Raw genomic sequence first — 57,671 nt, 5'->3', positions numbered from 1 at the left:
CATCGCGGTTTTCGGCCCGGCCGTTGCCGTTCTGCTCCCGTCCGACAACCCCCGTCGGAAACAGCGTCGGCGTTTGCAGAATGTCATTTTTGTTAGTCTGGTAATCGCGGAATGGTCCGGTTTTCAATGCCGTTGATCGAGGTGTTCAGGCCGAAGCGAATTTGCCGGATGGGGCTGTAATTCAGGTTGATCCGGCCGCTCAGCCGTTCCTGCGACTGCCCGATCACGATGCCGTTTTCTTTCCGGTATGACCCGCTGGCATAAACCGACAGCTTCTGAGTCCCGGCGCTGATGCCCACCGTTGCGACGCGGAACGAGCCCTGGCGCAGTACCTGCGAAAGCCAGTCGGTCGATGTCCGGTAAAGCGTCGCCGAATCGGCCAGCAACCGGCTGTCGATGGGTGCCGATGAACCCTGCAAAATACCGGCGGGGAGCAGCGACACGAGGTTGGTCGAGGCCGGTGCCAGGCCCGACTGCCGGTTTTGGGCGGCTGCCCGTTTCAGAATCGTCAGGTAATCAGCCCCGTTATCGACAAAATCGACGCGGTTTGTCTCGTTCGTGATGCCTTCCTGGTAACTGACGTCAAAAGTCGGTTTGCCTTTCCCGCCTTTTTTGGTCGTAATCAGAATGACGCCGTTGGCCGCCCGCGATCCGTACAAAACCGAGGCCGAGGCATCTTTCAGCACCTCCATGCTTTCAATATCGTCGGGGTTGATTTCGGCCAGGGGATTCATCGCCACCCCGCCCACGCCGTACGCGGAGTTCAAAACCGGCACGCCGTCGATCACGATCAGCGGCTGCGAATTGGAGTTGATCGACGCGCCCCCCGCACGTTGATCCGCACGGCCCCGCCCGGCGTTCCACCCGCCTGGGTAATCTGCACCCCGGCCGCCCGGCCCTGCAGGGCCACGTCGGGGCTGGCGGGCCGGGTTGGCCGGTTTTTTCGGTCGGTTTGGAATGAAAGCCACTTTGCCGGTGACGACGGCGGTTTCAACGGTGCTGTCGCCGGGATACGATTTGATGTTGAAGGAGGTGCCCAACACCCGTACCGAACCCGTGGTCAGCCGCACCACGAACGGTTTTTGCGGGTTGTGCGCGACCTGGAAAAACGCTTCGCCCAGCTTATTTTCCAGCACGTACTGGTGAAGGGCAACGGTCATGTTGCGCGACAGGCGCTGGTGTTTGGGGGCCGGGGCTGATCGTCTCACAAGTTCTCCGTCCAGGAGTTCGTACAGGTAAGGATCATTGTCGTCGAACTCCAGATGGCGGTATTCGGTGGCCGTCAACCGGTTTTCCGGCCCTCCCGAAACGGGCTGCTGTTTGTTGATTTCGACTTCCATACTCCTTAGACGAAGAATTGGCGAATAAGTCAAAGTTAACCAAGCCAAAAGGTATTTCCAACCTGCCCCAAAAATCACTACCTTTGCAACCTCTCTGATCACCTCTGATGTTCTCTGATCAACTCTGTGGAATAACTAACCAAGCTGTTACACAGGGTTGATCAGAGAACATCAGAGGTGATCAGAGGTAAAAATTGGGAATATGTTTGAGAATCTGCAGGATAAACTGAATCAGGCCTTCAAAACCCTCAAGGGACAAGGCCGGATTACCGAAATCAACGTGGCCACGACCGTCAAGGAAGTGCGCCGGGCATTGACCGATGCCGACGTAAACTACAAGGTGGCCAAGGAGGTTACCGATCGGGTCAAGGAAAAAGCCCTCGACCGCAAGGTGCTGATTGCGGTCGAACCGGGGCAACTGTTCGTCAAGATCGTTCAGGAGGAACTGACCGACCTCATGGGCGGAGAAGCCCAGAGCATCAACCTGAAAGGCGACCCGGCCATCATCCTGATTGCGGGGTTGCAGGGATCGGGGAAAACCACCTTTTCGGGCAAACTGGCGGCTTTTCTGAAAAAACAGGGCCGCAACGTACTCCTGACGGCCTGCGACATTTACCGCCCGGCGGCCATCGACCAGTTGAAAGTGCTGGGCGAACAGGTGGGCGTGGAGGTGTACGCCGAACCGGAAAATAAGAATGCTGTCGAGATTGCGCAGAACGCGCTGGCGCACGCCCGCAAAACCGGCAAGAAAGTGGTCATTGTCGATACCGCCGGTCGTCTGGCTGTCGATGAGGTGATGATGCAGGAGGTAGAAAACCTCAAGAAATCGCTGAATCCGTCGGAAACGCTGTTCGTGGTCGACTCGATGACGGGACAGGATGCGGTCAACACGGCCAAGACCTTCAACGACCGGCTGAATTTCGACGGCGTTGTGCTGACCAAACTCGACGGTGACGCCCGGGGTGGGGCCGCGCTCTCAATTCGGGGCGTCGTGCAAAAACCGATCAAGTTCATCAGCACGGGCGAGAAAATGGAAGCCCTCGACGTGTTCTATCCCGACCGAATGGCGAGCCGGATTCTGGGCATGGGCGACGTGATTTCGCTCGTGGAGCGGGCGCAGCAGGCTTTTGATGAGGAAGAAGCCAAGCGCATCAGTTCCAAGATGCGGCAGAACAAGTTTGATTTCAACGACTTCCGTGGGCAGCTGCAGCAAATCAAGAAGATGGGGAACATCAAAGACCTCATCGGCATGATTCCGGGCATGGGCAAGATGATGAAGGACGTCGATATCGACAACGACTCGTTCAAACCCATCGAAGCCATCATTGGCTCCATGACGCCGAAGGAACGCGAACGGCCGGAAATCATCGACGGAAACCGCAAGAAACGCATTGCCGCCGGGAGCGGCACCTCGATTCAGGAAGTGAACAACCTCCTGAAGCAGTTTGACGAAATGCGAAAGATGATGAAGAAAATGAACCAGATGCAGTCGTCGGGTAAGCTCAACAAGATGATGCGGTAGCCTGAGCAATACGAATAAAAAGAAGGGCGGGATTCAAACCCCGCCCTTCTTTTTATTTCTGCGACGTGTAGTTGCCTCGTTCCAGGCTTCGGGCCTGGGCGAAGAGTGTAAGCGCCTTCCGGAACGTTTCGTCGTTTTCCGCCAGCATTTCGAAGAACTCGTTGTTGAGCCCGTCGCGGTGGCCTTTCTTCCAGGCGTATTGCGCAATATAGGCTTTCAACTGCGTCTGAATGTACTTCTTCGACCGCTTGAACTCCGGCTCGTTGAACTTGATGCCCTGCGCCGTGGCGTCGTCGGTCAGGCGTTTCAGCATGGCGTCGGTCACCACAAAATTCTTTCTGTAGCTGGCAAAACCGTCTTTTTCCAGTTGTTTCCGGTTGTCGTTGGCATACTCCATCGCCTGTTCCCGGATGATGTTTTTATTGAACAACTGGATCAGGTACTTGGTCATGAACAACGTGTCGCGGGGGACAAACACGTCGGGCGTAATGCCGCCTGCTCCGAAAACCGTCCGGCCACCGGTCGTTTTGAACTTGTACTTTTCGTTGTTCTTGATGCTGTCGGCAATGTAGTATTCCCCGCTTTTCGAGCGGGCTTCGAGTTCTTTTTCGTAGTCCTCACCGTGTCCGGCCACGTACGGTTTCTGGATGCTCCGGCCGCTCGGGGTATAATAGCGGGAGATCGTCAGCCGCAGTTCGGAGCCGTCGGACAGCATGACTGGCATTTGCACCAGCCCTTTCCCGAACGACCGCCGACCGACGATCAGCGCCCGGTCGTGGTCCTGCAAGGCACCGGCCACAATTTCCGATGCCGACGCGCTGCCTTCATCCATCAGCACGATGACGGGGCCTTCCTCAAACTGACCGGCAATACGCGCTTTCGTCTGGCGGTCGTAGCGATCGTCTTTGCCATCGGTATACACCAGCAGTTTATCACCGGAAATGAACTCGTCGGCCAGGCTCGTGGCCCGGTCCATGTAGCCGCCGGGGTTATTCCGCAGGTCGAGGATCATCTGCGACATGCCTTTCTGCTTCAGGCTGCCGAGGGCTTTCTTGAACTCGTCGTAGGTGGTTTCCGAAAACCGGCTGACTTTGATGTACCCGGTTTTGTCGTCGACCATGTAAGCTGCGTCCACGGAGTAGGTCGGAATCCGGTCGCGCTGAACGGTGAACATCAGCGGTTTTTTCTCGCCTTTCCGCATTACCACCAGCTTTACGTCGGTTCCCTTTTTGCCCCGTAACATTTTAAAGACGAGCGCATTATCGAGTTTACTCCCGGTCATCTCGGTGTTATCCACCTTGATAATTTTGTCGCCACTCAGAATCCCGGCGCTTTCGGAAGGACCGCCCGCCATTGGCGTTACGACATAAACCGTGTCTTTGTAAATGTTGAACTCAACCCCAATCCCGTCGAAACCGCCTTCCAGTTGCGTTCGGGCGGCCACGGCGTCCTGTGGGTTCATGTAGGTGGTGTGGGGATCCAGCTTTTCCAGCATTTTGGAAATGGAATAATCCACCAGATCCTCCGTGTTGACCGAGTCAACGTAGTTGTTTTCAATCAGTTGCAGCACTTCCTTGAATTTGGAATAACCGCGCCCAATGTTGTTGAGGCTTTTGCCACCCCCAAAAAACGTAGCGCCGATCAGCATTCCGGCTGCCAGCGTAATGCCCAGTAGCATCGGCAACCGCACCGTTGCCTTGTCGTTCTGGATTTTCTCGTGTTCAGGTTTTCTCATAGTAAGTACCCACGGACTTTAGTCCGTGTTATGGCAAAATAAATGTATAATGAGATTCGCACGGACTAAAGCCTGCCCGGCCCGGCCCGTGGGTACGCGTTTTGCATAACGTACAAATCCCGGTAAGATGTTTGCCGAAATGCAGAGAAATCTACAGAAATTTTTCTAAGATTCCAATCGAACCGAAACATCAGCTTTCAACGTGTCGGCTAATTGAACGAATGCATCCAGGGCGGCCGGGTTCCGAAGCGTGTCGCGGCTGGCGACCCGTTCGGGCGAAATCCCCATTAAAATTTTTTTCACGGGCATTTCCACTTTCTTACCGCTGATCGTGTACGGAATGTCAGGCACCTGAAAAATGGCGTCCGGCACATGCCGGGGGCTGTATTGCGTCCGGAGCGCCTGCCGAATCGGGCGGGCGGTTTCTTCATCCAACTCGGTTACCGGTTCGTCCGTCCGGCCTTTCAGGACGACGAACAAGGGCATAAAATACCGGCCACCGGGCAACTCCAGGCATACCACCAGGCTGTCGGCTACGTCGGGAACACTTTCGACGGCGCTGTACACTTCGCTCGTCCCGATCCGCACGCCGTCGCGGTTGAGTGTTGCGTCGGAGCGGCCGTAGATCACGACGGTTTTGCGGTCGGTGATTTTGATCCAGTCGCCGTGCCGCCAGATGCCGTCGTACTGCTCGAAATAGCTGGCTTTGTAGCGTTGGTGGCTGTTCTGGTCGTCGTTCCAGAAATAAATCGGCATCGATGGCATGGGTTCCAGAATGACCATTTCACCCAATTCATTCCGAACCGGTTTTCCCGTTTCGTCGAACGCTTCCAGTTTACACCCCAGCAACCGGCATTGGATTTCGCCTTCGTAGACCGGCAGCAGGGGGCAACCGCCGACAAACCCGCTGCACACGTCCGTTCCCCCGCTGAGCGACACTAGCCAAACGTCTTTTTTTACGGATTCGTAGACCCATCGGAACCCTTCCGGCGGTAAGGGAGAACCTGTCGAACCGATGGTCCGCAGGCTGCTGAATCGAGAAGTGGCGCTGAACGACAAACCCGCCCGCATACAAGCCAGCAGATAGGCCGCGCCCGCGCCAAAATGGTTGATGTTGGCCTGTTCGGCCAGTTTCCAGAGCACATCCAGGTTGGGGTAGCCCGCCGAGCCGTCGTACAACACCAGTGTGGCCCCGGCCAGCATCGACGCTACCGAGTAATTCCACATCATCCAGCCGGTGGTCGAATACCAGAAATAGCGGTCGCCGGGCTGGACATCCTGGTGCAGCGCCAGGGCTTTGAGGTGTTCGAGGAGGCAGCCACCGACGCTGTGCGTAATGGCCTTCGGTTTGCCGGTTGTACCCGATGAAAACAGAATCCAGATTGGATGTTCGAATGGCACGGGTTCGAACGTCAGGGGTTCGTCCGCGTAAGTCAGCAGAATACCCTCCCACAAAGTCGATTTGGCCCGAAAGCCCGAAACCGGTGCAAACGTCGGATTCAGATACGGAATCCAGACGACCTGCTTCAGTGTCGGCAAAACCTTCTGCAGATCCGTGAGGGCGTCGGTTTTATCGATCGCTTTGCCGTTGTACGTATAGCCGTCTACGGCAAACAGAACTTTGGGTTCGATGGGCCGAAACCGGTCGACGATGCTGGCCGTGCCGAAGTCCGGCGAACAACTCGACCAGACGGCCCCCACACTGTTGGTGGCCAGAAAGGCCACGACAGCTTCCGGAATATTGGGCAACACCGATACTACGCGGTCGCCGGACCGAATGCCGTTTTCGCGCAGAAAACCGGCCACGGCAGCTACCTGTTTTTCCAGATCAAGCCATGAAAGCGAACGAAGCGGCTGGCGCTCCGACTGGTAGACGATGGCCGGACGTTCGCTGGTTTTGTGCCGGAAAATATGCTCGGCGTAGTTCAGCGTCGCGCCGGTAAACCAGCGGGTGCCGATCATGCCCGAAGCCGGTTTTTCGATGACATCTTCGTACTCCGAATGGCTCTGGACGTTGAAAAACTGCCAGAGACTTTCCCAAAAAGCTTCCAGGTCGGTCGTCGACCAGTCCCAGAGGTCGTGGTAGTCGCGGAAATAAAGTCCTTTTTTGACAAAAAGCCAGTCCAGATACCGCTTGAGTTGGGATTGTTCGGTGAGCCGCCGGTCGGGCTTCCAGAGCGGTTTGGGCAAATCGGTATGTATCGAAGGGGGTGTAGAGGCCATGAGCAAGAAATCAGTCCGACAATTTTACAAATTCCTGAATCCTTTTCGCATGAAATGCTGTTGATTTCAAAACAAAGTCAGAAGTTACGTGAAAATACGCTAACTTTGCACCCCATTTCAGAATGCGTTTTGAAAGTAACTGAAAATCAATCTATTTTCAGTAGTTCATTGTTTTTAGTTTACGACTTATAGTTAGAAGTAGCGTCTATTGATCAGCGTATTTTTGAAACTAGTACTTTCGTCTGATAAAAATTTTACGGCTCAAAAATGCCCCTAAATCCTGAAACCGTAAACTACAAACTAATTTTCACTGAATATTTAACTACAGTAGGGATACTGCAACTTTTATGAGCAAACGACGAGACGAATCGGAAAGTCGCCCGGGTGACCGGAAAGCAGGGTTTGGACGACCTGAATCCACCAATAAATTCTACAGCAAATTCAACAAAGACGCCGACCGGCGCGACGGTGATTCGGGCTTCGAACGCCGGGAACGCAGCTTCGATAAGCCCGGTTACGACAAACCAGGTTTTGATAAGCCGCGCGGATCGCGTCCTTCGGGGGGCGGTCGCCGGTTTGAAAGCGACCGTTCGGAGCGGCCCCGTCGGGACGACCTGGATCGGCTCGATCGTCCGCGCTTCGGACAAAGCGACGACCGGCGTTCGTTCAACCGGGATGAAAACCGGGGCCGCAACGACCGCTTCCGGGACGATAGTCCGCGTGGGGGGCGCTACGAAGGCGGTGGACCCCGCCGTAATTTTGACGAAACACGCCCGAACCGTCGGGACGATGAGCGGGGCTTCGGCCGGAGAGACGACCGTTTCGACCGCAATGAATCGCGCAATGACCGGTTTGAAAGCGGTGGCCCGCGCCGGGAAGCCCGTCGGGACGACGATCGGTTCGACCGTGACCGGAACAACCCGCGCAGCAACCGGTTTGGCGGTTCGGATTCACGCGATGAGCGTCCGCGCTATGGACGTTCGGGCGAGGCCGGTGGCCGCAACAACGATCGGTTTGGCAATGAAAAAAGCTATGGCGACCGCAACCGGTATTCCGACGAGCGTTCGGAGCGGCCCGAGCGCCGGGATGATCGCTTCGGCAACGAGCGGGGCTACAGCGACCGTTCGGACCGGAACCGCGAGGGCGGTTTTCGCGCCCGGCGGGATGATCGACCGGATAATCGGGAACGCCGGAGTTTCGACCGGGATCGTCGGAACGAACAGCCGGAGCGGTTTGAGCGCAGCAATTACGAGCGTCCGGGTCGGGAAGACGTTGATCCGGAACGGCAACGGAAAATCGAAGCCAGCCGGGAGCGGCAGGTAGGCCGGTCGCGGGCTCCGGAATACGATCTGGACAAATTGAAAGAAAGAGCGTTGGGCGGTCGGAGTCCGCGCGATAAGAAAGGCGGTAAAAAACCGGGTCGCGGCCAGGCCGGGGCCGACCGGAGCGAGCGTACCCCGCGCGAAGCCGAAGACGGGATGATTCGCCTGAACCGGTACATCGCCAACGCGGGCATTTGTTCGCGCCGGGATGCCGACGAGCTAATTGCACAGGGCGACATCAGCGTCAATGGAAAGGTCATTACCGAAATGGGCTACCGGGTAAAACCGACCGATGTAGTCAAATACGGCACGCGGGTGCTGAATCCGGAGAAAATGACCTACGTGCTGTTGAACAAACCGAAGGATTACATCACGACCACCGACGATCCGAACGACCGCAACACGGTGATGGACCTGGTGGCCGGAGCGACGCCGTACCGGATTTACCCGGTGGGTCGCCTGGACCGCAACACGACCGGTTTGCTGCTGCTGACGAACGACGGTGAATTGGTGGAGAAATTGACGCACCCCTCCAACGAAATCAAGAAGGTGTATCAGGTGGAACTGGACAAACCGATCACAAACGAACATTTTGAAGCGATTCGCGACGGTATCGAATTGGAGGACGGCCCGATCAAACCCGACGATCTGGGTATTGTAACGCCCGACGCGCAGGTGGTCGGCATCGAAATCCACAGCGGCCGGAATCGGATTGTGCGCCGGATTTTCGAGCATTTCGGCTACGAAGTAACCAAACTGGACCGCACGGTTTACGCTGGCCTGACCAAGAAAGACCTGCCGCGCGGGACATGGCGGTATCTGGACGAAAAGGAAGTTATTCGATTGAAGTTTCTGTTGTAATTAGTCGATCCTGGTAAGGCGCTGTGCAGACGGCGCCTTATTTTTTGTTCTTCACAACAGCGAGTGACCGTTTTTACTTCAGAAAGTCGTCCAGCATCTTCAATCCGCCCGGAATCTGATCGAACAAGGTGGTCAGTCGTTGACGAATTTCTGCGTTTGTCAGATTAGGGTTTCTTTCCAGTTGTTTCAGGTCCGTAGCCAGTCCCGTCATGGCGAGCGAGTTGAGCGAGGAGCGAAAGCGGTGAGCCAGATGATCGAAGGCGGCCCGGTCGTCGTCGTTGAGGGCCTGAAACAAAGCCGCACGGTTGGTGGGCAGATCGTTCTTAAAGAAGGTCAGCAGATCCGTCAGCAGATCGGTATCGCCACCGGTAATTTCCAGCAAATAGGCGTGATCGACCGTCGACGGCTCCACTTCCCGTACGCCCAAAAAACGTTCCAATACGGCCTCCAGTTGTTTTTTCTGAACCGGTTTTGACAAAAAATCATTCATTCCGACCTGCTGGCAGCGCGGTCGGGCGTCGAATTCAGGGTTCGACGTTACGGCAACAACCGGGAGCGTCAGCCCCAGGTGTTCGCGAATCTGCTGCGTAGCCGTCAGCCCATCCATCACCGGCATTTGGATATCCATTAAAACCAGATCGACGGTTTCCGTTTTCAGAAAGTTAACAGCTTCCAGCCCATTGTTGACCACCACGCTCGGGATGTTGTATTTGCCCAGCAACATCGCCAGGAAAGTCTGATTCATCGGATTGTCTTCAACAATCAGAACCCGGACAGCCAGGTTACCAGGGTTGGTTACATGAGTTGATGAAGACATCATAGTATAGCTTTTAGCGAAGTGGATGGGTGGATCGGACGACAACTGTACAAAAAAAAGCGAAAAACGTCTGATAAATAAAAATCATGACTAGTTTTAGTAAGCCTAATTAAGTAAAATGATTTGATATTACAGTAACATATGCGGTACGATTTTTGACAAAGGTATAAATGTAGGGTGGGTAAGTCTAGTTTTGCCTTCATCAGTCGTGAAAACGCAACCCTACATCGGTTCGCTACCGAGCTTATCAATTCATTTTTGGATCAACTGCATACTCATTTCTTGCAAAAGTCCTGCCTTGTTTACGCGTTGATGGTATGAAATTTACGTCGCTTACACGGTTGCACGTCGGTGCTGTGGTTACGCTTGTCATGTTCGTCGGGTTGGGGACTGTGGCTTTTCAAACGATTCGGAACCAGTTAGATGAAGCGCTTTGGGTTCGGCACAGTTTTCGGGTTATGAAACAACTGGCCATAACCGAGCAGATGCTGATCGATATGGAAACCGGTCGGCGCGGATTTCGGAGCACCAACGAAATGCGTTTCCTGAAACCGTATCTGGATGCGCTGAACCAGATTGAGCCGTCGATCCGCCGGATTGACGAACTCGTTGCCGACAATCCGGCGCAAATTGCGAACAATCTTGAACTGAAAGAAAGCATCCGGGACTTGCTGCAATACTGGAAAAGCCTGGGAACCAATGCTGGTCAGTACAGTCGGGCTGATATTATTCGGATTACGGATGCCGAAAAAAACCGGATGGACGAGGTTCGGAAGCGATTCGCGATCATGCTTGAAGAAGAGGAGCGGCTGTTGAGAAAGCGTGAAACCGAAAGCGACCGGGCGGTAACAATGGCGATTTACGTGTTCGGCGGGGGGGCGGTTTTGTTGGTGGTACTGGGCAGTGTTCTTTATTATTTATTATACCATGAGATTAGCAACCGCCAGAAAGCCGAAGGACGGTTGCAGCAGAACCTCGATGAAGTCGAACAACTGAACCGGGTAAGTAGCGAGCGGAACTGGCAACTGACCGGCCTGTCGCTGGTGAACGATGCCGTGCAGGGCGTTGGCGAGTCGGAGTCGGTGGGGCAGGCCGTTTTAACGGTTCTTACCCAATACCTGGCGGTTCCGGCGGGCGGTTTTTATTGCTACGATGAAGAAACCGATCACCTGGAACTGAATGCTTCGATTGCGCTACCGGCTCAGACGCCCCGGACCTATGCCCTGCGGGAAGGGTTGGTGGGGCAGGCTGCGATGGGCCATCAGGTGGTCGTCACCAATCATATTCCGGCCAACTATTGGACGATTCAGTCGGGGAGCGGAAAAGCCGTCGCCGGGCAGGTGGTCTGCGTTCCCCTCTGGTACAAGAAAGAACGTAAGGGTGTCATCGAACTGGCCACGTTCGAGCCCTTAAGCTCCGCCCAACTGGAATTGCTTGAGACGGTCGCCAACAACATTGCCATTGCGCTGAACGCGGCCGATGCGCGCAAAAAAGTAAACCGCCTGCTGGAGCAGGTGCAGGAACAGAAGCAGGCCCTGGAACACCAGCAGGAAGAACTCCGGCAGTCGAACGAAGAACTGACCCGGCAGGCCGAAATTTTGCAGGCATCGGAGGAGGAACTCAAGGTACAGGAAGAAGAACTCCGCCAGATTAATGCCGAGCTGGAAGAGAAAAATGAAGCGGTGGAAGTGGGACGGCAAACCCTCGCCCTAAAAGCTCGTGAACTGGAGGAAACCAGCCGCTACAAGTCGGAGTTTCTGGCCAATATGTCGCACGAACTGCGTACGCCCCTCAACAGCGTACTGATTCTGGCCAAAATGCTGGCCGAAAACAAAACGAATAACCTGACCGACAAGCAGGTTGAATACGCGAGCGTGATTCACAAATCGGGTTCGGATTTACTCAATTTGATCAACGACATTCTGGATTTATCGAAAATTGAAGCGGGCAAGATCGACATGGCCGCCGAGAATGCCTCGGTAAGCGGCATCCTGCACGATCAGGAGCAATTGTTCAGCGTCGTGGCCGATCAGAAAGATGTTCAGTTCGTTACCGAGGTGGAAGAATCGGTTCCGCCGGTTTTATGGATTGCCAAACAGCGGCTCGAACAGGTAATCAAAAACCTGCTTTCGAATGCGTTCAAGTTTACACCCAAGGGCGGAAAAGTGACGCTGGCGTTTCGGACGCAGCGTTCGGTAGGCGGTTTTTCGAATGAGGCTCTGCTGAAAGCCAGCCGGTTGCTGGTCATTTCGGTGACCGATACCGGCATCGGGATTTCGGCGGATAAACAGCAGCTTATTTTTGAAGCCTTTCAGCAGGCCGACGGATCGACCAGCCGGAAGTACGGCGGCACGGGCCTGGGCTTGTCCATCAGCAAGGAACTCATCCGGCGGATGGGGGGCGAAATCCGGCTGCAAAGCCAGGAAGGCCAGGGCAGCACGTTCAGTATCTATCTGCCACTTGTTGAAGCCACTCCGGACAACCAACCCAAACCAGCCGCTTCGGAACCCAAGCCGGAAAAAAACGTTCCGGCACAACCTGCCGGGCCGGTTGCCGAACAAAACACGCTGGAAGACGACCGGAATGCCCTTCAGAAAGACGATAAGGTCATGCTGATTGTCGAAGATGATCCGGCTTTTGCCCGCGTGGTTCAGGATTTTGCCCGCGACAAAGGGTATAAAACGATTGTGGCACTGCGGGGGGATGAAGGGATTCAGTATGCCCGGAAGTACAAACCATCGGCGATTATTCTGGACATGCAGTTGCCGGTGGTCGATGGCTGGAGTGTCCTCAACTGGCTGAAAAATGACGCTAATCTGAAGCACATTCCCGTCCACGTCATGTCGGCGTCGGACGAGCCGAAAACCGGCTTGGGCAGCGCCCTGGCGTATCTGCGCAAACCCGTTTCGCCCGGCGACCTGGAAGCGGCCTTCAACCGGATCGGCGATCAGTTGCAGGGCCGAATCAAAAAAGTGCTTGTATTGTCGGGCAGCTACCTGAACGACGATTCCCTGCAACGGGTGATCGACCAGCGGCAGGTCGGCCTGGAATGTGATTATGTGTCTACCCGGGCGGAAGCCCTGGAAAAGCTGCAACAGCCGGGCTACGACTGTCTGATTGCGGATTTGGGGGGCGACCTCGCAACAGGGGTGCAGGAATTGAAGGCCTTGCGGGAAGCCATGCCCGAGCCGACGCTGCCGGTCATCATTTACCTGGATAAAGACCTGAAACCGGCCGATGAATGGCAACTGAAGAAACTGTCGGATGTGGTCATCCGGGAGTCGTCGCAGGCCATCGACCGGTTGATGGACGAGATGGAACTGTTCCTGTACAAAGTGCAGGAAGTGCAGACGAAGGAATTGCCCAAACCGCTGACGCAGATTAATGATCGGAGTTTGCAGGGCCGAAAAGTGCTGCTGGTCGACGACGATATGCGGAATGTCTTTGCGCTCAGTACGTTGCTGGAAGAACAACAGATGAATGTCATTACGGCGGTCGACGGTCGGGAAGCGCTGGATGTCTTGCAGGAAAACCCGGATACCGACATTGTGCTGATGGATATCATGATGCCGGAAATGGACGGCTACGAAGCTACGCGCCGAATCCGGTCGGAGCTGAAACTGCTGCACCTGCCCGTGATTGCGCTGACGGCCAAGGCTATGGTCGGTGACCGCGAAAAAGCCATCGAGGCTGGTGCATCGGATTACATTACAAAACCGGTCGATAGCGGACGCTTGTTTTCGCTGATGCGGGTCTGGTTATCGGTGAAGGCATGATTGGACACATTCACATTTCGCCGGAAGAACTCGAAGAAGTTGTCCACCTGATTCGGCGGCAATACGGCTACGATTTCAGCGATTACGCCCGGGCTTCGCTGCAACGCCGGGTGCTACGCTGCATGCAGAAAGCCAATTGCCAGACGGTCTACGAACTGAAATACCAATTGACCAACGATCCCCGGTTTTTTGCCTGGTTTATTGAGTCGCTGACGGTGAACGTGACGGAGATGTTTCGCGATCCGGTCTTTTATAAGGAGTTGCGGATGAATGTGCTGCCCAAGCTCGCTTCGTACCCGACCATCAAGATCTGGCACGCCGGCTGCTCAACGGGGGAAGAGGTATTTTCGATGGCCATTTTATTGCACGAAGCGGGACTGCTGGACCGGGCGCGACTCTATGCCACCGACCTGAATCCGGCCAACCTGGAGCGGGCGCGGCAGGGCATTGTACCCTTGCAGTATATGAAGGATTACACAGCCAATTACATCCAGTCGGGTGGCCTGAGCGATTTTTCGTCATATTATACCGCCCGGTACGAACACGCGATTATCCGGAAGGAATTTCGGAAAAACCTGGTTTTTGCGACGCACAATCTGGCTACCGATCAGGCCTTTAATGAGTTTCAGTTAATTTGCTGCCGAAACGTGCTGATTTATTTCAATCGGCATTTGCAAAACCGGGTTATGACCCTGTTTGGCAACAGCCTCGCTCCGCTTGGGTATCTGGCGCTCGGCATGAAGGAGTCGCTGCTGTTCGCGGAAGCGCGGCAACAGTTTGAGGTCGTCAATCCGGCGGTTCGAATCTATCGGAGTAAGACGTAAGAATTCAGTAAAAATAGTTTTTGGTTTACGGTTTATAGTCTATAGTTTTCGAGTTTAACCATCTGAGTATAAGTTGAGAAGTGCTGGTTTTAAAACCATAAACCATAAACTCTGAACTCTAAACTTTAAACTGCTGAACTACTTGGCACCCATGAGCAACCGATTCAGAGTTTTGGCCATTGGAGGATCGGCGGGAAGTATCCCGGTTGTGACGGAACTATTACGGGCCCTGCCCGCGTCATTCCGGTTCAGTGTTTTCATAATTTTACACCGTCTGAAGAACGTTCCGAGCAGTCTGGAGACGATTTTGGCCAGCAAGGGGACCGGTCTTCAACTCAGCGAACCGGACGATAAGGAAGTCATTCAGGCAAGCCGGATTTACCTGGCTCCGCAAAACTACCACCTGCTGATCGAACCCGGCGAGACGATTAGTCTGGACTATTCCGAGCCGGTTCATTACAGCCGCCCGTCGATCGATGTGACGTTCGAGAGCATTGCGCAGGTGTATGCCGAAACCGCCGTGGCCATCCTGCTGAGTGGGGCCAATCCGGACGGGGCCGATGGCTTGCTGGCGGTGGTGGCTCAGGGCGGGGTCGCCATTGTGCAGGACCCGGCCACGGCTGAATATCCGGCCATGCCACAGGCTGCCATTGACCGAAATACCGGGGTTATGGTGTTAACTCCACAAAGCATTGCATCTTTTATCCATACACTCAACGAATAATCTCTACGACGAATGGTAGTAGCCAATCATCCGCCGGAAATGACCATCCTGCTGGTCGACGACCGCGAAGAGAACCTGCTGGTTCTGGAGGAAATGCTGGCCAGTGAACACCGGACCTTTATCAAAGCAACCTCGGGGAATGAAGCCCTGCGCCATGCGCTAAAAAACGACCGGATCGGGCTGGTGATGCTCGATGTACAAATGCCCGAGATGGACGGTTTCGAGGTGGCGCGGTTGCTGAAGTCCAACCCGAAAACCCGCGATATTTCGATTATCTTCGTAACGGCCATCAACAAAGAAGAACAGTACATTTTGAAGGGTTTCGGCGAGGGAGCCGTCGATTACCTGCAAAAACCGCTGGACGTAAATGTTACCAAAGCCAAAGTGCGGGTATTTGAACAATTGTATCACTACCAGCAGGAGTTGAAGCAGACGGCGCAGCAACTCGAAAAAATCAACAAGCAGCTCGAAAAATTTGTGTACATCGTGGCCCATGACCTCAAATCGCCCCTGGTGGGGATGATTGCCGCCCTTTCGCTGCTCGAAATGCGGAACGAGGAAGAAACCGTACCACGCGACGAAATTCAGGAGTATGTCGGCCACTCGAAATCAGCCGCTTTTCACTTGTCCGAAATGATTAATTCCCTGCTGGAATATTCCCGGAAAAACGTGGCCCAGCAGACGGTCGAGGAGGTCGATGTGCATGAACTCGTCGAGCAGATCGCGCTCATGATTTTTCCGCCGAAGCACATCTCGATCGACATCAAAGACCGGTTGCCGGTCATGCAAACCAAAAAGATCAAGCTGCACCAGATTTTTCAGAACCTCATCAGCAATGCCATTAAATACAACGACAAACCGGAAGGGCTGGTTGAAATCGGCGGGCAGGATCGGGGGCGCTGGATCGAGTTTTACGTGAAAGACAACGGCCCCGGTATTCAGGAAGACGACCAGGAAGCGATTTTCAAACTGTTCCAAACGACCAGCAATACCGCCCAGACCGAGACCAGCACCGGCGTCGGGTTGTTTATTTTGAAAATGCTGGTCGAAGAACAGGGCGGCAAGGTCTGGGTCGAATCAGCCGTTGGGAAAGGGAGCACGTTTTATTTTGAATGGATGAAGTAAGCAACGCGCATGGAAACAGGAATTACTTTTTACATTGTGGAGGACGACGAGACGGATTTCGATTACATCAGTCGCGCCATCCGCGAAATTCAGCCGGACCTGACCATCCGCCGGTTTCTGCACGGTGCGGCCTTGCTCAGCCACTTGCAAACCATTACGCCGGAAAGCTTTCCATCGCTGATCATGCTGGATTTCTTTATGCCGGTTCTCGACGGACTGAAAACGCTCCAATTGCTTAAGTCCAACGAGAGCTTTCAGCAAATTCCGGTCGTGATGTGGTCGGGTTCTTCCCGGCCCGAAGACATCAGCCAGGCCTATCGGCTAGGTGCCCGGGCGTTTCACACCAAGCCGGTTTTGTTCGAAGACTGGCAGGAACAACTGCAAACCACACTGCGCTACTGGCTCAAAACCGTCGAACTGCCGCACCTGGCCGAATCCTGAGCCGGTTGCCCGACAATAAAATAAATCCGTATTTTAGCGCCCGGTAGACCTTCTTTCGCACCGTGTTGGTTATGGTCTAGAAATACCGGACCATGAAAATTCTGCTGGTTGAAGACGAAGTAAGTTTGGCGTCCTTTGTTAAAAAAGGAATTGAGAGCGAAGGCTACGAAATCGACGTGGCTTACGATGGACTGGTGGGGCAGCGACTGGCCGACAACAAGCCTTATGATGTCATTATTCTGGACGTCAACCTGCCCTATATCAATGGCTTTGAACTGTGCCGTCACATCAAACAGCAGTTGCCCCGCCAGGTGGTGCTGCTGCTGACGGCCCTCGACAGCCTGCCCGATAAGGAAAGCGGTTTTGGTGCCGGAGCCGACGATTATGTGGTCAAACCGTTTGAGTTTCGGGAACTGTTGCTACGAATCCGGGCACTGGCCCGGCGGAGCAGTCCGTTTTTTGGCTCAAAAGACATCCTGCGGCTGGCCGATCTTGAAATGGATACGCAGTCTCGCACGGTTTTCCGGGCAGGTTCCCGCATTGATCTGACGACCCGTGAGTACGCCCTGCTCGAATACCTCATGATCAATCAGGGCCGGATTGTGAGCCGGGTCGATATTGCCGAAAAAGTCTGGGATTTGCATTTCGACACCAATACGAACGTGATCGAGGTGTATATCAATTACCTTCGGAAAAAGATCGACAAAGGCTTTGAGCCTAAACTGCTTCACACCGTCATCGGCATGGGCTATGTCCTGAGAACCTGACATGCAGATCAAATACAAACTCATTCTGTGGTTTTCGCTGCTGGTGGCCGGTATTCTGCTGGCGTTTTCGTTTTATGTCTACATAACCTACGTAGGCTTCCGGCAACGGAGTATCGAAGACCGGCTGGAGCGGAAAGCGCGCGTGACCGAACATCTGCTGACCCTGCAGGGGACCGTAGCCGGAAGCGTGATTGCCTCGCTGCCGGAGCAGGTAGAGTTTGTGTATTCCCCGGCCGACAGCCTGATTTACGCCAGCCGGGATACCAATGATTTCATGCCCAGCCGGGCCTTTCTGAACCGGGTCCGGCAGCAAAAGCTGGTGCGGTTTACGTACCCGACCCCAGATCATCCGTACCTGAAAGACGGCGTAGCGCTGACGTACCCGGGCGCCAAACCCTCGCCCGACGGCCGGGAGTACCTCGCCGTCGTCACGGCCTACGATCAGGACGGCTATCAACGCCAGGAAACCCTGCGGGATCTGTTCATTTTTGGTAATATTTTTGCTATCGGGCTGGTCTGTCTGCTGGGGTTTGTCTTTGCCCGCAAGGCACTCGAACCCCTCAACAACCTGATCGGGCAATTGAACGCACCGAACGCGCAAACCCTCGACTTTCGGCTGAAACCGGAAAATCCAACCGATGAAGTTGGGGTGCTGGCCACAGCCTTCAACGACCTGCTGACCCGGCAGGAACAACTGGCCGACAACCAGCGCTCGTTCATCGCGCAGGCTTCGCACGAATTACGAACTCCGCTGACAACCATCAAAGGCTGGCTCGAAACCTCCATGACGTACGATTCGGACCCGGATAGCCTCAAGCAGGGAATGAAACAGGCCGTTCGCGAACTCGACAAACTGACGGCTCTCTCGAATGGCCTGCTCCAACTGGCCAGCATCGATGGTATCAACGCCCGACTCGACAGCCAGCCGCTCGACCTGGTTGAGGTGGTGCTGGATGTGGCTGATACGCTCGGGCAGCAGCGAACGGGGCAGGCGCTTTCGGTACACGTTAGCGACGCCATTTTGGAAGAGGCCACCCCACTTAGGCTGACGGGCAACCCGCACCTGCTCAAAACCGCCCTGCTTAACCTGATGGATAATGCCGTTAAGTATTCGACGGGGCAACTAGTTCAGGTATCGCTGGAACGGGAAGGTGCTGAGCAATTGGTAATCCGGATCGACGACCAGGGCATTGGGGTATTACCCGGTGAGGAAGATCGGGTTCTGCTCCCGCTCGTGCGCGGTTCAAACAGCAAAACCGTTGACGGTTTCGGCATTGGCCTGACCCTGGCGCATCGCGTCATACAATTGCATCAAGGGCAACTCCGGCTCCTGACCCGGCCCGGCGGAGGGACTCGGGCGGAGGTCGTATTGCCCGTCAAACAGCCTTAATCTCGCTCTAATTTCTTCTAATTTCGCCCTAATCTGGCTCTAATTTCGGCGCGGTAAGTTTACAGTTACGAAAAAAAGTAGCTGAATGCGCCGGAAGAAAACGATAGTTTCAGGAATTGTACCCTTCCTGCTGAGCAGCCTGCTGGTCCGGGTTGTTGTTGCGCAAACGCCCGCCGAAAACCGGCTGACGCTTCCGCAGGCCTTGGAACTGGCCCGGACCAATTACCCGAGCCTGCGCGGTAAACTGGCCGAACTACGAGCCGCCGAAGCCAATGTCCTGGGCGTGCGGGCCGCTCTGCGACCACAAGTAGGCATACAGGCCCAGGCCCTGAACGGTACCTCCAATCAGGTGCGTGGCCCATATGTGTCGAACGGTGGTCTGGCATTGCCGATTTCGGGCAGCATCAAGACCAACGGATTTACGAACGAGTCGGTCTGGACCAGTGGCGCTTCCGTAGTGATGGATTGGGAAGCCATCACGTTTGGTCGTCAGCAGGCCCGCCGTCAGCAGGCCCGGGCGGCTGTGGAAGGGGCGCAGGCCGACTACGAGGGCGAGTTGTTCACGCATCAGTTACGCGTTTGTGAAGCTTATCTGATGGCCCTCAGCGCCAGCAAAACCATCAGTTTGCAGGTTGCTAATCTCCAACGGGCCGAAGCTCTGCAACGGGTGGCCAGTTCGAACGCGGTCGCTGGTCTGCGATCCGGGATCGACAGTGCGGTGGCTACGGCGGAAGTCTACCGTGCCCGTACCCAGGTGCTGGAGAGCCAGCGAGCGGCCCAGCAGCAGGTGATCCGATTGTACGAACTGATCGGACAGCCCCAGACGACGATGGAGTTGGATACGATGGGTTTTTATACCCGGGTGCCCGATTTTCCGGCTAACCCCGTAGCGGTTTCGGGGCTACATCCTCAACTCCGGTTTTTTCAGAAACAGATCGATCTGGGTGAAACCACAGCCCGATTGATCAAAACAGCGGCTTTGCCCTCGGTTTCGCTGCTCGGGTCACTCTGGGGGCGCGGGTCGGGTATGAAGGAGCAAACGGCTTCGGATGGCTCGTTTCAGATTGACCCCTCGCTGGCAGCGGGTCTGCCATTGCGGGCGTTCAACTACCTGGTGGGCGTTACGGCCATCTGGCGACCCACTGACCTATTCCGAACCAAATATGCGCTGGCGGCTCAGAACGAACGTATCAATGTCCTGCGATCCACGTATGAACGGGAGAACCTGACGCTTCAGGCCGACGTGCGAAATGCCCGGGTTCAACTCGAACTCGCGCAGGAAACCGCCCGGCAGATCCCACCGCAACTGGCTGCGGCTCGCCTGGCGTTTTCCCAGGCGCAATCGCGGTATGAAGCGGGTCTGGACACCATTTTGACGCTCACACAAGTCAGCGCGTTACTTAGCCGATCCGAGGCCGATCAGGCGCTGGCTATCACAAATCTCTGGCGGGCGCTGCTTGTTCAGGCGGCCACATCCGGCGATCTGGACCGTTTTATTCAGAACATTCCACGGTAAAAGCTAACTCCTCAATAGTATGCTGTCCTACGTAGTCTGGCGGGTCGAGCCTGAGTTGCTCCGGATGGGTTCCATCGTTCTGACCTGGTACGAACTGTTGGTGGCGACCGGTTTGCTGACGGGGAGTTGGTTGGCCGAGCAGGTGTTGGTAAAGGGAGGGGTGTCACTTCGAAAAGCAAGGACGCTGTTGCTTTGCGTTGGCCTGACCACGGCGATTGGGGCACGGTTGGGGTATTTTTTACTGACCGAACCGATGTTTCTACTGGTAAATCCGCTCGGAATCCTGCTGCCGCTGGAGCCGGGCTTGTCGAGTCACGGGGCGGCTGCCGGTTTTTTTCTGGGACTGGCCTTTTACGAGGAAGCGCACCGGCATCCGCAGCAAACGTATCTCTGGCTCGCCGACCGGCTGGCCGTGGTGGTGCCGCTGGTGATTTTTTGGGCACGGCTAGGGCAATTGATGAGTTCGGAAGCTGTGGGGCGGCCTACCAATTCACTCTGGGCGTTTGTTTTTCTTAACTACCCGGAGTTCCCGGCTCAACCCCGCCATCCTGTCCCGCTATACGAAGCACTGGTCAGCCTGTTGTTGTTGGGCGGGTTGGGCTGGGCCTGGTTTCGGCAATCGGATTGTTCCTTCAGAGGTCGATTGATAGGTTTTTTCCTGGTCGGCGTGTTCTTTTTCCGGTTTTTGATTGACGATTTGAAAGACCATCCGGCAGGTATAATCCGCTGGCTTGGACTGACCATAAACCAGCTTTTGAGCCTTCCAGCAGTTTTCGTAGGCAGCTTTCTGATCCTGCGAAGCTACTGGAAGCGAAAACGACTGCCGGCTTATTCGGGCCGGAAAATAATGATCCCTTAAACGAAAAAATGATTGGTACACACCTGGAATCGGCGGGTAAATCGCGGATGATCTACCTGGTTGACGATGATGAAGACGATATTGAGCTGTTCCGGATGGCGGCAGAAAGCTGTTTCCCGAACGATGTGATCCGGGTTTTCAAGAGCGGCCCGGCCCTGCTCGGGGTGCTGGCTGAGGCCAAAACGAAAAAACCGGCGGTCATTTTTATCAACGGGATGATGCCCGTGATGGATGGCGTTCAGACGCTCGTGGCGCTTCGTCAAATGCCGGAAATCGAATCCATACCCAAGATTCTGCTGTCCGGCGGACTGCCGGAGAAACGAATCGAAGAAGCCCGGCAGGCCGGTGCTGTAATATGCCTGGAAAAGCCCCACTCGGTCAGAGAACTGATGGCGTCGTTGGCGAAAATACAGTCGATTTGGATAAAACCGGCGTAAAGCTGAATCCGGTTTGGCCGGAAGTTTTAAGCGTTATTGATTAGCTGACTATGTCTATTTTAGCAACATCGTTAAAGAAACCAATTTCCGTACTGGTGCTTGTATCGGGGGTATTGTTGTTCTCGATTCTGGCGGCTATGCGGATTCCGATTGATATTTTTCCCCGGCTGAATTCCCCGGTGATTTACGTCATCGAACCGTATGGCGGGATGTCACCCAAGCAAATGGAGGGCTTTTTTGCCACCCGGATGCAGGACCAGTTTTTGTACGTTTCCGGCATTCAGGAAATTCAGAGCAAAAGCGTGCAGGGGCTGACGGTGGTTAAACTGGCGTTTTACGAAGGCACCGATATGGCCCAGGCGGCTGCCGAAGTGGCGATTCAGGTCAACCGGGCCATGAAGTTTTTTCCGCCCGGCGCCTTGCCCCCGCAGGTGGTCCGCTACGATGCCTCGTCGGTGCCCATCGGCGATCTGGTCTTCAGCAGCCCCACGCGCTCGCTGAAAGAAATCCACGAACTGGCCGTCACCCGCATCCGGCCCCTGTTCTCGACAGTGCCGGGTTTGTCGGCCCCGCCCCCGATCGGCACCAACTCCCGGACGGTGGTCATCAACCTCGATCCCGGTAAAATCCGGGGTTTCAACATCTCGCCCGACGAAGTGGTGGAAGCGCTGGCGAAAAACAACGCCATGACGCCTTCCGGAAACATCCGGATCAAAAACACCATGTTCATCACTACACTGAACTCGCTGGAAAAACAGGTGGAGGATTTTAGCAAAATTCCGGTGGTGAGCAACGGGCGACAGATGGTTTTTCTGCGGGATGTGGCCACGGTGCAGGATGCTTCCGACGTGACGGTGGGCTACGCGCTGGTCAATGGTAAACGCTCGTCGTACATTCCGGTCGTCAAAACCGCCGATGCCTCCACCTGGTCGGTCGTGACAGCGCTGAAAGCCAAACTGCCGGAAATGAAAAGCCTGCTGCCCGACGATATCGACGTGTCGTACGAGTTCGATCAATCGGTTTTTGTGATCAATTCCGTCAAAAGCCTGCTGCTGGAAGGTGGTATCGGGGCCGTGCTGACGGGTATTATGGTGCTCTTGTTTCTGGGCGATCTGCGGAGTTCGATCATCGTCATCCTGACCATTCCCATCTCGGTCATTACGGCGGTTTTGTGCCTGTCGCTGGCGGGGCAAACCATCAACATCATGACGCTGTCGGGGCTGGCGTTGGCCATCGGGGTGTTGGTCGATCAGGCCACGGTGACCATCGAGAACATTCATCAGCATTTGGAAATGGGCAAGCCCAAACGACAGGCCATTTACGATGCCTGTCAGGAAATTGCCCTGCCGCTGCTGCTGATTCTGCTCTGTATTCTGGCGGTTTTTGCTCCTTCGTTTATCATGTCGGGGGTGCCGAAAGCGATGTTTCTGCCGCTGTCACTTTCCATCGGTTTTGCGATGACGGTTTCGTATTTCCTGGCGCAAAGTCTCGTGCCGGTGTTGGCTAACTGGATGCTGAAAGACGAACCGCACCACGCTCCCGCAACCGAAGGAGTTTACGCCACCGAGGTGCATGCCACACAGCAAACGACCACTCGCTTTGACCGGTTCAAGAATGGCTTTGTGCGGCAGGTCGGCGGCATGATGCGCTACAACCGGCTGCTGATCGGGCTGTATTTCATCGGAGTGCTGGTTCTAGCCGGATTTGGTTTTTCGATCATCGGGAAAGATTTATTGCCCCAGATCAATTCCGGGCAGATGGTTATCCGGATGAAAATGCCCGACGGCACCCGGCTGGAGCGCACCGAAAAGCGTGTCAAGGATTTGCTGACTCTGATCGATGAGGTGACGGACGGCAACCTGGCGGTTTCGTCGGCCTACGTGGGCGTTGTGCCGACCAACTACGCCACCACGAATTTGTACGTCAGCACGACCGGTTCGAACGATGCCGTTATTAAAGTTGGGCTGAACAAGGAGTATCGCGTCCGGATGGACGACATGAAGGAAACCCTGCGGGAAGCCGTCGCCGAGCAGATGCCCGAAGTCACGCTCTCGTTCGAACCCGCCGACCTGACCGAGAAACTGATGAGCCAGGGGGCCAACACGCCCATCGAGGTGCAGGTGGCCGGGCGCGACATGAAACAGATTGAAGGCTATGCCAACCAACTCGTGGAGCGATTGAACGAAGAGCCTTTTTTGCGGGATGTCCGGATTGTGCAGCCGCTCAAATTTCCGGTCATCAACATTCAGCTCGACCGGCAAAAGCTGGCCATGATGGGCCTGAATCTTCAGGAAACCGCCCGATCCATCACCGCATCGACCTCCTCCAGCCGGTATACCGAGAAAAATCAGTGGCTCGACGAAAACTCGGCCTACACCTATCAGGTCCAGGTTCAGATTCCTGAATACGCCATGCAGAACCTGAGTCAGTTGCAGGAAGTTCCGCTGGTAGCGGGTCAGCCCCGGCCGGTTTTGGCGGATGTGGCGACGTTCTCTGTCGATACGCTGCCGGGCGAATATTCGCGCAGTGGCCCCCGGCGGTTTGTGACGGTAAGCGCGAACGTGTACAAAAAAGACCTGGGAACCGCTACGCAAGCCGTGGAAGCAGCCGTTGCCTCGCTGGGCAGTCCGCCGAAGGGCCTGGTGGCCCAGGTCAAAGGCATGTCGTCGCTGCTGACCGAGACGCTGAGCAGTTTGCAATTCGGCCTGTCGGTGGCCGTCGTGGTGATTTTCCTGCTGCTGGCGGCCAATTACCAGTCGTTCAAGTTGTCATTTGCGGTTTTGTCGACGGTTCCGGCCGTGATTGTCGGTTCGCTGGCGATGCTGTTGCTGACGGGTTCGACGCTCAACCTGCAATCGTACATGGGCATCATCATGTCGACGGGCATTTCGGTGGCCAACGCCATTCTGATCGTGACGAATGCCGAGCGGTTGCGCTGGCAATACCGCGATGCCCATCAGGCCGCCATCGACAGCGCCGGAATCCGGTTGCGGCCGGTGCTGATGACCAGTTTTGCGATGGTGGCCGGGATGGTGCCGATGGCGCTCGGCACCGGCGAAGCGGGCGAGCAGGTGGCTCCGCTGGGCCGCGCCGTGATTGGTGGGCTGATTGCTTCCACGGTGGCGGCTCTGTACATCGTGCCGCAGGTCTATGCCTGGTTGCAGAAAAAAACGCCTTTCAACGACCCATCCCTGATGCCGGAAACGGTTTAACGCATTCTTTTAATCCATTCAAATCACATTCTGAAGCGGTTTTCCATGAAAACAAACCTTCTTTATATCGGTCTTCTGGCGGTCGTCTCGGGCGGACTGTTAACGGGCTGCCACTCGGACGAGCAAACCGGTGAACGAAAAAAACGGACCAAAAAACCGGTTCCGCAAACCTACCAGGTTGGCGAAGTGCTGGAGCAACGGCTGGCCCCGACCATCCAGTTACCGGGCGAATTCAGGGCGTTTCAGGAGGTAAACCTGTACCCGAAAGCCAGCGGTTTTGTCGAAAAAGTGCTGGTTGACCGGGGTTCGGAAGTCCGGAAAGGGCAGACACTGATGGTGCTGGAAGCGCCCGAATTGGAGGAGCAACTGGTGGCGGCTCGCTCGAAGTACCTGAAAGCCAAAGTGATGTTGACAGCCAGCCAGGACCATTACAAACGTCTGCTGATCGGAAACCGGGTGCCGGGCTCGGTGTCGGCGCTCGATCTGGAAACCGCCAAATCGCGGCTGATGGCCGACAGCGTCGCCCTGGTCGGTGAAAATGCCAACTTTCAGGCCTTACAAAAGCTTTATTCGTACCTGGAAGTGAAAGCTCCGTTCGATGGCGTGATTACAGAGCGGAATGTCCATCCCGGCGCGTTGGTGGGTTCGGGGGCCAAACTGGATCGGCCAATGCTGGTCCTGCAACAGCATGACCGATTGCGTTTGCTGGTCGATGTGCCGGAAACGTACGGGAGTCAGGTGCATCGCGGGAGTGGCATCGCTTTCACCGTCAATTCGTTGCCCGGAAAAGAGTTTCAGGGAAAAGTCAGCCGGATGTCGGGCAACATGGACCCGCAGTTCCGCTCCGAAACCGTTGAGATTGACGTATCCAATCCGCGACGCCAGTTCAAACCCGGTATGTTTGCCGAAATCATCCTGTCGTCCAACGGTGCGCCCGAAACGCTGGTGGTGCCCTCGTCGGCCGTCATTACCTCAACTGAGCGGCAGTACATCATCAAGCTGGACGACGGCAAAGCGAAATACATCGAAGTAAAACAAGGCCACAAAGAAAAGGGCCTGACCGAGGTGTTCGGCGGTATCCGGGCCAACGACAAGATCATTGTCAATGCCCGCGAAGACATTGAAGAAGGAACCGTGATCAATTAACCGGCCGCACAATTCTATACCAGCCAACCGGAATTCTGTAACACCGAACCGTGTTCTATTCCTGATCTTTGCAGTACTAATTTTTCAATCACACGATCATGGAAAAGCTCACGTTTAAAACCAATATCAAGTGTGGCGGCTGCGTCGCTACGGTAACGCCGTACCTCAACAAAGTCGCCGGTGAAAACAACTGGCAGGTCGATACGCAGGATCCCAATAAACTCCTGACCGTCGAAGGGGCCACCGCCCAGCAGGTGAAAGAAGCCCTTCAGGAAGCCGGGTACAAAGCCGAACCGCTATGAGTACGCCGACACCGGCGGTGGCACGAACCACCCGGTCCGGGGCCACGGCCAAACCGGTGCGCAAGACGTACCCGGTTTTGGAAATGACCTGTGCAGCCTGTGCCGTCAGCGTTGAGTCGATGCTGAAACACACGCCGGGCGTTGTCGACGCGGGTGTCAACTACGCCAACCAGCAGGCCTGGGTCGAATACGACCCGAAAGCTGTCACGCAGCAGGATTTGCAGAACGCGGTCCGGTCGATTGGCTACGACCTGGTCGTCGACGCCGAAGACCCGCAGGAAGTACAGGCCGAAGCGCAGCAACGGCAGTACGAATCACTGAAAAACCGCACCCTCTGGGCGGCTGGGCTGTCGGTGCCGCTGGTGGTGATCGGGATGTTTTTCATGGACATTCCGTACGCCAACGAAATCATGCTGGTGCTGGCTGCGCCGGTCGTGTTCGGGCTGGGTCGATCGTTTTTCGTCAACGCCTGGAAACAGGCCCGGCACGGCAAAGCCAACATGGACACGCTGGTGGCTCTGTCGACCGGGATTGCCTTTCTGTTTAGCACCTTCAACACGGTTTTTCCTGAATTCTGGCACCGACGCGGCATTCATCCGCACGTCTACTTCGAATCGGCGGCTGTGGTCATCACCTTTATTCTGCTGGGAAAACTGCTCGAAGAACGGGCCAAATCCAACACTTCCTCGGCGCTGAAGAAGCTGATGGGGCTGCAACCGAAAACCGTCCGGGTGGTGGAAAACGGCCAGGAATCGGACATTGCAGTGGCGGCCGTGCGGGTGGGTCAGGAGATTGTGGTGCGGCCCGGCGAGAAAATTCCGGTCGATGGTATGGTCGTTTCGGGGACATCGTTCGTCGACGAAAGCATGATTTCGGGCGAGCCGGTGCCGGTCGGGAAAAAACCGGATGAAAAAGTCTTTGCCGGAACGATCAACCAGAAAGGTAGCTTCCGGTTTCGGGCCGAAAAAGTGGGAGCCGACACCATTCTGGCGCAGATCATCCGCGCGGTACAGGACGCCCAGGGCAGCAAGGCCCCGGTGCAGAAGCTGGTCGACCGGATTGCCGGAATTTTCGTGCCGGTGGTCATCGGGATTGCGGTGCTGACGTTTGTAGTCTGGATCATCTTCGGCGGAGAAAACGGCTTTGCGCAGGCGCTGCTCACGTCCGTAACGGTGTTGGTGATTGCCTGCCCCTGTGCGCTCGGACTGGCGACGCCTACGGCCATCATGGTCGGGGTGGGCAAGGGAGCCGACAACCAGATTCTGATCAAAGACGCCGAAAGCCTGGAACTGGGGCACAAGGTAAACGCCGTGGTGCTGGACAAAACCGGCACGATCACGGCGGGAAAACCGGCGGTAACGAACCTGGAGTGGCAGCGTCCCGACGCTTCCGAAAAAGCAGCGGTTTTGTTTGCGCTGGAAAATCAGTCCGAACACCCGCTGGCCGAAGCCGTGGCCGAACATTTGAGCGGGTTGCCGGACAAAAACGTGGCGCTCGAATCGTTCGAAAGCCTGACGGGCCGGGGCGTTTCGGGTCGGTACGAAGGCGTTGGCTACGTGGTGGGAAACCGCCCGTTGCTGCACGAACGCGGGGTTGCGATCAGCCAGGAGGTGGAACAGCGCGTCCGGCAACTGCAGGCCGAGGCTAAAACCGTGGTCTATTTTGCCGACGAACAAAACGTGCTGGCGATCCTCGCCATTGCCGATCCGATTAAGGAAACCGCAAAAACCGCCATTCAAACCCTAAAAAACCGGGCTATTGCGGTGTACATGCTGACGGGCGACAATCCACAAACCGCTGAAGCCGTGGCCAAAGCCGTTGGAGTAACGGATTTTCGGGCCGAAGTAATGCCATCCGACAAAGCCGCTTTTGTGCAGGAACTGCAAACGCAGGGCAAGGTGGTCGCGATGGTGGGCGACGGGATCAACGACTCCCAGGCGCTGGCCCAGGCCGACGTGAGCATCGCGATGGGCAAGGGCTCCGATATTGCGATGGACGTAGCCCGGATGACGCTCATTACCTCCGATCTGGGCCGGATTCCGAAGGCACTGGAGTTGTCGCGCCGGACGGTCCGCGTGATTCGTCAGAACCTGTTCTGGGCGTTCATTTACAACCTGATCGGGATTCCGATTGCCGCCGGGATTCTGTACCCGTTCAACGGTTTTCTGCTGAACCCGATGCTGGCCGGGGCCGCGATGGCGCTCAGTTCGGTGTCGGTGGTCAGCAACAGCCTGCGGCTGCGCGCGGTCCGGTTGTAACTTGCTGAATCAATGTTTACCCGCCCACGGCTCAGGCCGTGGGCGGTTTTGTTTTTACGGCATCACCTGTTTTACGCTCCACTGTTCCACGATTTTCTCGTTTAGCAACCGAAAAATGTCGTAGAACGTAGCCGGTTTTTGCAAAAATTGACCTGCTGACTGGACGACGACAAAATTGCCCTCCGCGATGGTGCGCAACACGGTTTGAACCGTCAGCCGGTCGTTCTTTTCAGACAGATACTTTTGTAAACCATCCAAACCGTTAGCGATTTCGGGGTGGTGCTGCATCAGCTCAGGAGCGACGAAATCGGCAAGCCAGTCAAATCGGTGCTCAATAAAAACCGGTTGGAAAAACCGCCCGACGATGTCTTTGTTCCGTTCGGTCATGGCATGGTCCTCGATCTCGGTCGCGCCGTTCAGCATCGGGTGGCCGTTCGGGCTGGTTTCGGGCTGGTCTTCGATGGCGTCCCAATGCTCGACCATCTGCCCATTTCGGAGCCGGAACAGATCGACCACGGCTTTCGGCTGGCCGCCCAGCACAAAGCTTAGGTTTGTTACCACGTACTCGCCTTCCGCAATCAGTCGCAGGAAGGGTTTAGCCGGAGAAGCCGGTTTTGGCAGTTGGCTCATGTACCGGAGGGCTTCCAGCAGCCCGGCTTTACCCGGTTTTACGGTCGGGCTGTGCTGGATGTAGTCGTCGGCAGTGATCTGTTCGGCGTAGGCCAAATCGCCGTTGGCGAGCACACGCCGGTAAAAATCGCGAACAATCGCTTTGTTTAATTCTATCTGTTGCATATTGATTATCAATAAAATAGTTGGAAGAGAAGCCTGAAAGGCTTGACGTTGGGTAACCTCGTACGGAGTGCGGGGAAGAGCGCGAAAAATCTACCTACCGGTTTGCGGTGGACGTTTTCGGCGCTGAGGGGTAGTATGGGAGGATTCTGATCTTCAGGCTGGCAAAGATATACGCTAAAGGTACTCATTGCAACCGGAGTGCCCCAAACCGGCCGAAAATGGGGCCAGTTTGGGAATTTGACCGCTGCCTTAGCGATGCGCCCGCCGGTCGGCTTCTTCGGCGGTTTGAAGGGAAATCAGGCCGTTTTGTTCGGTAATTTTCCGGTGCGTTTCGGGGTAAAAAAGATAACTGGTCTGATCGCGGATCATGAGCCGGAGCAGTTCGCCGTAGAGGTGCATTTTCTGGTGGTCAAAACCATACCGGATTTCGACTTGCTGGGCGGCTTCAAACGCCTTGTGCCGCCCGCGCGCGCTGCGGTCTTTGCCTCCGTAGTTGGCCGAGATGTCCAGCACCGCGCCCGGAAACAGGTCCATCAGGGCACGGGTTCCGGCTTCGTCGACCAGTCCCCGGATTATGGCCCGTGTCGGCACCCACTCGAACAGCGTGACATCGCCCCGCTCGAACAACAGCCGCATTTCCTGCCGGTCCATCCGGCCCACCTGCGTAAAACCGTGGTAGAAATTGACCAGCGAATCGCCGTACCGTACCGTGGCCTGGACCTGATCTTCGAGGTCCGTGCCGGGGCGTTTGCTGACCTGCGCGGCTTCCACTGTTCCTTCACCCAGCCAACCCGCAAACAGGTCGAAAAAGTGAACGCCGTGTTCGATAAAGATACCGCCACTCAACTCCCGGTTCCAGAACCAGTGTTGCGGCCCAAGTCCTTCGTCGCCCGCGTAGTTTTCAAAATACCCGTGCAGAAACTCGCCCAGGATCTGCTTGTCGATCAGGGTTTTGATACGTTCGAACATCGGATTGTAGCGTTGCATCAGGTTCGTGATCATCAGCAACCCCCGGCTTTCGGCAAAGGCAACCATCTCGCGGCCCTGCTCGGCGTTCATCGCCAGCGGTTTTTCGCAAATGACGTGTTTCCCGGCCCGGAGCGCCTGCATCGACTGTTCGTAGTGCAGAAACGGCGGGGTGGCAATGTAGACGATGTCGAGGTCGGACTGGGCCAGCAGTTCGTCGATGGTGTCGAAATGTGTGGCTCCGAAGCGGTTGGCGGCCCGGGTGGCTTCGTCGCGCTGCGAACCGGCAATGCCGACGAGTTTGAGGTGCGGACTCTGGAGAAAATGCTGGGCGGCAAACAGGCCAAAACCGCCGAAGCCGATAATGCCCAGGCCGAGTTCTTTTAATTCACTCATGTGCGTCATCAGGTTGTAAAGTGTGCAAGTCGGGGGAATGGGTTGCTGAATGACCAGCAACCGGTCACGCCCGGTTTAAGTAACCACAAATCCCGTAAACTGTTGACGCAACCGGTTTTTCATTCTTGAACGGCCTGCCGATCGGCTTTCTGACCCGCCTGAATGAGTTTGAGGGTGTAGACGAGACTGAAATCCCGGCCGGTCAGAATGTCGTCGTAGCTGCGTTCGACCGGGAAATCCGGTTCCACCGTAAATCCGTTGGCATTCCGCAGGTCGACGGCGTGGGGCATCCGTTTCAGCGGAATCCGGACGCGCAGTCGGGAATGGGGCAGCGTGACGGTTTTGAATTGTCCGGCAAAATCGCCCCAATACGCGCCCCCGCAGGCTTCGCCCACGAACGTGCCGACCCGCTGGTTCAACGAATGCGCCAGCACCGAAGCTGTGGCCGAATACGACGCGCCATTCATGAGAAAATACAGGTTTCCCCGAAACGCATACCGGTTTTGCGGCTGGTAGGGTCGGCCTGAAAACCGCTCGGTGTAATAATGAGCGGAATCTTTTTTGATGAAAACCGGAAAAAGCAGCCACGACACCGGATTGTACCAGGGTGCCACCACGCGCCGGTAGCCCGGTTTCATGGTTTCGCGACCCATTACGCGAAATGGCTCCGGGAGCCAGTAGCGCAGAAGCCGGGCCGAGTTGACGACAGCCCCTCCGCCGTTGCTCCGCACGTCGACTATCAGATTCCGGATTTGCTTCCGGTCGATCTCGCGAAAAGCCCGCCGAAGCTGGCGCTTGTATTTTCCCGTCAGAAAGCCCAGCCAGTTGCCGCTGAACGTCGAAACGCGCAGCACGGCGGTGTTTTTCAGGCTGTCGATCACCGTCACCGACAGATTGGGCTTGAGATTCAGTTCTTTCCGGTAGCGTTTCATTAGGTTGGCATCCAGAACCTTGCTGGTCTCGCAGCGGACAAAGCGGGCGCGAACCAGCGTATCGCCGGGCAGTCGGTAAGTGATCTGCACCGAATCGGCCGGGCCAAACCAGTTGCGGTAATAACTCGCAAACCCAATCAGGCTCCGAAACCGGCGGCCCGTGCGGTTGTCGCCGTCGGACCCGCTGCGGTCGGTGTCCTGGAGCAACTGGTGCAGGTCCGCGATGGGTTGCTGGTCGATGGCGAGCAGTTCGCTGCCCCGAACCAGCGACGAGTCGGGCGTCAGGTCGTGGGAGAGGTAATACCGCTCACCTACTTCCCGGATGTAAAACGGCATCAATCGGCGGTTTTTGCCAAACTCCTGTTTTCGGTGCCCCAAATCCGAATGGCCGTCTTTCAGGCTGGTAATCAGGGGCGTGATGGTTTGGTAAAACGCCTGATAAGCCAGCGGTCGGTCCAGTCGGTGGGTCACCGAGTCGACCAGCCGGTCGTAAGCGGGTTTGGGTAGATAGTAACCCAGGCCGGGATGCAGTTGTTCCAGTTTTTGGGTCAGGTACTGTACGTCGGCGCGGGCCTGGGCGGGTTGCAGGGTTTGGGCTTGAGCAGCCGCAATAAAACGAAAAAATAAAGTGAAAACCAGGATGTACCTCATAATGTTATGGCGGAAACGAGCTAAAAATAAACAGAAGATAGCTTGTTCGAAATCCTGTCAGCAGTCGAAGACACTGACAGGATAAGTTGGGGATGACCTACCTTAGCGCTGTCAGGATCTTCGACCGCTGACAGGGTTGCGCCAATTGTAATTTGTGTCGGTAAGCCGGTTGGTTTAGTACTATACGTCATTCCTTTCACGCCCTGATTTTGGCGGTTCATCACTTTTTTGTCCTGCCGCATGAGGGGAAAGCCGACCTTTGTTGTCATTCGGAAACAAGGCACCCAATGTGCCGTGCAGTCTACAACCATTCTCTATGAAACAATTCGTACCAATTTGCCTGCTGCTAATCCTGATTAGTGCCGCCAGTTGGGCGCAGGAAAGCCCCAACCCGGCCCCGGTGGTCCGGCGGACAAACGAACAGGTGACCGTGAGCGGTTACATCAAAGATGCAGCCAACGGCGAGGGCCTGATCGGAGTGTCGGTTTTTGTCAAAGAAACCAACTCCGGCATCACCACCAACTCCTACGGTTTTTATTCGCTGACGCTCCCGGCCGGAACCTACAACCTGATTTTCACGTATGTAGGGTTTGCCAAAGAATACCGTACCGTCGATTTGACCAACGACAACGTCCGGCTAAATATTGAATTGAAAGAAGAAGGCCGGGATTTGCAGGAAGTGACGGTTTCGACCCGGCGCGAAGACGACAATGTGAAAGACATTGCGATGAGCGTCAACACCGTCGAGATGAAGACCATCCAGAAGATTCCGGCCCTACTGGGCGAGGTCGATGTGATCCGGAGCATTCAACTGCTGCCGGGCGTGTCGACAGTCGGCGAGGGTGCGACGGGCTTCAATGTGCGGGGCGGCAACGTCGATCAGAACCTGGTGCTGCTCGACGAAGCGCCGGTCTACAACTCCTCGCACCTGTTCGGGTTCTTCTCGGTGTTCAACCCGGATGCCGTCAAGGATGTGAAGCTGGTCAAAGGCGGGATACCGGCCCTGTACGGCGGGCGGATTTCGTCGATCCTCGACGTTCGGATGAAAGAAGGGAACTCGAAACGGACGACGGTTTCGGGCGGGATTGGCCTTATTTTCAGTCGGTTGACGTTGGAACAGCCGTTGTTTAAAGACAAGGAAGGTCAGGCGCGGGGCTCGTTCATCATCGCGGGCCGGCGCTCCTATGCCGATATTCTGGCCAAGCCGTTTCTGACCGGCGACCTGAAAGGCTCCCGGTTTTTCTTCTACGACCTGACGGCCAAAGCCAATTACCGGATCAACGACAAAAATACCATCTACGCGTCGGGTTATCTGGGCCGCGATGTGTTCGGAGCGGATTTTGGCTTCAACTGGGGCAACACCACCACCAGCCTCCGCTGGAACCACGTTTTCAGCGATAAACTGTTTCTGAACACGACGGCTTTTTACAGCAATTACGACTACATGCTCGACAGTGACCTGAAGCGAACCAATCCGCAAGACTACTTCAACTGGAAGTCGAGCATTATTAATTATAGTCTGAAACCAGATTTTACGCTTTTCCTGAAAAACAACACGCTGACGTTTGGCGGCCAGGCCATCATTTACGACTTCCGGCCGGGGCTGGCGAATGCCGCCAGCGGGGGCGAGGTTCGGTCATTTGGGTTGGAGAGCAAGTATGCGCTTGAAACTGCCCTCTACATCGGCAACGAACAGCAGGTTTCCCGGCGGGTGCAGTTGCAGTATGGCCTGCGGTATTCGTTCTATAATTACATCGGCCCCGGCGAAGCGTATGAGTTTGAAACTGATGTGCCCGCCGGTCAGCGCCGGTTTCCGGTTTCCACCACGAAATACGACCGCAACGAGAGCATCCAGACGTACGGCAACTGGGAACCCCGATTTTCGGCCAAGTACGAGTTGAACGACCTGAGTTCGCTGAAACTGAGTTACAACCGGCTGGCGCAGTACATTCACCTGGTGTCGAACACCACGGCGTCGACGCCCCTGGATGTCTGGACGCCGTCAACCAACAACATCAAACCGCAACTCGCCGATCAGATTGCCGGGGGCTACTTCCGGAACTTCGGCCCCAGCGGCCGGGAGTTTGAAGCGTCGGTAGAGGTCTATTACAAATGGCTGCAAAACCAGATCGACTACATCGACGGGGCCGATCTGCTGCTGAACAAATACCTCGAAGGCGATTTGATGAACGGGAAAGGCCGGGCTTATGGGGCTGAGTTTTATTTGAAGAAAAACCGGGGCGATTTGACCGGCTGGGTAAGCTATACGCTGGCCAAAACCGAACGGCTCGTCGACGGCATCAACAACAATCGCTGGTTTCCGACGCGTTTCGACAAGCGGCACACCCTCAATGTGGTGGCGCTCTACGACCTGAACAAACGCTGGAGTTTCTCGGCCACGTTTGCATTCGCAACCGGCACACCGGGCACGTTCCCGACCAATGGCTATCTTTTCCAGGGGTATCTGGTGCCGCATAATGCGGAAAACTCGCGCAACAACTACCGGATTCCGCCCTACCACCGGCTGGATTTGTCGGCCACGCTGCAAAACCGCAAGAAAAGGCCGGAGCAGAAATGGGAAAGCAACTGGGTGTTCTCGGTCTACAACGCTTACGCCCGCAAGAACCCGTTCTCGGTGTTTTTCCGGCAGGCCGAAGACAAACGAACCGTCACGCTGAACGGCGAGCAGACCCAGATTCCGGTGGCCGAAGCGATTCGGTACTCGATATTCGCGACCATTATTCCCTCGGCTACCTACAACTTTAAATTCTAACGTACCGTACCCCCGGACTTTAGTCCGGGTGAGTTTTATAAACCAAAGAGGAGGTTAACTCAAAAACCCGGACTAAAGTCCGGGGGTACTTGAAAGCCATGAAAAATACACACATCTTCGGTTTTTCGATTGTTCACATTCTCCTGCTCGGCCTGCTGCTGCTGGGCATGACGTCCTGTGAAGACCCCATCGACATTAATCTGCAAACCGGTCCCTCGCAACTGGCCGTCGACGGCTGGTTGACGGATGAACCGGGTCCGCAAACCATCAAACTGACGCGAACCACCGGCTATTTCGATGCCGCGCAACCCCCGGCGGCCCTTGGCGCTACGGTGATTGTGGCCGACGAAGACAGTGTGATTCACGAGTTTGTGGACGTGAAAAACAACGGCAATTACGTCTGGACGCCCAAAAACGGCGAGAAGTTTGGCAAGATCGGTAAGCGGTATTTGCTGGGCATTCGCTACGAAGGGCAGGAATACTACGCCATCTCGGAAATGCGCCGGGTGCCGCCGGTGGATTCACTGGTGTTTCGGGAGGAAAAACCGAATCCGTTGGAAAGCCGCACGGCGTTTCAGGCCGAGTTTTACGCCAGGGACATTCCGGGCGGAACGGATTATTACTGGATTCGGACGTACCGGAATGACAGGCGGCTCGATGCCACCAGCAACATAGTCGTTTCGTACAACGGCTCGTTCAACGGCTCGGCCGATACCGATGGCTTATTGTTCATCCAGCCGATCCGCCAGTCGATCAACATCGACAGTCTGTACAACCGGAACGATCAGATCAAAGTGGAGGTGTTGTCGATTACGCCGGATGCGTTCTATTTCTTCCTGCAACTGAGCGAGCAAATCAACAACGGCGGCTTGTTTGCCTCCCCACCCGCCAACGTGCCGACCAACATCCAGAACCGCAATTCCAGCGGCCCGAAAGCCGTCGGTTTCTTCGGCGTGTCGGCGATGAGCAGCCGAACCGCGAAAGTGGAGGACGCGAATATTCGGGAGGAGTAAGTATAGGTAAGGAGAAAATGTGAAAAAAGTCTAGACTACATTGGAGTCTGGCGTGCTGAAAATGGCTCAGACAAGCAGTTTTGAGCAGCGCTATCCGAAAATTCAGAGACAGACCTTCATGCAGATGATAAGTTTAAACGGCGGGTTCAATTAGCCTCAACCCGGTGTAGAGACAGAGAGAAGAATTAAAACATAGAATATTATGACAATCAAGCGGAAATGGCAGAAGTGCTCAGACCGATAGATGAGACAGAGCGGATTGGCGTACTCAGGGTTTCTTTTAAAACAACTGGATCCGCTGTAAAACAGCGGATCCAAAGTGGCAAGGCGGCCTGCGCTTTACAGATTCATGCCGCCGGTAAGTTCAATGCGCTGCCCGTTTACCCATCTGGCCTCATCACTACAAAGAAAAGCGACTACTCCGCCAATATCTTCCGGAGAGCCAACACGTCCAAGTGCGGTAGCATTTGACACGAAAGCGCGTAATTCAGGCGTATCCCGCATGGCCCCACCACCAAAAACCGCGCCCGGCGCAACCACATTGGCAGAAATACCTCTGCTTCCCAGTTCCAGCGCCAGAAACCTGGTATACACATCCAAAGCGCCCTTCATAATTGCATAAGCCGACACACCCGGAAAACTGACGCGCGAAACAGCGGAAGAAATGTTGATGATCCGGCCGCCGTCGGCGAGCAGATTCAGTGCCTTTTGCGTCAGGAAATAGACACCTTTCAAATGAATGTTCATCATCTGGTCAAACTGCGATTCGGTCGTCTCTGCCAAAGAAGCAGAGATGCTCGTACCGGCATTGTTGATCAGAAAATCAAATTTTGCTTTTTGGAAGTGGGATTCCAATGAGCTGGACACCTGCTCGAAAAAAGCGTCAAAGTCAGAGGTAACAGTTGTGTCAAGGCGAAGTGCAAGCCCGGCACTGCCCAACGATTCAATCATTTTAACTGTTTTTTCCGCTTCGCTCTGAGCATTAAGATAAGTAATGATAACATTAACACCCTGTTTGGCCAGACTCAGAGCGATGTCCTTTCCGATGCCCCGGCTGCCGCCGGTTACGATTGCAATTTTGTTTGTTGTCATAGGAGATTTGTATTGTTTTAGACAATGCAAATCTCCCCCGGATAGCGCGATCCAAGTTTGTCGGATACAATCAGATTTATGTATAATTCAAACCTTCACATCCTTTCGAAAGGAGCCGGGCGAAACATGCGTCTCAGCTTTAAAGAATTTAGCAAAATGGGCAAAGTCGGAAAATCCGAGACTTTCGGCGATCTCTGCAATTGTCCAGTCTGTATGGCGAAGCAATGACTTGGCCTCCTGGGTTATCCTGCTCGCAATCAGCTCGGTGGTGGTCAAACCCGTGGTACTTTTTAGCGTTTTATTAAGGTGGTTGATATGAAGCCCAAGCTGATCAGCAAATTGGTTGGCTGTGCGCAACATGATCGTTTGCTGCGGGCTCTCAAGCGGGAATTGCCGGGCCAGCAAATCCAAAAACAAAGAGGTAATTCTCGCAGCCGCGCTATGATTGGGACTGCGCAGCGTGGATGACTGTAATTTCTGACCCAAATGGATCAACTCCAACGTGTAAGCTCTCAGAAGATCATATTTGTAGGCGTAGTCGGAACCGATCTCCGAATCCATAAACCCGAAAATCTGTTGGGTACGCTCAATGTCCAGATCCGATAAAATAAAGACCGGATGCTGCGCAGATTTAAAGATTGGCAACTCGTCCAGGATCACCCCGCTTATCATGGGATTGAGGAAATCAGCCGTAAAGACACAAAACCGGCCGGTTTGTCTGCCCATAGGCAACCAGTAGCAGGGACTTTTCGGAGTCGAAAATATCAATGTCGGATGCACGATTTCGATGGATTGGTCCGGATAATCCGCCTGAGAGCGGCCAGTAAGAAAACTGATCTTATAAAATGCGCGCGATGCGCAGGAAACGGCAGACTTTTCACGGTTGGTAGGAACGATGTTTTCGAGATTGAATACATTGAAATGCCCCAGCTCCCGTAGAAGCCCATCAGACAGTAATGTATTTAAAGCGGCTGCGTCGCCGTTGGCAAGAGTTTCAGTTAAATCCTCGAACGTCTCTTTCATTATTTTTATGTAAAAATCAAAGATAATTAAAAAGCTGGTCTTGAACGGCCGTCAGACTTTAGAAAATGATGTAAATCAGGTGTTAATCCTCAACCCTCTGCCCTAACCCCCATGCCCTTTGCCCTTCCTCAAAACCGCCATCTAACCTGCAGCTTCATCTCGCTTTTGTGCGGTTTCGGAATTTCGTCCAGGTCGGAACCGACGGTTTCCTGGTCGCGGAAATCGCTGCGGCTCCAGCGCAGCCAGAGGTCCAGGTGTTTGTTGAGGGTGTATTGAAGCAGTAGGTAGTTCCGGAAGCCCTGGTCAGCGTAGGCCGGGATCGAAAAGGCCGACAGCACATCCCGCTCGTAGACGTACTGCCGACTGTCGTAATCGTCGGTGCTGAACCAGGCCAGCCGGGCGTTGAGGGCCAGCCGCCCGAAATCTACCGTAGCATCCTGCACCACCGCCAGCCCTTTTGAGGCCGGAAAACCGACGTAGCGAAAACCGCCCCATTGGACCCTGCTCCGCAGCGACCACACCCGCGAGGGCGCGTATTCGGCGTTCAGGACGTAACTTTTCCGGATGGTCTCGACGGTTTGCTTTATCTGGCTGAGCCGGGTCGGGAGGTTTTTTTCCTTGTGCTCTTCGTGGTAAAGGCCCGAAACCGTCAGCTTTTTAGTGGGTGTATACGTCGCTTGCAGCAGGTAATCAAAGCCCCGCGACGGCTTGTCGACCAAATACTTCCACCACGGAAACCGGTAGTAGTCCAGAAAACCGCTCAGCGTCAGTTTGCGGTAGATGACGTACCGCAGGCCCGTGTAGAGGCCCCGCTCGTTGCTGTTGCGCGTGTTTTCGCCGAACGCATTGGCGTAAAAGCTGTGAAAGTTTCGGGCATACGACCGACCCACCAAAGCCGCATCCAGGCGTTTGGTCAGGCTGGCGACCGCTCCGCCGACAGCCCCAATACCGCCACTGGACGCGCGGGCCGCTTCGCCGAAAAAACTGATGTTCTGCCAGCGGTAACTGCCGTGCAACCCCACAACGGTATTCCGTTTGCCCACAAATTCGTAGCGGTTGTACGGCAAACCCCGCTTTTGCAGGGCTTTGTCAAAAACCGTATGAAGCACCGTCGCGCCCAGTTGCAGCCGCTGGCCTGGATGGTACAGCACATGCGTCCCCAGATTCTGTTCGAGCAGGCTGGCGCGGTCGGCCAGTTCGGCGGGTGTGCGATGTAAGCCGCTGGTTTGGAGCGAACTAATTTTTTCTTCCTGACTTTCGGTATCGACAACCAGGTTGCCATCACGACGGTTGCGGGCGGCCAGAAGCGTTACGTCCCATTGCTGGCTCAGGGTGTAGGTGGCCGTTACGCCCCGCAAAAAACCGTATTCGCTCAACGATGTGTAGGGACGGCTGCCCAGCGACGGCCGACGCACACCCGCGACTGTTTCGGAGCCTTTGCCCAGCGAGAAGCCTGACGCCAGCACCAACCCCTGCCCGACTTGCAGTTGATAATCACCCAGCAGGATATTCCGCCAGCGGCCCCGGTTTTGCAATTGAGCGTGAAACGAAAGGTAGTCGATGCCAAACTGATGCGCGCCCGGTTTCCAGCGAAAGGGTTCGCCGGGGTCCTGTTCCAGCGTGAGTCCGAAGCTGAATTCATGCGGGCGGCTATAACGATACCGCCCATACCACTGCTGCCGCCCACCCGCATAAGGCCGGGGCAAGTTCCCTCGTGCGTCTGGTTCGGCGGGCGAAAAACCTTCCTGCTTTTCGAGAACCTGTTCGACGCGCAGGATTAGGTAATGATCGGTGGGGTTGCGCAGCGAAAACCGCCGGGTTTGGTTATCAACGGTGACAAACGGGAGCAACCGGCGAATGGTGGGCAGGTCGAACCCCGGCACGGCTTGCAGTTCATAGATCGACAGAAAAGGACCGAGGTTTTTCCGGTGGTCGAACAGACTGTTGAGTTGTCGTTCGGTCAGGAGCAGGGTAGCCGCCAGTTCGTCGTGGGTGGCGGTATTCAGGTCGAGCGGGTTGGCGTATAACTGGTACAGGTTTTCGTAAACCGAAGCATAATCGATGCCTTCCGTTTGTACCGGGAATAATTCCTGCATGAATGCGCTCAGGTTGGTTTCGCGCCGACGGTATTCCTGCGCCCATCCGAGCGAAGGGAGCAACAGTAAACCGCCGATCAGCCAACGGGTACAACAGGCTTTCACGGTTTTGTGGCAACTGAGCGGACCGTACCTCCGCCGGACGGCCCCATCCGGCCGAAAGAACCTCTTTCAGTTGCTTAGACGAAAAACCGGGTCCGAAGACACACTGCCCCGCAGCAACTATTCGTTCTGAATGACCGCAATGAGTTCCTGCAGGTTTTTTTGTTGCCGTTTGTTTACTTTTGGGTATTCCATTTTCAGGCTCTTCAACTCGTCGGCCAGAATTTTGGCCACGATCAGCCGCATGTTTTTCTTGTCGTCGGCCGGGATGACGTACCAGGGGGCTTTTTGGGTGGCGGTTGCGTTGATGGCTTCTTCATATACCTGCATGTATTGTTTCCAGAAACCGCGTTCGACCACGTCCTGATCGTCGAATTTCCAATTTTTCGACGGGTCTTCAATCCGGTCGATGAGCCGTTCTGCTTGCTCTCTTTTCGACACATTCAGAAAAAATTTCAAAACCGGAAAACCGTTGTGGTGCAGGTAGGTTTCGAAGTGCCGGAGGTCTTTGTAGCGTTTTTTCCAGACCTTGTCGAGGTCGGCGATCCGGTCGTCAGGTAGCCGCTGGGTCTTGGTTAGAATCTCGGGATGCACCTTGACCACCAGCACTTCTTCGTAATACGAGCGGTTGAAAATGCCGATGGTGCCGCGTTCGGGCAGGTTGATGATGTTGCGCCAGAGAAAATCGTGGTCGAGTTCCTGCTCGGAGGGTCGTTTGAACGAATGGACGCGCAGGCCCAGCGGATTGACCCCGGAGAAAACGTGCTGAATGGTGCTGTCTTTTCCGGCGGCATCCATCGCCTGAAAAATCGTCACCAGTCCGTAGCGGTTGTGAGCAAACATGGTTTCCTGCAACTCGTTCAGTTGGCTTGTCAGCTCGCGGAGCAGGAGTTCGTAGTGTTCTTTGTCGTCGTACAAATCATCAATTTTCGTCGGCTGGTCGGCCAGAACAAAATCGGTGGAACCATCAAAACGAAATTGTTCCGGTTTCAAGTGAGCGATGTCAGGCATATGTGGGTGGTTTTACGGTTTACGGTTTACAGTATTCGGTATACAGTTGTTCGCTGTTCTGTATTCGTTATTCAATATTCGTTATTTAAGGCTATTGTTTTCCCACAAACCGTAAACTGAAAACCGAATACCGAAAATATCAGCGAACCGTCTTGTCCGGGATTCTGTTTCCTAGAAACCGTAGGGCCGGTTTCGGCGTATGTATGGAACTCGCTTTTGTTATACCGGTGTACGGTCGGAATAAAACCTTTAACATCATTCCTATGTTTAAACCATCGTCCTTCAAACCATTGACGACCTGGTTGATGGCCCTGTTGCCGATCGTGCCACTGCTGTCGTGTGGACAGGCGTCGAAACAACAAACATCCGAGCGAAAAACCAAAGTTATGAATACCAGCAACTCACTACCCACGGCCGACGGCCTGGAAAAAGCTACCTTCGGCACCGGCTGCTTCTGGTGTACGGAAGCCATGTTTGAATCCCTGGACGGTGTGGCCGAAGCCGTATCCGGCTACGAAGGCGGCACGAAGGCTAACCCCACCTACAAGGAAGTTTGCACCGGCACGACCGGCCACGCCGAGTGTGTGGAGGTGACCTACGACCCGAAAAAAGTTTCGTACGCCGAACTGTTGCAGGCCTTCTTCCGGAGCCACGACCCCACCTCGCTGAACCGGCAGGGCGCCGACGTCGGCACACAATACCGCTCGGTGATTTTTTACCACAATGACGAGCAAAAGCAACTGGCCGAAACCGTGAAGAAGGAATTGAACGAGTCCGGTGCGTACGACAAACCGATCGTGACCGAGATTAGCCCGGCCTCGGCGTTCTACGTCGCTGAAGATTACCATCAGAGCTATTTTGTCAACAACCCGGAGCAGGGTTACTGTGCCTTTGTGATTGCACCGAAACTCGACAAATTCCGCAAGGTGTTCAAGGATAAGCTCAAAAAAGGTGAGCAGGTGACATCGAGTCACGAGTGAGCCTGGTAAATGCAACAAAACCCCGGCGCAAACCGGGGTTTTTGATTACCTTTCAGTTTATTGCCCGGTAGATAACCGGGCGAAAACCGCCTGCTGGTTCAGTACGGGAGGGGCCGACTTCTGATCCGAACCGACTGGGGTGGCGGTTTGCCTGATTTTGTTGATCAGGTCTTTGGTAGTCACTGGTTGGTGCGACAGAATACCGGCCGCTACTCCGGCTGCAATGGCAGTCGCAAACGAAGTGCCCTGCACAATACCGGGTACGGTTTTCCACTGTCCGTTTTGAAGATGGAATTTTTGAACCGGAATTTTTTCGCCGGGTGCCCAGAAACCTCGGGGGTCCTTTGGCGTAAACACGGAGGGTTGGCCGTTTTCGTTAACCGACGAGATGACCATGATTTGGTTGAGAATGGGCCGACCGGCAAACGGAAACGGACGTTGGGGGTCATTTCCCGCAGCGATCAAAACCAGAATACCGCTTTTGGCGATGCGATCGAATACGGTTTCATATATTTTGCCTTCCAAAGGCCCATATGTAATAATCAGAATATCAGGTTTGCGGGCGATGAGGGCTTCGATCATGCTCAGGATACTCGATGTAGTCAGTGAACTGGAGCGGGCCATCGACTTCACAAAGACAAACCGGGCTTTCGGGGCGCTGATCAGTACCGCCTGGGTAAGTGAAGCGGTGTAATCCGTAAGGTATTCATCCGGCTGTTCAGGGTCGGTGGATTCTGTTGAAATGATTTCAATCTGCTCATCGGGGAGCCAACCCTCAGGCGGCACTCCACCCAGCATGGCAACACGTACCGGTCTTGCGTCCGGGGGAGGAGGCACATACCTGATCAGTCTGCGGATTGGTCCGAAAAGCCGATCCGCTGTTTCGCCCGACAACCCGGCCTGTAAGCCGGAACCCGAAGAGGTCGGAAACGAGAGTTTGAGCTTTTCATCTACCTCTTTGGTCAAGGCAGCGATCTTGTCTTCAATCCATTTCAACGGTTCGGCTTGTTTTGCCATTGATGAATCCTGCTGGATGAGTGCACGCTCCATTTTGTAATATTCCAAGGCTTTGGTCGTGTGTCGCGCGTTTTCGGCAATTTCAGCTGTAACGCGTAGTAAGGCCCGCCAGCGGGGCGTTTTCTGTGCCAGGGTGTCCAGAGTGGCAATAATTTCGGCGTATTTTTCCTGCTCAGGTTGCCGACCCCGCAAAATAAGTCGGTTAAGTTCTTTCACTTTTTTTAGTGCCGACATCAAATCCCGAAACTCTTCCGGTGTAATTGCTTCGGCCTCTACCACTTCTTTGATAAACCGGCGGTGTGCCAGATAGTAAGCAATCCGATCGACAATTTCACTGGTTTTGTCGCTTCCCGCCAGCCAGATTGACTCTCCATCGTCGGCAAGGCTCCCGACAACGACAGACGTGTTACCTTCGTAATTGACAGAAAGCCGCAGACCATTTTTTTCTGAGAAAAATCGCTGGATATAAGCTAACAACCCCGACAAATCGACACCTCCGACATTCATTTTTAGGTCGATAGTTTGAAAAGGCATCCCACCATACCCCAAAGTGATGGGGTGAGCCCGGGCCAAATCCTGCGGTACTTTCCGATCATCAAGTGTCTCTTGCTGCTCCAGATCGAGGGCATTTGCCGTTGTGATCAATTCCTGTTGCAGTTGCGCAAGCCGGGCTGATAACATATGGGCCATAACCATGCCCAGCTTTTCGCCATCCTGACCTTGCACGCTAGAACTGATGATGGTAAATGGTAAAATAACCCGGTTTCCGGTTGGATCGTAAAACGCTTCCCGTAACCGATTGATATACCATACGACTGCCCCGATAAGAAATAGGCCCACCGTGATATAAACCCAAGCTCTGAGAAGAGTAACCATAACAGCGAAAGAAATTTCAACCTACCCAAAAGCACTGGGTTCGCCAGTTAATTTTGAGTAAACGGTCGAGGAAAATACAGATTTAACAGCTTGATAGTGTTGGTGTTAAATGGGTAGAACGACGCTGTTCCGGTTCGTAACGAATTGGCGGTTTAAGCAAGTACACAAAAGCAACGGATTCTGGCGGGTTCCTGATCGAAATGAAGCTGAAGACATACGAATTTCTGCGCTTTTACCAGATGCGAATTACAATGAGGTTGATGAGTGCATTGACCAGAAAAGCGAGCCCGAACGAGACGGCCACCGAAAATTCGGGCAGGAAAAAGGCTTGAAGAAAAAGAAAGGTCGTAAAACCGAGTAATCCCATCACTAGCCCCCGCAAAGCTGTGATCGCGGCATAACTACCCTGAAGAATTTGTGAAAAGACCGCTAAAATCGAGGTTTGAATCGGAAACGGGGTTAGAATACCGCTCCAGCTTGGTCCCAGCACGTTGGCTAAGCCCGTGACGATCAGGACGAATAACGTAGTGATCAGCATCCGGATCGGGATGTCAAACGGTAGTTGCCGGATTTTAGGCGGGTGGGCCGTGGGAACCGGAAAAAACCGCAGCGCCAGGAGAATACATCCCATCACCAGCGCATAACTGACGATTAAATTTAGTTGTAAGTAATAGAAGATCACTGCCGTCACGGTGTAAAAGACATACGCCAGCAGCAGGGTGGAGGGCCAGTTCCGGGTTTGGGAAAAGACCGAGTAGCTGAAACAGAAACTGATCAGCGCCAAAATGCCGGTCATAACGCCCTGGATAGCCTGAATGCCGAACGGTTTGCCTTGTTCCAGAATGAAAAACAACAGGATCGGTCCGGCTACCCAGGGCATGCTCCCAATCACTCCGCCGATTTTGTTGCCCCATTTCCGAATTGCCAGCGTGATCAGGGCAATGACCGAGGGCATTAAGGTGACTTTCAGCAGGAGAATATTCATCGACAACCGGTGCTACTGAAAGCGAAAATAGACCAGAAGTCGGAGAAAAGAAATAGGATTTTGTAATCCCCTGCCAGGGGACGGGCGCTGGCAGGGAAACAGGGATGTTTTACTTCCCTTTTCGGACGTAAACGTTATTGCTGATCGATTCGAGCCGTACTTCCGGCCCTCCGCCATTCACAGTGCCTTCGAGCAGATATCCCACAATTGGATTTTGCTGCCGTTTGCTTTTGAAATCAATCGACAAATCGGAATATACCTCACCGGTAATGGTTTTCAGGGCCAGGTTGGCGCCTTTCGAGCCGGGCCAGTTCAGGTCGACAAAACCACTGATGGTTTTGGCAAACACGGCTTCGCTGGCACCTTCGATGTCGATGTTTCCGTTGATGGATTCGACGCGGAGTTTGGCCTTCCGGGGTAGAAAAACCTGGTAATGGATGGTGCTGCAGGTGTAATAATTCTGGCCGTTCCGTTCCGTGCGCCAGGAAGAAGCCGTGCCGGGGCAGTCTTCGGCACGGCCCTGTTTCAGCAGTTCACGGTCGAAGTCGGTTTTGACGCTGATTTCGCCCGCAGTCGAGCCGGTTTCAACCAGCAGGGCATCGTTGAGCCGCCCGCCGTTGACGGTTACGGCGATTCGAACGGACACTTCGGCTTTGTCCCAATACCGGATCTGGATGCTGTCGGCAAATTTCAGGTTCAGATTGACCAACTGACCAGCGGTGAAGGGAAGTTTTTTGTCAATGATCTTCTGGGAGAAGGTAGGGCCAAGGGGCAGGCCGAGCAGGAGGAAGAAGAGCAGCTTTTTCACGGTCGTCTTATTTTTGCTTACGGATATAAATGTTGCTACTGATCGTATTGAGCTGAATTTCAACGCCCCCGCCGTTGGTTGTGCCCTCGATGTTGTTGCCCCCGCCTACTTTCGACAACCCGTCGCGGGAGTTTTTCAGGCCCAGGTCGAAATCCGTATACATCTCACCGTTGATCGACCGCATTTTCAGGCTGGTTTTGGCGTTGGCAGGCAGCGTCACATCCACAATCCCCGAAATCGTGGTGATCGAACTCGGTTTTTCCTGACTAAGATTGGTGTAAATGACGTTGACCTCGCCGTTGGTCGTGTTGGCAACCACCGGACCGGTGACGCTTTTGAGCGTAATCGGCGCGTTATTGGTTTTGATTTCCAGATCGCCGTCCATGTTGCTGATGGAAATGGCACCTCCGCGCCAGTTGGTTTGCCGAACGAGCAGGGCAGCTTTTTTCGGTACCCGAATGGTGTAATCGATGTCTTTGCGGGTGGCTTTTTCGATTTTTAACGCCCCGCTTTCGGATGTCACGGCCAGCCCGATGCCTGAATTGTCGACGGCATTGTAATAGAGCGGTTTCAACCCTTTCGCCCGCTCGGGTGGTGCCTCCAGACCTGACGAAGCCCGAATGATCAGCTCATCGCCGTCGTAGCCTTCGAGTTTATAGTCACCGGCATCCATTTCGAGGATCACTTTCCGATCTTTCGCATTACCGAGTTTGGTCTTGAATTCCTGGGCGCTGGCGCTTAATGCCAGGCACGTTAGACTGAGTAACAATAAGGTGGTCTTTCTCATTGGTTTGGTTTGTATAAAATAGGAAAAAAGACGAATCAGGAGGCAGACGGTTTGGGACTCAGGCGGTTCAGGCCTTCTTCGGCTTTCTGGCGAACGGCTTCGATGACCTGCTGGTTGCGAATCAGGCGCTGCATGACATCCGCGGCCCGTTTTTCCCGGACGGTTACCAGGGCTTCGATCAGCATAATCTGGACGTACGGATCAGTCTGGATCGTCAGCGACTGAATCAGGGCTTCGCGCACACCGGGTTCGTTCGGAAACCGCATCAGGGCCTGACAGGCCGCCAGCCGGACGTTGACGTTATCGTCAAAATTCAGCGTATTGATGAGCAACTTCGTGACTTCCTGATCGGCTTCCGGCAGTTCCGACGACTGGTTCACGGCCTGAATCCGTTCACTGGCCGAGGTTTGGGCTACCTGATCAAACTCAAGTACTTTTTTAATCGCTACCGTCGACGCAGTTTCCGGCGAGGTTGAACTGCGCTGGCTGTAATACAGGCCACTCGCAAAACCGCCCGCTAGCAGCACCAGGCTGGCGGCCAGGCGCAAACTCCAGCTTGTCAGGCTATAAATTCGACCGGCGGAGTCGAGCCGGTTGGTTGCTTGTCGGGTAAACCGGGCCGATGGGTAGTCGTTTCGGGCATCCGCAGCGTAGCGGAACGGGGCGGCTTCGTGTTGTAACCGGGCCGGAACCGACTCATCGTTGAAAAATTCCCGCAACTGCTTCTCTTCCTCCAATGTCGTTTCCCCCGCGTAGTATTTCTCCAGTAATTTTTCAAAATCCGGCTTCATAATTGATCGTTTTGAGGTAACTGTCACGCACCCGTTGCCGGGCTCTCGACAAAATCACCCGGATGTTGTTCACGGTTAGTCCCGTTACTTCTTCAATTTCTTCAAACGTGTACTCTTCCACATCGCGCAGGTGCAGAATCAGCTTCTGGGTTTCGGGCAGGGTCTCGACGATGCGCCGAATTAAGGCCGTGCTGTCTGATAACTCAGTCTGATCATACGGTGAAACCCCGTCGGCCCGAACCCCGGAGAGGTCGGCTTCGTCGTCCCGGGTCCGGTTCGCCTGCGACTTCAGTTTGTCCAGACACAGGTTTTTGGTCATTTGGACGGCGAGGGCTTCCACACTATGATAGGTATCCAGATGTTGCCGTTTGGTCCAGAGTCGCATCAAAACTTCCTGCAACGTATCCTCGGCTTCTTCGCGGTTGCGCAGAAACAGCCGGGCCAGCCGAAAAAGCCGCCCCTGCACGGGAAGTACCTTGTGTTTAAAGGTTTGCAAATCCATTTCAAGAGCAAAGACGAGCGGGCGCAGGATTCATTACAGGAGCGGAGAAAAAAGTGTAAAAAATTTTGATTAGATACGCAGAATGGATGAAAAAATAACCAGGTGAGCGTCTGGTTACTCTCCTGCGAAAGGGAGGCCGGTGACGCTGAGCAGGCATTACGTAGAAATACTTGATACTACTATGCCAATATGAGTTACTACTACGAAAATTTAGAGGGATTCTACCCGATTTTGGCCCAAAACCGGCTTCCGAACCGCCCGACTCTTGTAAGACGTTTAGAAACTCCCTTATTTTGGCTCAAGTTTCACATCTAACTCATTCATACTAATGAAAAAAATCTTCTCCTCACTCCTCGTAATGTCCCTGCTGTTTGTAGGTACGAAATCATTCGCACAATATCAGAAAGGCGATAAATTATTGAATGCCGGAATTGGTTTGTCCAGCTACTACGGTGGTGGTTTGCCAATCGGTGCTTCCTTTGAAGTTGGTGTAACCGACGAAATCAGTGTGGGTGCTCAGATCGACTTCTATACTTGGGGGTATAACTTCGGTGGTTATAAATGGCGTTATACCTTCGTTCCAGTGGCAGTGCGTGGTTCATATCACGTAAACGAATTGTTGAATTTGAACAACGACAAGCTGGATTTGTATGGCGGTTTAGCATTGGGTTATTATATCTCAAGCTACAGAGACAACTCAGGTTATTCTGGGTTTTATGATAATGCCTATGGCAACCAGGTTCTGTTTGGTCTTCACATCGGTGGTCGGTATTATTTCAAACCCAATCTAGGTGGCTTTGCCGAAGTTGGTTACGGCGTATCAGCCTTGAAATTAGGAGTCGCCTTTAAATTTTAAGCAATTATTCTGATTAACAGACCCCTGCCGGAAACATGTTTCCGGCAGGGGTCTGTTTTTATTTCAACTCTTCCACCCCCATATTCCAGAGCAGGAAAGAATACACATCAGTGGCGGTTTCGATGGATTTGATGATGTTGCTTGCCCCGTGCCCGGAATTGGTTTCGATCCGGATCAAAACCGGGTTCAGTCCTGTATAGTGCTCCTGCAAGGTGGCCGCGTACTTGAACGAATGGGCGGGCACCACGCGGTCGTCGTGATCGGCCGTTACGATCAGCGTGGCCGGATAAGGCAGACCGGTTTTGATGTTGTGAATCGGCGAATAAGCGTACAACGCGTTGAACTCCTCCGGATTGTCGCTGCTGCCGTAATCGCTCACCCAGCCCCAGCCGACCGTGAATTTGTGAAACCGGAGCATGTCCATCACACCCACTTCGGGAATGGCCACCCGGAACAGTTCGGGCCGCTGGTTGATTACAGCCCCCACCAGCAAACCGCCGTTGGAACCGCCCCGGAGCGCCAGTTTTTGTGGTGACGTATACCGCTCGGCAATCAGGTATTCGGCAGCCGCAATGCAGTCGTCGAACACATTCTGCTTCCGGAGCTTCATGCCCTGCTGGTGCCAGGTTTCGCCGTATTCACTGCCCCCGCGCAGGTTCATTTGCACATAAATTCCACCCTGTTCCAGAAACGGAATCAGGAAAGCGCTGAAACCGGGCGTCAAACTGATGTTGAAACCGCCGTAACCGTAGAGCAACGTCGGGTTGTCGCCGTTCCGTTGCAGCCCTTTCCGGCAGGTCAGAAACATCGGCACGCGCGTGCCGTCTTTGCTGCTGAAAAAGACCTGCGTCGTTTCAAAGCCAGCGGACTGAAAAGCAATCTCCGGTGCCCGGAACAGCGTCGATTCCCGCGTAGCAATGTCGTAGCGGTAAATCGTCGGGGGAGCCGTGAACGACGTAAAGGTATAAAACACGAACGGGTCACCGTGTTCTCCGCCAAAACCGCCGACCGAACCCAGGCCCGGCAAAAGAACCTCATTTTCAAAATTTCCCGCCACATCATAAACCGAAATGCGGGACGTGGCATCTTTCAGGTAATTGGCAAACAGCTTGCCGCCCGACAGCCGGGCTTCGTCCAATTTCTCGGTTTTTTCGGGAATCAGGTCACTGAGTGCGCCGGTTGCCGGAATTACCTGCGACAGTTTGTAATTCGGCGCTCCGTTATTGTGATGAACCACAAGCGCATCGCCCAGGTTATCGATCACCGAATAATTAAACTGAAAGCCTTCAAAAAGGAGTGTAAACGCTTTGTTACCGGAGTGCCGGTCTTTGTACCAGATCTCGGAGCCGTCGGTTCCTTCCGAAACATTCAGAATCAGATACCGCTCGTCCTCGGTGGTCTGCGCGAAAAAATACCGCAGGGGGTGAGCCTGATCTTCGTAGATCAACTCATCCTGCGCCTGGGATGTGTTCAACCGGTGGAAATACACCTTCATGAACTCGTTCCGCGATGAAAGTTCTTCCCCGGGCGTGGGCTGGTCGTACCGGCTGTAGTAAAAACCGTCGCCCTGCCAGGCTGCGCCCGAAAACTTCACCCATTCGATCTGATCCGGCAGGTTCCGAAGCGTTTTGGTATCCAGAACCTGAATAGTCTGCCAGTCGGAACCGGCTTTCGACAGCGCATAAGCCGCAAACCGACCGTCCTTCGAGAGCTGAAAACTCACCAGTTGCGTCGTGCCGTCGGCCGAAAGCGTGTTGGGGTCGATCACCACCTCCGGCGGGCCGTACAGCCCTTTCTGCCGGTACAGCACCGACTGGTTTTGCAGGCCGTCGTTTTTGTAAAAATAAAACCACTCGCCCTTGCGGCTCGGGGCCGAATACCGGGGGTAGTTGATCAACTGTTTCAGCCGGTTTCGGATTTGGTCCTGGTACGGAATCTGGTTCAGGTAGCCGAATGTCACGGCATTCTGCGCCTTCACCCACTCGCCGGTTTCGGCCGAACGGTCGTCTTCAAGCCAGCGGTAGGGGTCGGCCACTTTTGTGCCGTGATAGTCGTCAGTCTGGTCGGTTTTGCGGGTTTTGGGGTAGGTAAGCTGCGGAGAAATACTGGAAAATTCAGGCATGGGAACGGCTGGTTAAAATCGGTCTAGCGGTACAACCGCCAGCTTAAACTACGAAAAAGTCAAGTCAATAAGTTCGTTCATGTGCTTCCGAAGCCAATAAACAGTTGAAAAGCAATAACGTATAAGTAGATATTGATGATTGTATCTAAGTATAAAAATAGTTGAGCATTTGTAACTAAAAAATAAAGTCGCATTGTAACTTGCCTGCGCAACTATCAGACACGGTAAAGCAACCTCTCGTCTCACGCAAGAGCAGCTAGTTATCAGCCGGTTCTGGTTTTTAAAGCCTTATTTAAACCACACTATATGCGGAAAAAACTACTCATTACACTTATTTTCCTGACAATGATTCTCGGCTGGTCCGGCTCCGTTCGGGCGCAGGTGGTGATCTCCTGGCCGCAGAGCGGACTGGTTTTCCAGCGCGGAACCGACAATAAAGCCAGTATAAAATTTATCGTCACATCGACAAACGGGCAGGCGATTTCTTCCCTGCAACTGCTTTTTTACAAATACGAGCTGGCGGGCGGCACCACCGGACCGCTCCATCCGGTGACGGGCAGCGCCCAAAGCTGGACGACCGTACCGGTTTCGGGCGCCGGGACCTGCCAGGTCACGGCCCAGATCGACGTGTCGGGTGGCATGTATAAAGTCCGGGCCAGGGATAATGCCGGTCGCGAAACCGCCGATGTCGATGTTGGTGTCGGGGAGGTGTTTGCCATTGCCGGTCAATCGAATGCGTCGGGCTTTGCCAATAACGGAAACCCTTCCTACGAGACCGGTAATGCGACCTTTGTGCGGTTTTCAAACGAAAAAGATCAAAGCAATAATTTACAGGGTTTCGAAGAAAACGATCCGGGCAAATGCGCCGGATGCTCACCAGCTACCATCCAGTTTCAGTGGTATTGGGGTGGTGTGGGCAACAAACTGGTCCAGTTGCTGCAAGTGCCGGTGGTTTTTTACCAGACAGCCATGTCAGCGACGAGCGTCGTCGAATGGCGCAACAGCAGCCAGGGCCGCAACACCCCGTTCAGCAACGGCCAACCGCGCTATATCAACGGGTTTCCGTATAGGAACCTGAAGAACTACCTGACCGGTAAAGCCCGGCAAACCGGTTTGCGGGCAATTTTATGGCACCAGGGCGAGAGCGACCGGCGCGACGACCCCAGCAAAGCCAATACGGCCCCGGAAAATTCGACCGGTTTTTTCCCTCGGGCCAACCGGTATTTCGACGTGCGGACCAATACCATCAACACTTCGGAGACGTACGAAGCCGTGCTGAACGAGTTGATCGGGCAGAGCCGGTCGGATCTGGGAGCCGAGGTCCCTTGGGTCATTTCCCAGGCCAGTCACCTGCGCGGACTGGCCGATCCGCTAGTCATTGTCGGACAACACAAGGTGATCGGCTATAGCACGCACCAGACCAACGACCCTGCGGCCGCGCCCAAAGCCTTCGGTGATCCGTTTGTGACGCCGTACGGTCGGACGAATGTTTTTGCCGGGCCCAATACCGACCAGTTCGGCAACTCCTTCCGGCTTCCGGACCCCGATAGAACGCACTTCAGTACGCTGGGTCAGAGTTCGGTGGCTTCCGAGTGGCACAAGGCACTGACCAACGCTTACAACGGCCAGAATTTTTTCGGGAATTCGACACCAATGCTGAACCGGGGCGAAACCGCTGGAGTGCCAACGGCTTCGTGTACCGCTCCGCCGGTGGTCAACGCCAGCTACGATGGCTACCTCTACGGAGCCGATTGTGAGACGTTCCGGGGTTGGGCCTGGGATGCTAATCGGAAAACAACACCCATCTCGGTCGATATTCTGGACGGTACTACCGTCATTGGCTCCATGACCGCCGACGAGTTCCGGCAGGATTTGCTCAATGCGGGGAAAGGCGACGGGCGGCATGCCTTCCGCTTCGTGATTCCCAATTCGCTGAAAGACGGGCAGAAGCACAGCCTGTCAGCGCGGGTAACCGGTAGTAATTTTACCCTGAAAAGTGGCCCGAAAGTAATTGAATGTCAGGGCACAGGGACTCCGTCACCGACCAACAACCCGCCCCAGGCTCCGCTGGTTTCGGCCCTTTCGGCGCAGCAGGGTGTCGCGTACTCGACGGTATTACCAGCGTTTACGGACCCGGACAACGAAGCGCTGTCCTATGGATTATCTCCGCTACCGGGTGGGTTGAATTTTAACCCCAGTAACCGGACCTTGAACGGCACACCAACGGTGAACGGAACCTTTCCAATGACCTACACCGCCACGGATCCCCGGGGCGGTTCGGCCAACACAACGGTGACACTGATTATTCAGGCTCCGGTAACGCAACCGCCTACATCGGGCACCGTGACGGGTAATTTCGAGGGTTTTCTGGACAAAGTCGAATGTGGCAGCATTCGGGGCTGGGTCTGGGATCGGAACAAACCCAATACGTCCTTGACGGTGGAGTTTTACGCCAACGGCGTTTCGATCGGGACAACGGAGGCCAATATCTACCGGCAGGATCTGAAGGATGCTGGCAAAGGCAACGGGGCACATGCCTACAACTTCACGACCCCGGCCTCCCTGAAAAACAATGTGACGCACCAGATTAGCGCCAAAGTGCTGAACAGCACGTACGTGCTGAAAGGCGCTCCCAAACCGCTGACGTGCCCGCCTTTGGCCGCTCGTTTGTCGGCGGGTGTGGAAGAAGAGCAATTGACCGCAGTCTTGTTGGGCAATCCGGTGGATGAAACCGTAGCGGTGGAAATCCGGGGGGCAGAGGGCCAATCGGTGCGGTTGCAACTACTCGATCTGAATGGCCGGATTGTTGCCGAACGCGAAGTGGCCGTAGCCCGCGGCATCGAAACGCAAAAAGTGCCGATTGTACGGCAATCGGCGGGTTTGCTGCTGTTGCGGATTACGAGTGAGGGACAGGCCGTGACCCTGAAAGTGTTGAAATGGTGAAATAATTCACCGAAAGAAACCGTCGGTGCAAATTAGATACCCAAAAAACCGCCTTTTTGAGATGAGGGGCGGTTTTTTGGGTTTTAACGCCCTTACGCCAAAGAAGCCGGGCAGTTTGAGTAACGTTCTTGGATGTCTGCTAATTTACGTTCAAAAAAGTTGTTCTAACAATCTGATTTGCAGGTTACCGATCTATCTGCTAACTTACCAAGATGTTTCCGGTTCGGTAACAAATGAAACTAACCCGCCTTTTTATCATTGCCATCTGGATCATGGCCTTTGGGGCCCCGGATGTTTCGGGAGCTAGTAAAGACCCTTTGACGCTGTCCCTTCGGATCGATCATATCGGGGTTGATGATGGCTTGACGCAGGGTTCGGTATACCATATGATGAACGACAGCCGGGGCTTCCTCTGGCTGGGTACACAGGACGGTTTGAACCGGTACGACGGGACGCACTTTCGTCATTACCGCCCGAATTTGCGCGATTCCACGGCGATTGTGGGCATCAATATTTCCGGGATTGTGGAAGACCGCAACGGTAATCTCTGGATTGGGACCGAAGATGGTCTGAACTACTACGACCGGGCTACCGATCACTTTACCTGCCTCTATTCGTATTCAAAAGAGAAGAAACGGCTGAAAAGCAAAACAATTCCGTTTTACGCCAACGGCCAGGAAGTGCTGTATTACAGCGAAGCCGAAGGGCTGGTATCGCTAAATATCAAGACACGGCAGAAGCTGGTCCTGGACCCGACCATTCGGCCCACGCACGAGTATGACCAGTTGAATTCAACCGTTCGGACGCCCCTGGGCGACGTCTGGCTCCACGCGCCGACGGGCCTGATTCGCTACAACCTGTACGAACGTAAACCGCATTATTATTTCAGCAACCATCCGGCCAATGAAGCAGGCCCGGCGATGGGCGTTTTTTCGTTTCACTGCGATACCGCTGGTGTTGCCTGGCTCGGAACGGCCACGGGTCTGATTCGATTTGAACCACAAACGGGTCGTTACCAGCAGTTTGTGCCTGGTGAGGGCCGAAACTTAACATCGATTTATACCATTGCGGAGGATCAGAACGGGCTTCTGTGGCTAGGCACGCAACGGGGCGGTATCTGGCTGTTCGACAAAGCCAGCAACCGGTTTAGCCAGGTGGGCGGTTTTACCAACAGCGCCCGCAAGCTTTCGGATTACGAAATTTGTAAGTTATATGTTGACCGCCAGGGTATTATCTGGGCCAATACCGACCCGGATGGGCTGGCCCGGATTGTGCCCGGAACCACTTTTTTCGGCGGTATGGCGGTTTCGCAGAAAGAGCCGCATCTGGCCAAAGATCCGACAACGCTCAGTCATTTTGTGGTACGCGGTTTTCTGGAAACCTCGCCGACGGAACTTTGGATTGCCACCGAACGCAGTCTCGATGTGCTCGACCGACCCAGCAACCGCATCATCCGGCGATACCTGACGCAGGCAAAATACAGCGATCTGCCGTCCCGAACGCTGATCAAATGCTTGTATAAAGATCCGTTGGGCCGCATCTGGGTCGGTACAAACGGAGGTGTTTTTACCTTCAATAAAGCGAAATCTACGTTTGACAAGATTCCGTTGCCGGGTTCTCCGAACAGCAAAGTGGTGGAGAATTTCATCCGGCGGGTACTGGCTATCGATCAAACGATCATGCTGGCGGCTTCCGAAGACGGTCTATACCTCCTGGATGTGCAGCAGCGGAAATTTACGTTACTGCCCACGCTGTCCCACCAGAATATTTTTAGCCTGGCCCGCGACCGGGCAGGGCGGTATTGGGTCGGTACGTTTTCCGGCGGATTCTATTGCTACGAACGGCCCCCGATCGGCAAGGACCCGCGCCCGCAACGTATCGTGAAAGGACTGGACGGTTACACGGTTTTGTATTTCTACGAAGATCCGGTGCAGCCCATCGTCTGGATGGCGACCGACAAAGGGCTGGCGGCTTTCAACACCAAAACGGGCCGGATTCGTATCTACGATCACCAGCATGGGCTGGCGAATCCGTTTGTGTACGGTATCCTGCCCGACCACCAAAACCGGCTCTGGATCAGTACCAACCGGGGGATTTCCTTTTTCGATCCGACCACGAAACGGTTCAAAAATTTCGATATGTCCGACGGGCTGCAAGGCTACGAATTCAACGGGAACGCCTACTACCGGACCCAGGATGGCGAGCTGTTTTTTGGGGGCGTCAACGGCTTCAACCGGTTTTATCCGGAACAGTTCCGAACCAGTTCGTACATGCCGGCAGTGCACATTCACAAGCTGACCGTCAATGAGGTTCCGTTCGAATCGGAAGGATACATCGGTGAAATGAGCCGGGTCGAATTGCCGTACGACCAGAATACGGTAGCACTCGAATTTACGGCTTTGGATTATTACAGCAATGGCCGAAACGAGTATCAGTATCAGCTCCTTGGCTATGACAACCAGTGGGTGCAGTCGGGGCTGGATACCTACGTTCGGTATGCCAACCTGCCGCCGGGGACGTATACCTTTCGGGTGAAAGCGGCCAACAAAGACGGGCAGTGGAGCCCACGCATCAGGCGCCTGACGATTGTGGTTCAGCCGCCGTTCTGGCAGCGGGCCTGGTTTCTGGTATTGCTGGGGCTTGTGGTCGGTTCGATTGCTTTTTACTGGCTCCGTCGGCGCGAGAACCGGATTCACCGGCAACACCAGCGGAATACCCGGCTGGCGGTCGAACTGCAGGAGCAGATCAAGAAAAACCTGGCCCGCGACCTGCACGATGAGATCGGGACGCAACTGGCCACACTCAAACTGTATGTTGGGCGTTTGACCGAATCGTCGGCTCACCCGTTGCATTCGCCTTCGCTGGGCGATCAGGCCCGGCACCTTATCAGCGAGATTATCAGCAGTATCCGGAATCTGCTGCGTGAGCTGAGTCCCCGGACTCTCGAACAGTACGGCTACGCGGCTGCAGTCGAAGAACTGTTGTCCCGGATCGACAAATCGACGCTGGAAACGCATTTCTGGGCCGATGAACTCCCCTCGCGGCTGGAAGCGGAAACCGAGCTGATGCTCTATCGAATCACGCAGGAATTGTTGAACAATACTCTGAAACACGCCAACGCCCGGCAGGTTAGCATCCGGCTGGTCTTTGAAGAACCGTTGCTCAAGCTGTACTACAGCGACGATGGACAGGGGTTCGATTACCGGGAAGCCCGACGTGGCCTGGGAATCGGCAATATCGAGTCGCGGGTGGCCTTAATCAACGGCGATATCGAGTGGCAATCGGCCCCCGGCGAAGGAACTCGTGCCATTGTTACGTTGACCTTCCGATCGTCGAACCGGTTTTTGTCGCGTAGTCGACTGGAGCGGTCACTCCGAAAAGTGACGGCGTTTTTTTAAACCCCGCAACAGACACATGACCAATTTACAAATCAACGGCCGGGTTTGGCTGGAAGCTGAGGAGCGGTTTTTCGGGATTGGCCGAATGGAACTGCTCGAGCGAATTCAACAAACCGGCTCGATAAACCAGGCGGCTAAAGAAATGAAAATGTCTTATAA

At 54.6% G+C, this 57,671-nt stretch carries 40 protein-coding genes and 2 pseudogenes (2 of these 42 running past the window's edge); 23 read left to right on the top strand and 19 right to left on the bottom strand.

Going from position 1 to position 57,671, the window contains the following annotated elements; all coding sequences use genetic code 11:
* Together ACO2Q8_RS04775 and ACO2Q8_RS04770 are read right to left on the bottom strand one after the other, a co-directional pair.
* Positions 1–922, bottom strand: a pseudogene (locus tag ACO2Q8_RS04775) (TonB-dependent receptor plug domain-containing protein); its annotated part reaches 1,315 nt to the left of the window's first position; the annotation flags it as partial.
* 55 nt (positions 923–977) lie between these two features.
* Positions 978–1,160 (bottom strand): annotated as a pseudogene (locus ACO2Q8_RS04770) (FecR domain-containing protein); the annotation flags it as partial.
* Between the two features lie 382 nt (positions 1,161–1,542).
* On the opposite strand from ACO2Q8_RS04770, the gene ffh reads away from it, so the two are divergent.
* The gene (gene ffh, locus ACO2Q8_RS04765) at positions 1,543–2,862 is read left to right on the top strand and encodes a signal recognition particle protein (RefSeq protein WP_423343639.1); all 1,320 of its coding nucleotides are present in this window, start codon (positions 1,543–1,545) and stop codon (positions 2,860–2,862) included.
* A 52-nt stretch (positions 2,863–2,914) separates the two neighbouring features.
* On the opposite strand, the gene ACO2Q8_RS04760 is transcribed toward ffh, so the two are convergent.
* Both ACO2Q8_RS04760 and ACO2Q8_RS04755 read right to left on the bottom strand, forming a co-directional pair.
* A complete protein-coding gene (locus ACO2Q8_RS04760) occupies positions 2,915–4,597 on the bottom strand; it encodes a S41 family peptidase (protein ID WP_423343638.1) in 1,683 nt (560 codons plus the stop codon).
* Positions 4,598–4,762: 165 nt separating this feature from the next.
* Positions 4,763–6,820, bottom strand: a complete 2,058-nt coding sequence (locus ACO2Q8_RS04755) for an acetoacetate--CoA ligase (protein WP_423343637.1) — start codon at positions 6,818–6,820, stop codon at positions 4,763–4,765.
* Positions 6,821–7,167: 347 nt separating this feature from the next.
* Between ACO2Q8_RS04755 and ACO2Q8_RS04750 the strand changes: the two genes are divergently transcribed.
* Entirely contained in the window at positions 7,168–9,003 is a 1,836-nt protein-coding gene (locus tag ACO2Q8_RS04750; RefSeq protein ID WP_423343636.1) for a pseudouridine synthase, read from the top strand.
* Positions 9,004–9,076: 73 nt separating this feature from the next.
* Here ACO2Q8_RS04750 and ACO2Q8_RS04745 read toward each other — a convergent pair whose 3' ends face one another.
* Positions 9,077–9,823 carry a response regulator gene (locus tag ACO2Q8_RS04745; protein WP_423343635.1) on the bottom strand — a complete coding sequence of 249 codons (747 nt, stop codon included), beginning with the start codon at positions 9,821–9,823 and terminating at the stop codon, positions 9,077–9,079.
* Between the two features lie 314 nt (positions 9,824–10,137).
* Here ACO2Q8_RS04745 and ACO2Q8_RS04740 point away from each other — a divergent pair, with 314 nt between their 5' ends.
* From ACO2Q8_RS04740 to ACO2Q8_RS04675, 14 genes are all read left to right on the top strand, one after another.
* Entirely contained in the window at positions 10,138–13,596 is a 3,459-nt protein-coding gene (locus ACO2Q8_RS04740; protein WP_423343634.1) for a response regulator, read from the top strand.
* Complete coding sequence (locus tag ACO2Q8_RS04735; RefSeq protein ID WP_423343633.1) at positions 13,593–14,420, top strand: CheR family methyltransferase; 828 nt, start codon at positions 13,593–13,595, stop codon at positions 14,418–14,420. Before ACO2Q8_RS04740 ends, ACO2Q8_RS04735 begins: the two co-directional genes overlap by 4 nt.
* A gap of 151 nt (positions 14,421–14,571) precedes the next feature.
* Positions 14,572–15,144 (top strand): chemotaxis protein CheB, encoded by a 573-nt coding sequence (locus ACO2Q8_RS04730; RefSeq protein ID WP_423343632.1) that lies wholly within the window; start codon positions 14,572–14,574, stop codon positions 15,142–15,144.
* Between the two features lie 12 nt (positions 15,145–15,156).
* The gene (locus tag ACO2Q8_RS04725; RefSeq protein WP_423343631.1) at positions 15,157–16,269 is read left to right on the top strand and encodes a sensor histidine kinase; all 1,113 of its coding nucleotides are present in this window, start codon (positions 15,157–15,159) and stop codon (positions 16,267–16,269) included.
* A 9-nt stretch (positions 16,270–16,278) separates the two neighbouring features.
* Positions 16,279–16,710, top strand: a complete 432-nt coding sequence (locus tag ACO2Q8_RS04720; RefSeq protein WP_423343630.1) for a response regulator — start codon at positions 16,279–16,281, stop codon at positions 16,708–16,710.
* Between the two features lie 92 nt (positions 16,711–16,802).
* Complete coding sequence (locus tag ACO2Q8_RS04715) at positions 16,803–17,477, top strand: response regulator (RefSeq protein ID WP_423343629.1); 675 nt, start codon at positions 16,803–16,805, stop codon at positions 17,475–17,477.
* 1 nt (position 17,478) lies between these two features.
* The gene (locus ACO2Q8_RS04710) at positions 17,479–18,867 is read left to right on the top strand and encodes a sensor histidine kinase (protein ID WP_423343628.1); all 1,389 of its coding nucleotides are present in this window, start codon (positions 17,479–17,481) and stop codon (positions 18,865–18,867) included.
* 85 nt (positions 18,868–18,952) lie between these two features.
* Positions 18,953–20,383, top strand: coding sequence for a TolC family protein (locus ACO2Q8_RS04705; RefSeq protein ID WP_423343627.1), 1,431 nt, complete (start codon positions 18,953–18,955; stop codon positions 20,381–20,383).
* Positions 20,384–20,402: 19 nt separating this feature from the next.
* The gene (locus ACO2Q8_RS04700) at positions 20,403–21,242 is read left to right on the top strand and encodes a prolipoprotein diacylglyceryl transferase (protein ID WP_423343626.1); all 840 of its coding nucleotides are present in this window, start codon (positions 20,403–20,405) and stop codon (positions 21,240–21,242) included.
* Positions 21,243–21,250: 8 nt separating this feature from the next.
* Positions 21,251–21,679 (top strand): response regulator, encoded by a 429-nt coding sequence (locus ACO2Q8_RS04695; protein ID WP_423343625.1) that lies wholly within the window; start codon positions 21,251–21,253, stop codon positions 21,677–21,679.
* Positions 21,680–21,729: 50 nt separating this feature from the next.
* Positions 21,730–24,891, top strand: a complete 3,162-nt coding sequence (locus ACO2Q8_RS04690; protein WP_423343624.1) for an efflux RND transporter permease subunit — start codon at positions 21,730–21,732, stop codon at positions 24,889–24,891.
* A gap of 45 nt (positions 24,892–24,936) precedes the next feature.
* Positions 24,937–26,037 carry an efflux RND transporter periplasmic adaptor subunit gene (locus ACO2Q8_RS04685; RefSeq protein WP_423343623.1) on the top strand — a complete coding sequence of 367 codons (1,101 nt, stop codon included), beginning with the start codon at positions 24,937–24,939 and terminating at the stop codon, positions 26,035–26,037.
* 98 nt (positions 26,038–26,135) lie between these two features.
* Positions 26,136–26,339: a heavy-metal-associated domain-containing protein gene (locus ACO2Q8_RS04680; RefSeq protein WP_423343622.1), complete on the top strand. Its 204-nt coding sequence runs from the start codon at positions 26,136–26,138 to the stop codon at positions 26,337–26,339.
* Positions 26,336–28,597, top strand: coding sequence for a heavy metal translocating P-type ATPase (locus tag ACO2Q8_RS04675; RefSeq protein WP_423343621.1), 2,262 nt, complete (start codon positions 26,336–26,338; stop codon positions 28,595–28,597). The genes ACO2Q8_RS04680 and ACO2Q8_RS04675 overlap by 4 nt, the downstream gene beginning before the upstream one ends.
* A gap of 54 nt (positions 28,598–28,651) precedes the next feature.
* Here the strand turns inward: ACO2Q8_RS04675 and ACO2Q8_RS04670 are convergent, their stop codons facing one another.
* The 3 genes from ACO2Q8_RS04670 to ACO2Q8_RS04660 form a co-directional block, all read right to left on the bottom strand.
* A complete protein-coding gene (locus tag ACO2Q8_RS04670; RefSeq protein ID WP_423343620.1) occupies positions 28,652–29,392 on the bottom strand; it encodes a nuclear transport factor 2 family protein in 741 nt (246 codons plus the stop codon).
* A gap of 249 nt (positions 29,393–29,641) precedes the next feature.
* The gene (locus ACO2Q8_RS04665) at positions 29,642–30,754 is read right to left on the bottom strand and encodes a Gfo/Idh/MocA family protein (RefSeq protein WP_423343619.1); all 1,113 of its coding nucleotides are present in this window, start codon (positions 30,752–30,754) and stop codon (positions 29,642–29,644) included.
* Between the two features lie 119 nt (positions 30,755–30,873).
* Entirely contained in the window at positions 30,874–32,337 is a 1,464-nt protein-coding gene (locus ACO2Q8_RS04660) for a S41 family peptidase (RefSeq protein ID WP_423343618.1), read from the bottom strand.
* 316 nt (positions 32,338–32,653) lie between these two features.
* On the opposite strand from ACO2Q8_RS04660, the gene ACO2Q8_RS04655 reads away from it, so the two are divergent.
* Together ACO2Q8_RS04655 and ACO2Q8_RS04650 are read left to right on the top strand one after the other, a co-directional pair.
* On the top strand, positions 32,654–35,110 hold the full coding sequence (locus ACO2Q8_RS04655) for a TonB-dependent receptor (protein WP_423343617.1): 2,457 nt from the start codon (positions 32,654–32,656) through the stop codon (positions 35,108–35,110).
* Between the two features lie 98 nt (positions 35,111–35,208).
* Complete coding sequence (locus tag ACO2Q8_RS04650) at positions 35,209–36,123, top strand: DUF4249 domain-containing protein (RefSeq protein ID WP_423343616.1); 915 nt, start codon at positions 35,209–35,211, stop codon at positions 36,121–36,123.
* Between the two features lie 339 nt (positions 36,124–36,462).
* Here ACO2Q8_RS04650 and ACO2Q8_RS04645 read toward each other — a convergent pair whose 3' ends face one another.
* The 4 genes from ACO2Q8_RS04645 to ACO2Q8_RS04630 form a co-directional block, all read right to left on the bottom strand.
* A complete protein-coding gene (locus ACO2Q8_RS04645; RefSeq protein ID WP_423343615.1) occupies positions 36,463–37,215 on the bottom strand; it encodes an SDR family NAD(P)-dependent oxidoreductase in 753 nt (250 codons plus the stop codon).
* A gap of 87 nt (positions 37,216–37,302) precedes the next feature.
* Positions 37,303–38,238 (bottom strand): helix-turn-helix domain-containing protein, encoded by a 936-nt coding sequence (locus tag ACO2Q8_RS04640; RefSeq protein WP_423343614.1) that lies wholly within the window; start codon positions 38,236–38,238, stop codon positions 37,303–37,305.
* 128 nt (positions 38,239–38,366) lie between these two features.
* On the bottom strand, positions 38,367–40,439 hold the full coding sequence (locus ACO2Q8_RS04635) for a ComEA family DNA-binding protein (protein WP_423343613.1): 2,073 nt from the start codon (positions 40,437–40,439) through the stop codon (positions 38,367–38,369).
* A gap of 117 nt (positions 40,440–40,556) precedes the next feature.
* A complete protein-coding gene (locus ACO2Q8_RS04630; RefSeq protein ID WP_423343707.1) occupies positions 40,557–41,438 on the bottom strand; it encodes a PPK2 family polyphosphate kinase in 882 nt (293 codons plus the stop codon).
* 395 nt (positions 41,439–41,833) lie between these two features.
* On the opposite strand from ACO2Q8_RS04630, the gene msrA reads away from it, so the two are divergent.
* Entirely contained in the window at positions 41,834–42,427 is a 594-nt protein-coding gene (gene msrA / locus ACO2Q8_RS04625) for a peptide-methionine (S)-S-oxide reductase MsrA (protein ID WP_423343706.1), read from the top strand.
* 57 nt (positions 42,428–42,484) lie between these two features.
* Here the strand turns inward: msrA and ACO2Q8_RS04620 are convergent, their stop codons facing one another.
* The 6 genes from ACO2Q8_RS04620 to ACO2Q8_RS04595 form a co-directional block, all read right to left on the bottom strand.
* The gene (locus ACO2Q8_RS04620) at positions 42,485–44,170 is read right to left on the bottom strand and encodes a S8/S53 family peptidase (RefSeq protein WP_423343612.1); all 1,686 of its coding nucleotides are present in this window, start codon (positions 44,168–44,170) and stop codon (positions 42,485–42,487) included.
* A gap of 382 nt (positions 44,171–44,552) precedes the next feature.
* The gene (locus ACO2Q8_RS04615; protein WP_423343611.1) at positions 44,553–45,305 is read right to left on the bottom strand and encodes a hypothetical protein; all 753 of its coding nucleotides are present in this window, start codon (positions 45,303–45,305) and stop codon (positions 44,553–44,555) included.
* 109 nt (positions 45,306–45,414) lie between these two features.
* Entirely contained in the window at positions 45,415–46,113 is a 699-nt protein-coding gene (locus tag ACO2Q8_RS04610; RefSeq protein ID WP_423343610.1) for a hypothetical protein, read from the bottom strand.
* A gap of 7 nt (positions 46,114–46,120) precedes the next feature.
* Positions 46,121–46,900: a DUF4097 family beta strand repeat-containing protein gene (locus ACO2Q8_RS04605; RefSeq protein WP_423343609.1), complete on the bottom strand. Its 780-nt coding sequence runs from the start codon at positions 46,898–46,900 to the stop codon at positions 46,121–46,123.
* A gap of 35 nt (positions 46,901–46,935) precedes the next feature.
* Positions 46,936–47,691, bottom strand: a complete 756-nt coding sequence (locus ACO2Q8_RS04600; protein ID WP_423343608.1) for a HEAT repeat domain-containing protein — start codon at positions 47,689–47,691, stop codon at positions 46,936–46,938.
* Positions 47,675–48,193 carry an RNA polymerase sigma factor gene (locus ACO2Q8_RS04595; RefSeq protein ID WP_423343607.1) on the bottom strand — a complete coding sequence of 173 codons (519 nt, stop codon included), beginning with the start codon at positions 48,191–48,193 and terminating at the stop codon, positions 47,675–47,677. Before ACO2Q8_RS04595 ends, ACO2Q8_RS04600 begins: the two co-directional genes overlap by 17 nt.
* A 328-nt stretch (positions 48,194–48,521) precedes the next feature.
* Between ACO2Q8_RS04595 and ACO2Q8_RS04590 the strand changes: the two genes are divergently transcribed.
* The gene (locus ACO2Q8_RS04590) at positions 48,522–49,049 is read left to right on the top strand and encodes a hypothetical protein (RefSeq protein ID WP_423343606.1); all 528 of its coding nucleotides are present in this window, start codon (positions 48,522–48,524) and stop codon (positions 49,047–49,049) included.
* Positions 49,050–49,107: 58 nt separating this feature from the next.
* Here the strand turns inward: ACO2Q8_RS04590 and ACO2Q8_RS04585 are convergent, their stop codons facing one another.
* Complete coding sequence (locus ACO2Q8_RS04585) at positions 49,108–51,171, bottom strand: prolyl oligopeptidase family serine peptidase (protein WP_423343605.1); 2,064 nt, start codon at positions 51,169–51,171, stop codon at positions 49,108–49,110.
* 306 nt (positions 51,172–51,477) lie between these two features.
* Here ACO2Q8_RS04585 and ACO2Q8_RS04580 point away from each other — a divergent pair, with 306 nt between their 5' ends.
* The 3 genes from ACO2Q8_RS04580 to ACO2Q8_RS04570 all read left to right on the top strand — a co-directional run.
* The gene (locus ACO2Q8_RS04580) at positions 51,478–54,114 is read left to right on the top strand and encodes a putative Ig domain-containing protein (protein ID WP_423343604.1); all 2,637 of its coding nucleotides are present in this window, start codon (positions 51,478–51,480) and stop codon (positions 54,112–54,114) included.
* Between the two features lie 233 nt (positions 54,115–54,347).
* Positions 54,348–57,512, top strand: a complete 3,165-nt coding sequence (locus ACO2Q8_RS04575) for a ligand-binding sensor domain-containing protein (protein ID WP_423343603.1) — start codon at positions 54,348–54,350, stop codon at positions 57,510–57,512.
* 16 nt (positions 57,513–57,528) lie between these two features.
* Positions 57,529–57,671: the start of a winged helix-turn-helix domain-containing protein gene (locus ACO2Q8_RS04570; RefSeq protein WP_423343602.1), read on the top strand. The gene runs 193 nt beyond the window's last position; the window shows 143 of its 336 coding nt (coding positions 1–143); it begins with the start codon at positions 57,529–57,531; its stop codon lies beyond the right edge, outside the window.

It is taken from the genome of Larkinella sp. VNQ87, from assembly GCF_049445795.1.
Taxonomy (GTDB): Bacteria; Bacteroidota; Bacteroidia; order Cytophagales; family Spirosomataceae; genus Larkinella.
The sequence above is the reverse complement of the archived record's forward strand: the minus strand, read 5'-3'. Positions and strand labels throughout refer to the sequence as shown.

Coding starts and splice junctions, on each gene's coding strand:
- ffh (WP_423343639.1), top strand. CDS start 1,543: ATGTTTGAGAATCTGCAGGATAAACTGAATCAGGCCTTCAAAACCCTC.
- ACO2Q8_RS04760 (WP_423343638.1), bottom strand. CDS start 4,597: ATGAGAAAACCTGAACACGAGAAAATCCAGAACGACAAGGCAACGGTG.
- ACO2Q8_RS04755 (WP_423343637.1), bottom strand. CDS start 6,820: ATGGCCTCTACACCCCCTTCGATACATACCGATTTGCCCAAACCGCTC.
- ACO2Q8_RS04750 (WP_423343636.1), top strand. CDS start 7,168: ATGAGCAAACGACGAGACGAATCGGAAAGTCGCCCGGGTGACCGGAAA.
- ACO2Q8_RS04745 (WP_423343635.1), bottom strand. CDS start 9,823: ATGATGTCTTCATCAACTCATGTAACCAACCCTGGTAACCTGGCTGTC.
- ACO2Q8_RS04740 (WP_423343634.1), top strand. CDS start 10,138: ATGAAATTTACGTCGCTTACACGGTTGCACGTCGGTGCTGTGGTTACG.
- ACO2Q8_RS04735 (WP_423343633.1), top strand. CDS start 13,593: ATGATTGGACACATTCACATTTCGCCGGAAGAACTCGAAGAAGTTGTC.
- ACO2Q8_RS04730 (WP_423343632.1), top strand. CDS start 14,572: ATGAGCAACCGATTCAGAGTTTTGGCCATTGGAGGATCGGCGGGAAGT.
- ACO2Q8_RS04725 (WP_423343631.1), top strand. CDS start 15,157: ATGGTAGTAGCCAATCATCCGCCGGAAATGACCATCCTGCTGGTCGAC.
- ACO2Q8_RS04720 (WP_423343630.1), top strand. CDS start 16,279: ATGGAAACAGGAATTACTTTTTACATTGTGGAGGACGACGAGACGGAT.
- ACO2Q8_RS04715 (WP_423343629.1), top strand. CDS start 16,803: ATGAAAATTCTGCTGGTTGAAGACGAAGTAAGTTTGGCGTCCTTTGTT.
- ACO2Q8_RS04710 (WP_423343628.1), top strand. CDS start 17,479: ATGCAGATCAAATACAAACTCATTCTGTGGTTTTCGCTGCTGGTGGCC.
- ACO2Q8_RS04705 (WP_423343627.1), top strand. CDS start 18,953: ATGCGCCGGAAGAAAACGATAGTTTCAGGAATTGTACCCTTCCTGCTG.
- ACO2Q8_RS04700 (WP_423343626.1), top strand. CDS start 20,403: ATGCTGTCCTACGTAGTCTGGCGGGTCGAGCCTGAGTTGCTCCGGATG.
- ACO2Q8_RS04695 (WP_423343625.1), top strand. CDS start 21,251: ATGATTGGTACACACCTGGAATCGGCGGGTAAATCGCGGATGATCTAC.
- ACO2Q8_RS04690 (WP_423343624.1), top strand. CDS start 21,730: ATGTCTATTTTAGCAACATCGTTAAAGAAACCAATTTCCGTACTGGTG.
- ACO2Q8_RS04685 (WP_423343623.1), top strand. CDS start 24,937: ATGAAAACAAACCTTCTTTATATCGGTCTTCTGGCGGTCGTCTCGGGC.
- ACO2Q8_RS04680 (WP_423343622.1), top strand. CDS start 26,136: ATGGAAAAGCTCACGTTTAAAACCAATATCAAGTGTGGCGGCTGCGTC.
- ACO2Q8_RS04675 (WP_423343621.1), top strand. CDS start 26,336: ATGAGTACGCCGACACCGGCGGTGGCACGAACCACCCGGTCCGGGGCC.
- ACO2Q8_RS04670 (WP_423343620.1), bottom strand. CDS start 29,392: ATGCAACAGATAGAATTAAACAAAGCGATTGTTCGCGATTTTTACCGG.
- ACO2Q8_RS04665 (WP_423343619.1), bottom strand. CDS start 30,754: ATGAGTGAATTAAAAGAACTCGGCCTGGGCATTATCGGCTTCGGCGGT.
- ACO2Q8_RS04660 (WP_423343618.1), bottom strand. CDS start 32,337: ATGAGGTACATCCTGGTTTTCACTTTATTTTTTCGTTTTATTGCGGCT.
- ACO2Q8_RS04655 (WP_423343617.1), top strand. CDS start 32,654: ATGAAACAATTCGTACCAATTTGCCTGCTGCTAATCCTGATTAGTGCC.
- ACO2Q8_RS04650 (WP_423343616.1), top strand. CDS start 35,209: ATGAAAAATACACACATCTTCGGTTTTTCGATTGTTCACATTCTCCTG.
- ACO2Q8_RS04645 (WP_423343615.1), bottom strand. CDS start 37,215: ATGACAACAAACAAAATTGCAATCGTAACCGGCGGCAGCCGGGGCATC.
- ACO2Q8_RS04640 (WP_423343614.1), bottom strand. CDS start 38,238: ATGAAAGAGACGTTCGAGGATTTAACTGAAACTCTTGCCAACGGCGAC.
- msrA (WP_423343706.1), top strand. CDS start 41,834: ATGAATACCAGCAACTCACTACCCACGGCCGACGGCCTGGAAAAAGCT.
- ACO2Q8_RS04615 (WP_423343611.1), bottom strand. CDS start 45,305: ATGAATATTCTCCTGCTGAAAGTCACCTTAATGCCCTCGGTCATTGCC.
- ACO2Q8_RS04605 (WP_423343609.1), bottom strand. CDS start 46,900: ATGAGAAAGACCACCTTATTGTTACTCAGTCTAACGTGCCTGGCATTA.
- ACO2Q8_RS04600 (WP_423343608.1), bottom strand. CDS start 47,691: ATGAAGCCGGATTTTGAAAAATTACTGGAGAAATACTACGCGGGGGAA.
- ACO2Q8_RS04595 (WP_423343607.1), bottom strand. CDS start 48,193: ATGGATTTGCAAACCTTTAAACACAAGGTACTTCCCGTGCAGGGGCGG.
- ACO2Q8_RS04590 (WP_423343606.1), top strand. CDS start 48,522: ATGAAAAAAATCTTCTCCTCACTCCTCGTAATGTCCCTGCTGTTTGTA.
- ACO2Q8_RS04585 (WP_423343605.1), bottom strand. CDS start 51,171: ATGCCTGAATTTTCCAGTATTTCTCCGCAGCTTACCTACCCCAAAACC.
- ACO2Q8_RS04580 (WP_423343604.1), top strand. CDS start 51,478: ATGCGGAAAAAACTACTCATTACACTTATTTTCCTGACAATGATTCTC.
- ACO2Q8_RS04575 (WP_423343603.1), top strand. CDS start 54,348: ATGAAACTAACCCGCCTTTTTATCATTGCCATCTGGATCATGGCCTTT.